Origin of the sequence: Ruminococcus sp. SR1/5, from assembly GCF_000209835.1 — a bacterium.
In the GTDB taxonomy this organism is placed as follows: Bacteria; Bacillota; Clostridia; order Lachnospirales; family Lachnospiraceae; genus Blautia_A; species Blautia_A fusiformis.
The window spans coordinates 1,088,573-1,146,243 of record NC_021014.1 but is presented as its reverse complement, the minus strand read 5'-3'; the positions used below and the strand labels follow the sequence as shown (position 1 = coordinate 1,146,243).

The window sequence follows — 57,671 nt, the reverse complement described above, 5'->3', positions numbered from 1 at the left end:
GTGGTCTGCAATCTACAAGCAGATGGATATGATCCGGCATAACCTCCATTGCCAGAATCTGAAATTTATATTCTTCTGCAAGGTCACAGAGCATTTCTTTGCATTCTGCATCAATACCATCTTTTAAAACTTTTTTCCGATATTTTGTACACCATACCAGATGGTACTGCAGTGAATACACATATCCTCTACCATATGAAAGTCCATTATTATTGATATTAAATATATTTTTCTCCATGTTTTTATTATACCATACGCAAGAAGAGTTTGCAAACATTTGTTCTGTTCATTTTCAAAAATAGTGCGTCTAACTCATCACTACTGAAGTAACGAGAATGCGACGCACAGTTATTCAATAATCTTCGTAGTTTCTCAGAATCCTCACCTATTATATGCGCCGACTCCTCGTATCTCATTACATAAAACGGAAGTAACATCAGTAAATTCTTCTCAAAAATGCTATCCTTTGTATAACGCTCCACCTTCACCGTCGGAACACGATATACACACACCTGCCCATCCGGAAGCAGCAGCTCCACTTCCTCAACATCCGGCGTATTCTTCGTAGATCTTAAATAAATTACACATGATCTCGGAAACTCCACATAAAACTTCCGTCCTACTCTCCGCCTACTCTCCAAAGCAATCGCAAAATCATACTCAAACATTCGGATCGCCATCGTAGTATCATCCGTACTCTGACACTCAATATGATACACCTTATCCCCGATCAAAAGCTGGGCATCCGTGATCAGTTCCCCGTCCTCCAGCTGATGCTCATTCCGAAGATGCACGATCTTCACATCCTTCGGATATGAGGTATGAAACACCTCGCTGATAAGCGGAACGAGCAGGTAAGTCATCTTCTCCACCATTGTCCGGAAAACATCGTCAAATATAGTATTGTTATTCATTAACACTCCTACTGATATATAAATTATACCATACAAAGAAAACATAAAAACCCCATAAAACGGATTTTCAGAACCTTCACAGTAACAAAAATGGAAAACGCTTCAGAACCCGAAGCTCCAAGAATGTCCATACAGACAAAAGATCTTATAAGATATACCAACCATACCATACACCAGAAAAAATCACGCAAAACCCATCCAAAAATTCCACCACAATTCGACACACTCCCAGTCGACAACGAAGCACCTCGACACACTCCCAGCCGACAGCGAAGCACCTCGACACACTCCCAGCCGACAGCGAAGCACCTCGACACACTCCCAGCCGACAGCGAAGCGCCTCGGCCCACCCCCTTCCCATCAAACCCCAAGGAAACTCAGCCTTTCCTCCACGCCGTCCAGCGCAGCGCTGACGGCTCATCCAACTCCAGCCCAGCCACCCTAGCCCTACCGCCTTGAACCTCACAGCCCGAGCCGGGGATGCTGTCTGGTCTGCCTCTGCAGGAGGGGAGCTGATTCTTGGCTGCCGGAAATCTGCGTTGTTTTTCAAAAGTCCGCTGTCTGAGCGGCTGCAAGACGCGAGTTCGGACTTTTGGAAAACGCTTTTAGCAGATTCCCGGCAGCCTAGAAGCCAGCCCCCGACGAAGCCGCAGACCAGACAGCATCCCCGGCTCGGGCGTACGTTCACCCCCACCACCCTCTTCCCACCAAAATAAAAATCTGCTATAATACAACCACACAACAAAAATCAAAAATAACAAAGCGAACAATCACCAATCAATCGCATTCAAAATCCAAAGAAAGACAAGGTAAAACATAAATGAAATTTCCACCCAACATCAAAATCCCCGACTCCCTCAAAGGAGTCTTCAAAAAAAGCTCCACCCCGGATCCCCTTAGAGAACCCCGGCGCAACCCCAAGGACAACATCCCCCTGAACTTCCGCGAACGCAGCAATGCCCGCGTAAGTCTTATGGCATCCGTCATCGTCCTTGCGATCCTGGTCCTCTTCTTCAATCAGCTGGACTACCGCCTCATCCGCAAACCAGCCATAGACGCCCAGAAAAAAGCCACGGCAGTCAAAGCCAAGGCTGATCAGGAAGCAGCCGACACCACTGCCGAAACTACCACTGCCTCCGTCATCGCAGTAGGCGACAACCTCTATCACCAGAGTCTCATCGACGCAGGCGCATCCTCTGACGGCAACTGGAACTACGACAAGATCTACACCCACATCCAGGACGCCATCAAGGACGCAGACATCAAAATGATCGATCAGGAAACCGTCTTCACAACCGACCATGACAGCGTAAGCTCCTACCCATCCTTTGCAACACCCACAGAAGTAGGAGACGCCATTATAAAAGCAGGATTCAACGTAGTAGAATCCGCCAACAACCACATCGATGACTTCGGAGAAGGCTTCCTCACAGACACACTGAACTTCTGGAAAACCAAATATCCGGATGTCACACTTCTGGGGATCCACGACTCCCAGGAAGATGCCGACACCGTCAAGATCCGTGAAGTAAACGGTATCAAGATCGCATTTCTGGATTACACCTACGGCACAAACGTAGGCGGCATTGAAGGAAAAGACTACATGATCGACATGATCCGCAAAGACAAGATCACAGCCATGATCCAGAAAGCAAAACAGCAGGCCGACTGCATCATCTTTGTAGCACACTGGGGTACCGAAGACGAAACCATGCCAAACGAATACGAAAAACAGTGGGCAGCCTACCTTATGGAGCAGGGCGTAAATGTCATCATCGGCGGACATCCACATGTACTCCAGCCATATGGCCGCCTTACTGATGACAAAGGCAATGAAACTGTAGTCTTCTACTCTCTGGGAAATTTCGTATCCACCCAGCAGAAGCTGGAAGAACTTCTCGGCGGAATGGCAAAATTCACCATTCAGAAAACCGTACAGGACGGCAAGACCTCAATTGAGATCCTGACCCCTACAGTGGAACCTCTGGTCATGCATTACAACAGCGATGCCGGTGAATTCGGACCATATATGCTTTCCGATTACACAGAAGAACTTGCATCTCAGAACGGTGTACAGTCATACATTGGCTCCGGTGTATTCACTCTTGACAACCTGAAAAAGAAGTTCAACGAGATCATGTCCATGAATGTCACTCCATCCACAGGAACCAACCTCCTGGATGTGACCATTGACACAGACCTGAATATGATCGATGCATCCGGAAATGTCGTAGAAGATACCGACTCCATCACAGCAGATAAATATTACGCAGATAAAGGCATTGACATCACTTCCGAAGACTTTAACTCTGCTGATAATAACTCAGGCAGCACAGACGACTCCTCGGATGACGGTTCCTACGACGACAGTTACTCTGACGACGGTTCCTACGACGACGGTTCCTATGATGATGGTTCCTACGACGACGGTTCCTACGACGACGGTTCCTACGATGATGGTTCCTACGATGATGGTTCCTACGATGATGGTTCCTACGATGATAGCGAAGAATAGCGATAACTTTTCGTAACCAGTTTATACCCAGATCCATAAAACACCGGAGATCCGGCACCTCTGAAGCCAACACTTCAAAGGTACACAGATCTCCGGTATTTTTATTTTATCTTTTATATTTTCTTTCAAAGATTTCGCTATACAGAATATCAGTATGTAAATATACCAACTCCATAAGCTTCCAAAGGATATGCAAAAGAAAATTCCCGGTTGTCACAATTTTTCTTTTCGGCTTTAAATACCTTGCCCTTCGGAAGAAGCCCCTGCTCATCCATGATCAGCTTGTACTGTTTTTTCTTCGGAACGCCTACACGGTAATCCGGACGTGCTACTGGTGTAAAGTTGCATACTATCAGGATATTATTACGTCTTGTAGGAGATTTTCTCACAAAGCTGAAGATACTTCTGTCGCCATCGTTGGCATTGATCCACTCAAATGCAGATGGATCATTATCTGCACCGTAAAGTGCCGGATATTTGCGGTAGATATGCAGAAGATCACTGACATACTGCTGCAGCTTCTGATGATTTTCCTCGCCAAGAAGATACCAGTCAAGCTCTCTGGCCTCACTCCACTCACGCAGCTGTCCGAAATCCTGTCCCATAAACAGAAGCTTCTTACCCGGATGCCCGAACATAAAAGTATATCCGGCCTTCAGGTTCTTGAATTTATCATCCAGCTCTCCTGGCATCTTCTCCAGCATAGAACACTTCAGATGTACTACCTCATCATGAGACAGAACCAGAACATATTTCTCACTGTATGCATAAGTCATAGAAAATGTCATCTTATTATGATTAAATTTACGGAAATATGGATCTAGCTTCATGTATTCCAGGAAGTCGTTCATCCAGCCCATATTCCACTTCAGAGAGAATCCAAGCCCGTCGTCTTCTGCCTTACCTGTTACCATCGGCCATGCGGTAGATTCCTCTGCGATCATGACAGTTCCATGATTTCTTCCGAGAACAACGGTATTCAGATGCTTAAAAAATTCAATAGCCTCCAGATTCTTGTTTCCGCCGTATTTATTGGCGATCCACTCACCGTCTTTCTTACCGTAATCCAGGTAGAGCATGGATGCAACCGCATCTACACGAAGACCATCAACGTGGCATTCCTCTACCCAGTAAAGAGCGTTTGCGATCAGGAAATTCTTCACCTCCGGACGTCCGTAATTGTAGATCTTGGTTCCCCAATCCGGATGCTCACCCTGTCTCGGATCTGCATGCTCATATACAGCAGTTCCGTCAAAGTTAACCAGTCCGTGTGCATCCTTCGGAAAATGTGCCGGTACCCAGTCAAGAATGATACCGATTTTCTGACGGTGAAGATAATCCACCAGATATTTGAAATCCTGCGGTGTTCCGTAGCGGGAAGTCGGTGCGTAATAGCCGGTTACCTGATAGCCCCAGGAACCGTCAAAAGGATGCTCTGCGATACCCATAAGTTCCACATGGGTGTATCCCATTTTTTTGACATACTGTGCAAGCTTCGGCGCCAGTTCTCTGTAGGAATAGAAACCATCCTCATCCTCTGCTGTCTGCGGATGCTTCATCCAGGAACCCGGATGCACCTCATAGATAGACATGGCACCTGTGTCCGGATCAAAGTTCTCGCGATTTTTCATCCAGGTATCATCTTTCCATTTATAGTTGGTGATATCTGTAATACGAGAAGCTGTTCCGGGACGCATTTCAGCGGCATTGGCATATGGATCTGCCTTGTAAAGCTCCTCACCATGTGCACCTGTAATGTAAAATTTATACAGCTGTCCGATCTTCGCTCCCGGTACAAATGTCTCATAAACACCAATGGGTCCAACTTTTTTCATGGGATTCTTCTCCGTATCCCATTCGTTGAATTCACCTATAACAGAAACCGCCTGTGCATTAGGTGCCCACACTGCAAAATAAACCCCTTTTTCCGGTTCTGCGTGTCCGGATGTGCTCCCAGCTTCCTGTAAATATCATAATTCGTGCCCTGACCGAACAGATACTGGTCAAGCTCCGTAAATTGTAATTTTTTCCCATTTTCAGGTACCTCCCTTTATAGTTCTGCCACCGTCCATTCCCCAATTTTAAGTGGAATTTTTTATTCTATAATTATACCAATCCCCATATTTTCAGTCAAGGAAAAACCCTCTCCGGCTAATATGTGTCTATTATCCGACAGTGTCAGATAAAGTCAAAAAAGAGACCTGAATGACGCACATTTTGTCATTCAGGTCTCTCCTGTCATTTTTTAATATTCTTCGCTTCCATCGTCATAAGATTCGTCGTAGGAACCATCATCATAGCTTCCATCATCGGAAGATCCATCCGAATAATCACTTTCGTCAGAACCATCGGAATAGTCCCCTTCATCGGAAGATCCGTCACTGACATCCGATCCGTCAGAAGAATCGCTTCCATCGGAGCCATCCTCAGAGGAATCCTCTGAATCGCTGGAATTTCCTGCATATCCTGCAACACGACCAGCCTGAAGAGAGCTGTCCCAGAAGTCAGAATAGGAAGCACTCTGTAACGTAACATCCTTCGCTTCTGCAAGCTCGCTGACTGTTACAAGCTTATATCCCTGGTCGATCAGTGCCGGGATCAGCTTCTCTGTGGCACACTTCACAGATGGTTCATGAATATCATGCATCAGGATGATAGAACCGTCTCCCAGTGAGGAATCATTCATGATCTGGTTATAATCTGCATCCGCATCCATCAGCTTCCAGTCCAGAGAATCCGTAGACCACATGAAGAAAGGCTTGCCAACTGCACTCATCTGCTCATCTGTGATCGCGCCATACGGTGCACGACATACCGTTGATGCCTGCCCACAGGCTTTTACCAGTGCATCATCCGTCTTCTGGAACTCCTGCATAACAGAATCCAGATCCATATTCGGCAGCGTCTGTTCCGGATGATCCCAAGTATGGTTACCGATCTCGCAGCCAAGCTTTACCATTCGCTGTATGGTAGATTCACGGCCCTCCACATTCTGTCCCAGCATAAAGAACGTAACATGGATATTGTATTTCTCAACAGTATCAAGAAGTGTCTCTGTATACTCTCCAGGACCATCATCAAAGGTCAGAGCGATCATCGGGCGCTTCTTGGAAGGATCATAAGAGCCATCCTCATTAAAATAATAGTCCTTCACACCTTTCTCCACCCATCCGGTCTGCATGTATCCCTTTTTATCAAAGCTGTATGTTGTTCCGTCAATATCCGCAAAACCATTTACATAATATGTACCATCCGGATTCTGATACCACTTTCCGGTAGAATCCTCATGCCATCCCGGAGTCATAACAGAAAGCCTTTCGCCTGCTGCACTGCCCTTTACCGGCATCACCGTTGCATCCGTACCGGAATCCGCGCTGTCTGTATCCGAAGCAGCCGTATCCGTCGATGCCGTACCGTCCTTCGTACTGCTGCCTGTGGAAGCTCCGGCGGTATTTGCCTGGACATTTACTGTCTCCGCATCCTTATTGCTTCCGCCGCCTGCATGGTTGACGATGGGAAGAATTACCCCTCGAACAACAAAAACCAGCAGAAGAATCGCCGCAACTACACAGGTTATCCGCTTCATCATCCGCCGCCGTCTTAACTGCTGCTGTTTTCTGCGCATCCTCTCACGCAAAACTCTTTTGTCCATTTTTTACATCCCCGTTTATATACTCATATCTTTCTTTGATATTTAATGTCTGTCTTTAATCATACCGCATTTAACGCTTAAATACAATGGAAATTCCCGAAAGAATCTCTTAATTTGTTACTGTTCACTCCGTTCTCAGTAACACACTTCGCGATGCACATGTAAAAAAATGGTACCCGGAACACATTCCGGGCACCACACTTTTTTAGCTGCTGATACTGTCAGATCACTCCTGCCCCGCTGCATCCGATGTGCTGCTGTCTGCATCCTGATCCGCCTCGCCGTCTTCCGGCACCATATCTGTAGCCTCTGCCGCTTCCAGCTCTTCATCCACGGTACCTTCCACACTGCTTCCGTCCGAGGAAGGATCATCTCCGTTTACTCCCTGGGTATCACCGGCAGAAACCTTCTCCTCAACCGTTGCATTGTCCAGGATAAAATCTTCCACTCTGAGAAGTCCGATGGATTCATCCACGGCTGCCTGTCCGTATTTATCTACCAGCGCAGCCAGATCCTTCACACTGTATGCTTTGATCAGTTCATCCTGGATACTGAGAGATTTTTTATCTTCAAGTGTCATATTCTCCGCATCCATGATCCCCTGTACGATCAGGTTCTGCTTTACTTTAAACTCCGCATACTGACCGCTCTGCTCCTCAAAATCATCCATGGAGATTCCCTGAGCTTTTACAAAATCCTCCAGCGTCATATCACCCTGTTTTGCATAATTCTCATACAGACTGCGAAACTCTGTCTTGGCTGTATCCAGATCCTCCTGTGGATATTCCTTCACTTCAGATGCTGAGAGCACTGTGTTCCATGCAGTTTCACGCAATGTGTTCTGTGCACTTGTCTTCGCTTCATCCTCCAGTGTGGTACGGATTTCCTTCTTGTAATCATCCACACTCTTGCAGTCTGTATTCTTGGCTACCCAGGTATCGGTAAGCTCAGGTGCACGCTTAAAGCTCTGCAGAGTGACCTTAAATACCACTTCCTGTCCGGCCAGCTCTTCCGAAGAGTATTCCTTCGGGAAAGTCAGATCGAGATCCTTGGTCTCACCTTTTTTCATTCCGATGATCCCGTCCTCAAATCCGTCGATAAACGTTCCGGAGCCTATGGTCAGCTCATAATTATTTGCAGTACCGCCGTCAAAAGCCACTCCGTCCTTGGTTCCCACATAATTAATGATAACCACATCTCCGTTCTGAACACTGCCTTCCGTTACTTCCTCAGCCTTGTTCTGAAGTTCTTCCTTGATCCTTCCGTCAACCATATCATCGGTTACGGCTTCTACTGTGTTATCAAGAGTCAGTCCCTTATATTCTCCGATGGTCACATATTTGCTCACATCATCCACGGAAACAAGCCTTGTATCTCCGGAGGCTGCCTCTTCGCTGTCTTTATTGGAATCCGTTTCTTCTGACTCTTTGGAATCTGCAGATCCGGAATCTTCTTTATCTGTTGTATCCTGCGCTTCTGCTGCAGGTTTTTTGTCATCTTTCTGGTCTGTTGATGTGCCACATGCAGTGATCGCCAGTGCCGCACACAGTGCAAGAACCATGAGATATGCTTTTTTCTTCATAACCTACTCCCTTCATCAAGTACTGTCGGTTCGATTATAATCTTTTTTTATACAGATTTGTAAAGTGTGTTTGCTGTCTTACATTTCCGGTACCGGTGTCGGTCTGGAAGAATCCCACACCTCCGATACATCAAACAGGTCACTGAGCATATCCGGATTGTAATACATTCTGTATCCATCCAGATTCCGTCTTCCCTGACGGAAATATTCACTTGTGATCTGCACAAAATACTGACTGGAATCTACATTGCAGAAATAGCGGTAGCCACGGCTTTTGTAATACTCATACTTCTCATTATCCGAGGTGTATCCTTCCCAGTCGCCGATATCCGCACCAAAGGCAAAAATGATCATATCGGTTTTTCCGAGGATGGGTGCCACATATTTTTCCCATTTTTTATTATCGGTCTTCAACTCCGCTGCTGTGGAGCTTGTAGCGTTTCTGTGACCCCAGGTATGGCTTGCAAATTCCCACCCGTCCTTTTTCATGGCCTTCGCCACTTTTTTGGCTGCTTTTACTTCTTTATCATAGTCAAAATCCGGATTGGCCTTGAGAAAAGCCTTCTGGTCATCCTGAAGATTCTTCTTGGTCTTATATGCCCCATCTGTACGGTAGCCCAGAACACCATTATAACCGGTCATTGCCAGAATACCCTTTCTTCCATGATAGGAAAAATCCGGATGTTCTTTGATAAAGGAATCCAGGATCGGCACCACATCGTAATCTCCGGTCACAACTGTACCGTCTGCCTTCTTATACTCGCATTTGATATCTCCGTTGTCGTCGATCACCAGCTTTGTGGCAAATCCGTCTCCGTCCATATAATGATAGTAGCTGACGTCATCCTCTGAAAGAACAAAAGGAATCTTGCCTTCCGGCAGCATGATCTTTCCCCTGCTCATGGTTCCGTCATCATTGATCACAGCCATATCATGAGGACTCACCAGTACGTAACCCTTATCATACATGATCTGGAGCATTTTTTTGAACTCACTGACTGTGGTCATCATCTGATTATATCCGGCCTCATCGGAATCTCCGTCAAAGGCCAGGGAGGTATTCACGATCAGGGAATGAAAAAATACATGGGTGATATTCTCAAGTGGATATTCCACACAGGCATCTCTTTTTTTCATGTAGGCTGCTGCTGCTTCCTGCATCTTGTCACTGGTGGCAAATTTCCAGTTGTTTTTCAACACGGAGATCGCGCCGGTGTAATCATACTGCTGTGCCAGTTTTTTGGCTTTTTTGAGAAGTGTTTTTTCGTCTGAGGAAGTACTGTCGGAGCTGTTCTCGGCAGCTTCCCTTTTCTGTGTTTCTTTTTCTGCCTTTTTTCTTCCTTCGGTGTCTCGGTAGCTGCCGGCTGGTCCTCCGGGTCCGCTGCTACTTTGGCTTCTTCGGACTGTTCTTCTTCGGCTTCTGCAGCTTCCGCTTCATCAGACTGTGTATCCTCGTCATCCTGTGTCCCGGAGATCATATTTTCCACCTGAACAGTGACCGGATGGTTTCCGCCCACAAGAAGTGACGCCGCAAGCACTGTTGTCAGTACACCTGCAATTTTTTTCTTCATAATAATATATATGCCCCTTTCTAAAAGTCCCCTCGTATCTCCGGATATGACCGTTACATCGGCGGTACCGGTGTCGGTCTTGCCGGATCAAAAACATCTTTTACGTCAAAAAGATCGGATAACAGTTCCGGGTTATAATACATACGGTATCCATCCAGATTCCGTCTTCCCTGACGGAAGTACCGATCCCGGATCTGTACATAATACTGGCTGGAATCCACGTTGCAGTAATAATTATATCCCTGCCCCTTCAGATATTCGAATTTATCCCCGGAATACTCCTGGTCATTGGTAATGTCGGTTCCAAAAGCAAAAATGATAACATCCGTTCCCCCGATCAGCGGATCTACATTTTTCTTGAAACGTTCGGTGTCTGCCTGAAGCTTCTCCAGTGTGACCTGTCCCACATTCTGATGTCCCCAGGTATGGCTCGCAAATTCCCAGCCTTCTGCCTTCATGGCATCGGCAACCTTTTTTGCGGCTGCCCGTTCTTTTTCCAGGCTGAAATCCGGATGTGCATCCAGCCACTGTACTTTATTTTCATCCAGATCTGCCGGACGGGTCTCATAGCTTTCGTCGGTCCGATATCCCAGGATCCCGTTGTATCCGGTAAGTGCCAGGATTCCTTTTGCACCGCGGTATGAGAAATCCGGATGCTTTTCCACAAAACGGTCGATCAGCGGAACCATGTCATAATCTCCCACGGAGACACTTCCGTCATCTTCCACATATTCATTGCGGATCTTTCCTTTATCATCCACGATCAGCTTCGTGGCATAGCCGTCACCGTCCATGTAATGATAATAGCATACATCATCCTGTGAGAGGACAAACGGCGTTTTCCCAGGCGGAAGAAGGATCTCTCCCTCTGTGATATTCCCGTTGTCGTCTGCCTTTGCCATGTCCTTGATGCTTACCATCACATAGCCCTTGTCATACATGGTCTGCGTGATCTTGTTAAACTCATCAATGGTTGTCATGACCTGATTATAATCTGCTTCTTTGTAGTCTCCGTCAAACGCTTTGGATGGATCCTTGATCAGAATATGATAAAAGACATGTGTCACCTTTTCAAGGGGCCATGCCGTACAGGTTGCTTTTATGTCTTCGTATTTTTTTGCAGTTGCTTGCATCTTCTTATCAGAATCATAGGACGGAGCCTTTTTCAGAAGATCGATAGCTTTGTCATAGTTATACTGACTGGCCAGAAGCTCTGCCTCTGCGAGAGTATCTTTGGAAGCGGTCTCTGTATTTTTAGTACCTGCTTCTAAAGCTTTTTCTCCGGAAACAGTCTGTTCTTTCTGTTTGTCAGAAGAAACCATCTTCTCTTTTGAAGCCTTCTCACTTCTGCCCTTCAGCGCACCGACCCCTACTGATGCCCCGACTGCGACGATCATTGCCGCTGTTATGATGGCCAGACGTTTTCTGCGTTCCTTCAGCTGGCGCTTTCTGCGGCGTTTCAATACCTCTTTCCGCCATTCTTCGTACTCAGGAGTTCCCATTTCCGGTCGGGTTCCCCCGGGCTTTTTCTCTTTCATATAATATTTCCTCCATCTCTGGTTTATCCATTACATATGTTAGCTCAAAGATAGTTATGTCCTGTATTCTCTGCAGCATACACAGATGAACTGCATCGTAATCATTATAACTGGTAACTGCTGAAATTTCCACCGTTCCACCTGTCTTTTTCACTTTTTTAATTGCCTTTTTGACAAAACAATGCTAAAATGTTGTTTGCGTAATGTAACCGATTGCGAAACAAATATATATACAGGGGGATTCTCAAATGAGTACAGTTACCATCGTTCTTCTGGTCATCCTCGTTATTCTGATCGCAGCAGTGATCGCACTCTATTTCTTCGGAAAAAAAGCTCAGAAAAAACAGGACGAACAGCAGGCTCAGATCCAGGCTAACAAGCAGACAGTTTCCATGCTGGTCATCGATAAAAAACGGATGCCGCTGAAAGATTCCGGACTTCCACAGATGGTCATCGACCAGACACCTAAGCTTATGCGTCGGTCCAAGCTTCCGATCGTAAAAGCCAAAGTCGGTCCGAAGATCAACATCCTTATTGCAGATGAAAAAGTTTTTGATCTGATCCCGGTCAAAAAAGAGATCAAAGCTGAAGTCAGCGGCCTTTACATCGTTGGCGTAAAAGGAATCCGTGGTTCTCTCGAAGTACCACAGAAGAAGAAAAAAGGCTTCCTCGCAAGATTCCGTAAATGATCAGAATCCAAAACAGCCGCCATGCTTTCAGGAATTCCCCTGATGCATGGCGGCTGTTCTTATGTAGTGTAATTATATATCTTTTATTTTCTGCAGGATCTATAAAACAAAATCCTTGCAGTCTCTTGGCTGTACCTGGATCGCCAGATAGCAGTCTGCCACATGTTCTTCATTCATATCCAGCGCATAATCTGCTTTGATCTGAAGGTTCTCTTCGCTTTCCGTCAGCTCCAGATTCGTAGCTGAGATTCCCATCTGAAGTGTTCCGTAAGGGGTAGTATAATAGGTCATGTTTTTTTGCCCTGTTCAAATACCATGTGTACATTGACCAGTCCCTTCTTGCTGACCTCCAGACCTTTTCCGGATACTTTTATGTAATTGATGGTGGGTTCTGCTGTTTCATCCAGCAGTTCCTCATATCTGAGATAATGAGAACCATTGCGGAAATAATACTGTCCCGGAACAATGATCTCTATAGGTTCCTGATCCCCCTGTGCATCCATCATCTGAAGCCCTCTTACATGGATCAAAACTTCTTTCTGCATTCTTTTCTCCTATCATTTATGTACAGATCTGTTTAATATTTTTCGATATCGATCTTCTGTGTTTTTTCTACGTTATACGGCAGGATGGAATTGGCAAAATCCTTAAACTTCTCTGCAAGATCACTTACATAAAAGCGATACGGGAATTCCTCCTGTGCTACCTCATTGCTGGAAAGATCCAGTCTGGAGAGTAACTTTTTAAGCTCTAGCGCCGTCTCATATGCAGGATTCACAAGGCAGACCTCCTCACCCATGATCTTGCGGATGGTAGATCTTAAAAGAGGATAGTGCGTACATCCGAGGATCAGTGTATCGATCTCCTGCTCCTGCAGCTCCTTCAGATATCTTCTCGCAACCTCCTCGGTGACCGGATCATGATACCAGCCCTCTTCTACCAGCGGAACAAACAGCGGGCACGCTTTTCCGATCACGGTGATCTCCGGATCCAGTTCCTTCAGATAAGAGGCATGGATACCGCTTCCTACCGTGCCCACCGTTCCGATAATGCCCACCCGTTTATTTCTGGTTTCCTGGGCAGCAACTTTGGCACCGGCCTCGATCACTCCAAGGATCGGGATATCCAGTTCATCCTTCACCGCATCCAGAGCAAATGCACTGGCTGTATTACAGGCCACCACAATGGCCTTCACCTTCTGTTCCTGCAGAAAATGAATGATCTGGCGGGAATAACGGATCACCGTTTCTCTGGATTTGCTTCCATAGGGAACTCTGGCTGTGTCTCCGAAATATACGATTTTTTCCGATGGGAGATTGCGCATGATCTCCCGGGCTACTGTCAGTCCTCCGATACCGGAATCAAACACACCCACCGGTGCGTTTCTGTCTATATTCATTGATCTTATCTCCTGAAATAATTAATCGAACGTGATTGGTCCGTTGAAATATTGTATCACCAATCCAGGGCTTGCGCAAGCCAGAAGGATATCTTCACCGGCTTATTTTCCCCGTTATCCTCTGCTTTTTCAAAACAGAATTCCGGGTAGATCGTTCCCCACCAGGCATAAAACTGTGGCTGCCGATCACCGGCAGTTCTTCTCTCCCAGGTACTCCCTGCAAGGATCACTGCCGTGAGCAAAAGGAACCCTCCTGCTTTTTTTAATACATGCTTCTTCGTTTTTATATGCTCCATGAGCAAGCCCTCCTGTCAAAAATCTTCTGATGATCTTATCCAGAGATATACTGTACGATTTATCGTACTGATCATCATCTGTATTATTAACAGTCCGGCTCCCATCTATTCATTACTGCCGTAATCCACTTCCAGAAGCTCACCTTCCACCCATATCTCCGGAAGCCAGGGCAGCGTTCCATCCTGACAGAACTGATGATATACCTCCCGCAGAGTCACACCTTTCTTCTGCTGCCCGGATGTGCGGTTCTCCTGAATTCCCTGAAGGTATTCCCCTATGGAGCTTTCCCGGGCTCCCTTCCAGTGAAAAACATCTCCCAGCATATCCGTCCGGAACACGTAGACATCCTCTCCGATATGCTCTTCCTGCTTCAGATATCCAATCAGTGCTTCCCGGGATCCCTCTTCCAGGATCTGTTCATCCAGGATCAGCACTTCAAGATGACCCAGATCCAGAAATTTTTCCTGAGACCGGTTGTAAACTGCCTCGATCTCCTGAAAGTCCCGGCCGGAAAGAGTCAGCACAGAAATCGGATCTTCGTCCGGTTTTTCCTGTCCGGTAGCTGTACTCATATCCGGCATTGCATATTTCAGCACAAAACCATTCTCTGAAACACCGGCTCCCAGTGCCAGCGGATAAGCTCTTTTTTCCGGTTCTACTGCCGCACAGCCTGATCCCGTCAAAGTGATGACCAGGACAAGTCCTGCCACAGTTACTTTTTTCTTCCGTCTTCCCCGGTTTTCCGTACTGAGAAAAAGCTGTATCACAATCAGAAACGGCACAAAGATGTACCCCAGATACCAGCCATAATACTCCCGGATCCCCATCCCGTTTCTCTCATACAGGGAAAGCAGCCAGCCTGCTGCCGGGATCCAGTACCGACCGGTCCCGAATCCAGTTTTTTCCGCGATCTGATTTCCGTAATGAAACAAACTTCCCAGAGAAAACAAAAGTCCGAATACCAGAAACCCCATCCATATCACATCAAATCTCGCCAGTACGTTTCCCGGAAGATCTGCACCCTCCAGAAGAGGCAGTACCGGACAGATCTCGTTTTTAAGGCGTGCACCTCCAAAGACTGCCGGAAGAAGGAGCTGCATTCCAAAAATGATCCCGCAAACTGTAAGAAAAGCCAGGATCACAGGTTTTCTGGCACTTCCCTGTTTTTTTGCATACTCCAGCCCGAAGGGAAGAAGTCCTGCTCCTGAAAAAGCACACAAAAGTGTATACAGATCACGGAGCCATCGCTCTCCTGTAAATCCTGTTTCCGGATCTTTCATCACTTCCATAAAGTACTCTGTTTTTCCCTGCCCTGCACATAAAAGCATCAGAAGAAGGATCCCTGCCAGAAAAATCCTTCCGGACACCTCAGCGATCCGCCCTCTTCTCTGCATTCCGCGATGCGTTCCCAGACTACAGGCTGCAACTGCAAGAAGAGACAGCCATTTTCCGGAAATCCCGCTGATCAGACTTTCCGGGATCACCTCCCCCAGAAGGCCCGAAAGAAATGCCGAACTTGCGATCACATATACCAAAAAGAACAGGCCAATAAATCGTACAGTAAAACTTCCTGTCCTTTTGGAAAGCTCTCCATATGCAGGTGTCAGACGTATCAGCCAGATCACATAAAAAGAGAGCATTACGGCCGCAGCAACTGTCCCTGCCATGGCACTGATGCCCAACATCGCTCCATTCTTAAACAGGCACAGCAGAAACGGCGCCGGAAACACCAGTATGATCTGCCGAAAAAGCTGTCTGTGGGAAATCCTGTTATTCTCCGCAAATCTCATAACCTTTATCCTTTCCGGCTCCATGGCCTTGTCCAAAGCCTGCGTTTCTGGGCATTTCTGGCATACAGCGGCCGGAATTTCCGCTTCCGGAAGGGCTGTCGCAAAATCCTTCCACCGGTTTCCGCCTCACTGTTCTTCTCTACAAAAGGTACCAGATATGGGACACCGAAGCTTAAAAGTCCTGCCAGATGCGCCATGGTGAGATACAGTCCCAACACGATTCCGAATATACCTAGAAATCCTCCCAGAAACAGAAAAGCGTACTTCAGAAGCCGGAATGCAGAAGCAAATTCCTCATTAGGTATAGCCAGTGATCCCAGTGCTGTCAGTGCCACGATGATCACTACCACCGGGCTGACAAGATTGGCCTCCACCGCAGCCTGTCCGATGATCAGTCCTCCTACGATCCCAATGGCATTTCCAAGAGCTCCCGGGATCCGCACACCAGCCTCCCGTATCAACTCAAAAGACAGTTCCAGGAACACCAGCTCCACTACACTGGAAAATGGAACGCCCTCTCTTGCCTGTGCAAAGGAAAGGATCAGATTCGCCGGAAGGATCTGTGTATGAAACCGGATCACAGCCAGATAAAGTCCGGGGAGCAGCGTTGCCACAGCCATGGCCAGATACCGGAGCACCCGCAGGAAGGATGCCATCTCAAAACGGTTGTACCAGTCTTCACTGCTTTCCATAAAACTGTTGAATGCTCCGGGAACCACCAGTGCCACCGGCGAATTGTCGCAGAGCAGAACTGCTTTTCCATTCAGCAGCTCCTGGGCAGCCCGGTCCGGCCGCTCCGTTGTCTGAAACTGAGGAAAGGGAGAATACCATGCTTCTTCTGTCAGCTGTTCCAGCATCCCGCTGTCCAGGATCCCGTCCACTGCAAAAGATTCCAGGCGCTCTTTCACAGCAGTCAGAAGCTCCTCATGGACCAGATCCTCCACATAAAGAAGCTGTACCACCGTATTAGAGCGTACACCGATGCTGCTCTGCTCCACCTTCAGCCTGGTATCCCGGATCCGCTTTCTCACAAGGGCCGCATTGGTTTTTACACTGTCACAGAACCCCTCCTTGGAGCCTCTGAGGACCTTTTCCGTTTTCACCTCTGATACAGCCAGCCCCGGATATCCTTTACTGGAAATTTTCATTGCTTTGTCGTATCCATCCAGAAAGAAAACTGCATTTCCCGAAAGAATGGCACCAAATACCTCCTCCATGGAAGACAGCTCCTTCACATCTGCAATTCCAAGACTGTTTCGGCGGATAAATTCCCGGATCTTTTCCTCCGGGATCTCCCAGAAATGATTGATCATTTTTCCGATAGCAGAATCATCCAGCATCATGTTTGAAACCGCAACCTCAATATAGACCATCAGACAGTCCGCCTTATGTCCCTCACCAAGGCGCATGGGCCTGATCAGGATATCATCGCAGTTTTCACACCGTTTCCGGATATACGATTCATTTTCATGAAGAGATATCGATATCTTCCTTGTTTCCATAAAGTCACCATCCTTTACAGCAAGTTCCCCCACTGCTTATTGCTTTTCGCAATTGAAACAGGGGACTTACTTGATTCGCTTAAAAAAAGAGATGCCCCAATGACATCTCTCTTAATATTCCCGCATATCCGGTTCTTATTCTTTTTTCTCGGCCTCTTTGGCCTCATTCTCCGCGCGGATAGTACGGATGATCGCTTTTCGTTGATTCTCCAGATGATGGAAAGAAATATCCTGCGCCTTTTGCACATCTCCTTCACGGATGGCTTTTACCAGTTCTTCATGCTCACTGACCAGAAGATTTCTTGTCTGCTCCTCCTTCAGATACTCTACACGATAGCGATACATCTGCTCACGGAGATTATTCAGGACCTGATTCAGACGCTTATTATCAGAAGCCTGATATATGATCTCGTGGAAAGCCACATCGGTTTCCGCCAGACGGACCAGATTTCCCTCTGCTTTTGTTTTTCAAATTCCTTGGCTGCCACCCAGAGCCTTCCCAGCTCATCCTCTGTGATCAGCTTGCACGCTTTTTCTATGGCAACATTTTCGAGGGCGATACGCACCTCCAGAACATCGTTCAGATCCTTTTCTGTGATGCTGGCTACCTGTGCACCTCTGCGTGGGATCATCACTACAAGACCTTCCTGCTCCAGCTTGCGCATAGCCTCACGCACCGGTGTTCTGCTCACGCCAAGACGCTCTGCAAGGGCGATCTCCAGAAGTCTTTCGCCCGGCTTCAGCTCTCCCTTCAGGATTGCCTGCCGCAAGGTGTTAAAAACAACATCCCGAAGCGGCAGATATTCATTCATATCCACAGAAAAATCACTTGTCATTTGTAACTCCTCCATCTCTATTGTAAATATCCGTGGCAAATACAGTCTTTGCAAGCCCGCTCTTTCTGAGGCTTCTGGCTGCCGCGGCCATCTTATCCCTATTATCAAAGATTCCAAACACAGTAGGACCGCTTCCGCTCATCACGGCTTTCAGCGCACCTTTTTCTTCCATAAGGTTCTTGATATTGCCGATCACAGGATACTGTCGGATGATCCCCGGTTCAAATACATTCTCCATTCTGGATGCCATGGCATACAGATCATTATTTCTGATAGCTCCGATGAGTCCATCGATGTCCGGATGTTTTCCGATCCCTTCCAGATTCAGATTCTCATAGGCTGTTTTTGTGGAAACATTGATTCCCGGTTTTCCTATCAGAACATAACATTTCGGAACTTCCGGAAGTCTGGTCAGCTTCTCTCCGATTCCCTCCGCAAGAGCTGTTCCCCGCATGATACAATACGGAACATCTGCTCCGACCTTTACTGCACGTTCCATCAGCTGTTCTTCGGTAAGCCCTAAATGGAACATCCGGTTCACACCCACAAATGCGGCCGCTGCATCGGAGCTGCCTCCTGCCATGCCTGCTGCCACCGGGATAAATTTACGAAGCTTGATGGAAAGTCCCTCTTCAACATCGAACTCCTCCATCAGCATCTGTGCTGCCTTATATACAAGATTTCTCTGGTCTGTAGGAATAAACGGAAGATTGGTCGTCAGTACGATCCCCGGCCGTCTGGTCTTTCTGATATCCAGGATATCATACATACGGATGGTCTGCATGATCATGCGTACCTCATGATAACCGTCCTCTCTCTTTCCCAGAACATCAAGTCCGAGATTGATCTTTGCCATTGCTTTTAAACGCATAAGCCCCTCCATTTGTACTTTGTATACAGTATTTATACATGTATTTTATATGATTTTTACATTCTTTTCAACAGCAAAATATTCCACTTTTTATTTGATCTGACCTTCCACTTTTTTCACAACAAGAAGCGGAGTTCCCGGAGAGGGTTCCTGATTTTCCTTGAGAGCATTGATCGTCCGGATCTCTTGGATAGATGTGTGATATTTCCTTGCGATATCCCACAATTCATCTCCCGGTTTTACCATATAAACCAGGATTCCCGGCATAGCCTGGAGTTTTTTCATATCCAGTGGTTTTTCCTCTACTTTCTCAATGATAAATACCGGTTCTCTGGCAACTGCCAGAAGCTCCAGTCCTACAGTTGCCCGGATCTCGATCTCATTTCCATCTGCCATGGCTGCGGAAAGCTGCTCCAGCTTTGCTTTTAACTGATAACAGCTGTCCTGTCGGATCCCTCTTGCTTCCACCATATGGGAAAACGGTATCATTGCCTCCATGGAATAAAACGGCATATCATCATTTCCAATAATGTACAGGATCTTCAGCATGACCACGCCATCTGCCTGCACACCGTTCTCTACGATCCTGGTCTTATCGATCTTCACTTTTCCCTGACTGTGACACAGCTGGAGGACTTTTCCCTGAGTCTCCTTTACCTGGATCCTGTCACTGATCCTGCATCTGGAAAAATTACGTACCAGAAGCCGTTCCAGTACCTCATTCTTTCCTTCCGGAACACATTCACGGATCGGTGTATACACATCGGTAATGAGATCATATTCCTCTTCCCTGAAAAATTTCATATCCAGCTCCAGCACAACATCCGAAACAAGGATCCGTTCTTCCCCATCGACATCCGGTTTGGCCTCCAGACTCTGATGCATCACCGAAGCTTCGATCAGCGGGATCAGTTCCTCCGTGCAGTCCGGACATTCCACTTCTCCGGAAAAAGGCAGCGAATATTCCAGCCACTGCACCGGGGCTTCTGTATCTTCAGCTCCGTACAGCACAAAAACGGACAGCTCTCCTCTTGCCTTTACCACATTTTCCTCCGGCTTCAGATCCAGCCCCCGTACATCCATAGTATACCAGATCAGGCTGGCGATATCCGGACGATTGGAGGCAATGGTATACTCATCCTTGATCCGGAGTGTATCTTTTTTATGTACGGTAAGTCCCAGAAAACGGACTGTTTTTTTCTGACGGATACCTCTTCTGCATCCAGCACCACCGGCAGGCGGATCTGTTCTGTTTCATCCACAGTCGCACAAAAAGTTACCAAAGCTTTGATATTAAGCTTTCTGGAATGGATCAGGCGGATCGTAAGATCTTCAATTTCCCACTTCAGACACATTTTATCCCCGTTTATGATATCCTTCAGGTTCAAGGTTTCCTCAAATGGAAGTTTTGCAGTAAGACTGCTGACGATCCCTCTTTCTTCCCCCACATAAAGGATATCTACCTGCAGATTTCCCGTAAGAATACCTTTCCCGTCAGTAAGACGGACATCATCCATAATGATCCTGCCCTTATTCTGGATCAGTCTTCCTGCATCCGGTTTTGCATCCGGTACATTAAAATCCTCATCAAAAGTGATCTGACTTTTTGCCCTGCTTTTTTCCTTTAATATCTGCATGCTTTCTTTTTTAATTCCACAGTCTATTCCCCTTTCTCCGACTCTTTTTTCACCGGACTGCTGCTTTCCCGGAACGTTACCGGCTTTTCCTGTTTCCGGGTTTTTATCACAATGCAGGGATAGGACGGAACTCCTGCCTCCTTAAGATCCTCCGGTCCAAGAAGTTTTGTAACAAAAATATCCCATTCGAGGATTCTCCAAGCTCCTCTACCTGGATGCTGTATCCGCCACTCATCTGCCGCCCGTACCCTTTGGCCAGGTAAAGATCCTCTCCGGTTTCATAACTCAGCTGAAATTCCTTTTCCTTTTTTCTTCCATAAGCCTGGAAAGCTCCTCCGGGATATCCCGGCATTCCACAACGATGTAATCTACAGGTTTTCGTTCTTCTTCCTCCACCCGGACAAATCGACACCCGGAAAGCAGCAGTGCCAGCACGGCAGCTGTCAGCACGATCCGCAGAAATACTGCTTTTTTCATAATATAAGCCACCTGCATGATTCGTTACTGTTCACTCCGTTCTCAGTAACACGCTTTGCGGAAGATCACCAGTAAACAGTAACCATTATTCAGTATTTATTCTATGTGAGCAGGGAAAGATTTATTGCAACTATCGGATTTTCTTCGTATAATATAAAAATACCATCTTACTGCGGAACTCTCCGCAAGTATCTATAACAGAAAGGACAAAAGACATGATTCGATTCATACTTGTCTGTATCGTGGTGATCGCCTATCTGGTGCTGACCATTCCGGTTCTCCTTGTAGAATGGATCATCGGGAAATTTTCTCCCATGACTAAGGATATCAGCTCTCTGCGCATGGTACAGGCCATATTCAAATTCATCCTGTGGATCACAGGCGCCAAAGTCACCGTCATCGGCGAAGAAAACGTTCCAAAGGATCAGGCTGTTCTCTATGTAGCAAACCACCGGAGCTATTTCGACATCCTGCTCACCTACAGCCGCTGTCCGATCCGCACCGGCTATGTTGCCAAGAAGGAAATGGAGCATTATCCGCTGCTCTCCAACTGGATGCGCAATCTCTACTGTCTCTTTCTCGACAGAGAGGATATCAAGCAGGGTCTGAAAACGATCCTTCAGGCCGCAGACTATGTGAAATCCGGCATTTCCGTATGTATCTTCCCGGAAGGAACCAGAAATAAGAATGCTGATGAAACAGAAATGCTACCTTTCCATGATGGCAGCTTCAAGATCGCAGCCAGAGCCAAAAGCCCGATCATTCCTATTGCGATCAGCAACTCTGCCAATATCTGGGAGGCCAATTTCCCGAAGATGACACCTACACACGTAGTGATCGAATATGGCAAGCCTATCATTCCTTCAGAGCTTGACCGGGATACTCAGCGCCGCTTAGGTTCCTATACACAGGATATCATCAAAGAAATGCTGATCAAAAACAAAGAACTGGTGTGAACATCAAAAAACCATATCTATGTCTGTTTTTCGACATAAGATATGGTTTTTTATTACTGTGTACCTGCTCCCAGGATTTTTTCCGCATTTTCGATACGTTCTTTCGTTGGCGGATTGATTCCCTTCAGCGGATAATCAATATGCAGATTTTCCCATTTAAAGGTTCCGAGTGTGTGATATGGAAGAACCTCCACTCTCTCAACTGTCTTCAGTGTTGCAATAAAGTCAGCCAGCCGGTGGAGATAGTCATCCCGGTCATTGCGTTCTGGAACCAGTACGTGACGGATCCACATGGATACGCCCATATCGGAAAGCTTCCGGGCCATGGCAAGGATATTTTTATTGGTACATCCTGTGAGGATCTTATGCTGTTCCTCATCAATGTGCTTGATATCCAGCATGACAAGATCTGTGTACTTCATCAGCTCTTCCCATTTTTCATACCACGGACCCTCTTCTGTGTAAGGGTTGCCGCTGGTATCAAGTGTTGTGTGGATTCCAAGTTTTTTTGCTTTTCTGAACAGCTCAGTGAGGAAATCGATCTGTAACAGTGGCTCGCCTCCACTCACAGTAATACCGCCCTTACTTCCCCAGTAAGAGCGGTATCGACAGGCTTTTTCAAGCAGCTCATCTGCTGTGTACTCCGTCCCTGTTTTCATTTGCCAGGTGTCCGGATTGTGGCAGAACTGACAGCGCATGGCGCAGCCGCTCAAAAAGATCACATACCGGACTCCTGGTCCGTCAACAGAGCCGAAGCTCTCCAGTGAGTGGACGTAGCCAGTGATTTTTTTCTGGTCGTCCATATTTTTTATTACATCCTTTCGTGGCAGGTTCTTGCGATAACGTCAAGCTGCTGCTCTCTTGTAAGGTCGATGAACTTAACAGCGTATCCGGAAACACGGATCGTGAAGTTTGCATACTCCTCTTTTTCCGGATGCTCCATAGCATCGATAAGTTTCTCTTTACCGAATACGTTTACATTGAGGTGATGTGCACCACGGTCAAAGTATCCGTCAAGTACATTTACAAGATTCTCTGTACGCTCTTCCTCAGAATGGCCAAGTGCATCCGGGTTGATCGTCTGAGTATTGGAGATTCCGTCAAGGGCATCCTCATAGTCAAGCTTTGCAACAGAGTTCAGGGAAGCAAGAAGTCCGTTCTGCTCTGCGCCGTAAGACGGGTTTGCTCCCGGTGCCAGAGGCTCGCCGGCTTTTCTTCCGTCCGGAAGAGATCCTGTAGCTTTACCATAAACAACGTTGGATGTGATGGTAAGGATGGATGTGGTTGGCTTGGAATCACGATAGGTATGGATGTGTTTCAGCTTCTCAAGGAATGTGGAAAGCAGAGTTGTTGCGATCTCGTCTGCTCTGTCATCATCGTTACCATAACGTGGGAAGTCACCCTCAACCTGGAAGTCTGTTGTGATTCCGTCCTCGTCACGGATTGCTTTTACTTTTGCATATTTGATAGCGGAAAGGGAATCTACTACGTGTGAGAATCCGGCGATACCTGTTGCGAAGGAACGGTCAACCTTTGTATCGATAAGTGCCATCTCAGCTGCCTCATAGTAGTATTTATCATGCATGTAGTGGATCATGTTCAGTGTTCCAACATACAGATGTGCAAGCCAGTCCATCATCTGATCATATTTTGCGATTACTTCGTCATAATCAAGGTACTCGGAAGTGATCGGCTGATACTGCGGTCCTACCTGCTGTTTTGTCTTCTCATCAACACCACCGTTGATCGCGTAAAGAAGGCATTTTGCAAGGTTTGCACGAGCACCGAAGAACTGCATCTCTTTACCTGTCTCTGTAGCAGATACACAGCAGCAGATGCTATAGTCATCGCCCCATACCGGACGCATAACATCATCGTTCTCATACTGGATGGAACTTGTTGTAACAGAGATGTCTGCTGCATATTTCTTGAAGTTCTCAGGCAGTCTTGAAGAGTAGAGAACTGTAAGGTTCGGCTCCGGAGCCGGTCCCATATCCTCAAGTGTATGAAGGAAACGATAGTCGTTCTTTGTTACCATGGAACGTCCGTCCTGTCCCATACCTGCTACTTCCAGAGTTGCCCATACCGGGTCACCGGAGAAGAGCTGGTTGTAAGACGGGATACGAGCGAATTTAACCATACGGAATTTCATTACGATATGGTCAACAAGCTCCTGTGCCTCTTTCTCTGTAAGAGTTCCGTTCTCAAGGTCTCTCTCAATATAGATATCAAGGAATGTGGAGATACGTCCAACACTCATTGCAGCTCCGTTCTGAGTTTTGATCGCTGCAAGATATCCAAAGTACAGCCACTGGAATGCTTCCTTTGCATTCTTAGCCGGCTGGGAAATATCAAAGCCATAGATCTGAGCCATTTCTTTCATCTTCTTCAGAGCACGGATCTGATCTGCGATCTCCTCACGAAGCTGGAAGTCATAACGTCTCATACCCTGACGGTCGCATGCTGCGAAGTCTTTCTCTTTACCTGCGATCAGATAATCAATTCCGTAAAGAGCAACTCGTCTGTAATCACCTACGATACGTCCACGTCCGTAAGTATCCGGAAGTCCTGTAAGGATCTTGTTGTGACGTGCTCTCTTCATCTCCGGTGTGTAGATATCGAATACACCCTGGTTGTGTGTTTTGAACTCATAGTTGTTGAAAACATCTTTGATCTTGTCGCTTACATGGTATCCGTAAGTCTCACATGCCTGCTCTGCCATTTTAATTCCGCCGTATGGCATGAAAGCACGTTTCAGAGGTTTGTCTGTCTGAAGACCTACAACCTGCTCCAGGTCTTTGAGTTCCTCATCGATATATCCAGGACCGTATGCTGTAATTCCTGTTACTACCTCTGTCTCCATATCAAGAACGCCGCCTTTAGCACGCTCTTCTTTCTGAAGCTCCTGAAGCTTGCCCCAGAGTTTATCTGTTGCCTCTGTTGGTGCTTCCAGGAAGGAAGCATCTCCATCATATGGTGTATAGTTCATACTGATGAAATTACGAACATCGATCTTCTCTTTCCAACGATCACCCTTAAAACCATTCCACTGTTCAAAATCAACTTTTGCCAATTTGTTACACATCCTTTCCTGTTGTCTCAATATTTCGTTCACTGCCCGCGCAGTTAGTAATATATAACATTTCTCATGACGACCATAAGATAACAGATTCCGAATTTAAAGTCAACAGCTTGGAAGTATGTTCTTTATAATATACATGTAATTGTATTATTGATAAAAATAATGAGAAAATTGTACCAGATATTGTACAATGTCGGGCGTCTGACGGACGCTCCTGGCGGAGGGCTTTTCCTTTCCAGGGGGGACACTTTGGCAGTGGGGCTCTTTCCCTTTCTGGGGGACACTTTGGCGTGGGCAGGTTTGCGAGGGGGAAAGGCGCTCGGAGTTACGAAGCCCGCTTTTCCCCCTCGCGCTCCCCCTTTCCGGGCACGTCGCTGTTCTGCGCTGTGGTATGGGGTAGTGTATTGGCAAATGCCTGTATGCTGCTGTATTGGTGGCGTCAGGCTGAGCCGATTTTTTTCCGCCGGACGGAAGGCGGTCTGCGCAGCAGACCTGTTCCTGGTGGTTGTTGTATTGCTGGCGCTGATCTGCTCCTGCCTGTTGTATTGCTGGTGCTGACCTGCTCCTGCCTGTCGCTGTATTGACGGCGCTCACTTGCTCCCGTCTGTCGCATCACTGGCATAGACCTACTTCTGCCTGTTGCTGTATTGCCGGCGCTCACTTGCTCCCGTCTGTTGTCGCATCACTGGCATAGACCTACTTCCGCCTGTTGCTGTATTGCCGGCGCTCACTTGCTCCCGTCTGTTGTCACATCACTAGCATAAACCCGCTCCCATTAACAACAGGGAACAGGCCCGCTGCGCGGGCCGCTTTCCCGTCCGACGAAATAAAAATCGGCTCAGCCTGACACTGCCAACACAGCAGCATACAGGACTAAGCCGATAAATTAACACACTCCAAGGCGTAGCACAGCGGCGTGCCCGGAGGGGTGGGGTGTGGGGAGGGGAAACGGGCTTCGCAACTCCGAGTGCCTCCCCTCCCCACGAATTTCCCCGCTTTTTCAAAGCAAAACTTTTCCACGAAAAACCCTACAATACTTTGGAAAGAAACTCCTTCGTCCTTTCCTCTCGAGGATTCCCAAACAGTTCTTTCGGATTTCTATCCTCAAGAATCACCCCATCATCCATAAAGAGCACTCTGTCGCTGACCTCCCTTGCAAATCCCATCTCATGGGTAACCACCAGCATGGTCATGCCTTCTTTTGCAAGCTCCTTCATAACCTCAAGAACCTCTCCGACCATCTCCGGATCAAGAGCTGATGTCGGCTCGTCGAACAGAAGCACCTGGGGATTCATTGCAAGGGCTCTGGCAATGGCAACCCTCTGCTTCTGTCCGCCTGAAAGCTTTCCTGGATAGACATCGGCTTTTTCTTCAAGGCCGACTCTTCTCAAAAGAGCCCTCGCCTTCTGATCAGCTTCCGCTACATTCCATTTGCCAAGGCGCACCGGCGCAAGGGTGATATTTTTCAATACTGTCATATTTGGAAACAGATTAAAATGCTGAAAAACCATTCCCACATTTTCCCTGAATTTATCTACATCCAGCTTCGGATCCAGAAGCTGCTGTCCGTTTACGGTGATCTCGCCTTCCTCCGGTTTTTCCAGAAGGTTCAGACATCGCAGAAATGTAGATTTTCCGGAGCCGGACGGACCGATGATGCAGATACACTCACCCTTGTTTACGTGAGTTGTGATTCCCTTTAATACGTGTACATCCCCGAAGGACTTTTTCAGATTTTTAACATCAATCACTTTCTCTCAGTCTCCTTTCAAATCTCTTCAGCAGAAGGCTCAGGCACTTCACGATCAGATAGTACATGATACCTGCAACGATCAGCGGTATGAACATCTGATAAGTACGGGAAGAAACATAGCTTGCCGCTTTTGTCAGATCCATGATACCTACATAACCTAAAATAGATGTTTCTTTGATCAGCTGGATAAACTCATTACCCATTGCCGGAAGGATGGTTTTTACAGCCTGCGGAATGATAATGAAACGCATGGTATCTTTATACCCAAGGCCCAGAGAACGACCAGCCTCGCTCTGGCCCTTGTCTACAGATAAAATACCTCCGCGGATAACCTCGGAAACATATGCACCGCTGTTGATACCGAAGCTGACCACTGCTGCCACATATCCCAGCCTGCTGTGGAACACTGCAAAATAGATGATCATCAGCTGAAGGACTGACGGTGTTCCACGGATCACATCAACATAAATATCCGCGATCGTGGAAAGAATGGTTCTTCTGCCTTTTTTCGCAGCTCCAAGACGTACCAGAGCCACTACAAGACCGATCAGGATACCTACGATCACTGACAAAAGGGAAACGATCAGCGTAATCCCAAGACCGTTAATATAAAACTTCCAACGATTATCCTGAAGGAAAATAAAGCTTAAAAGTCCCAGAAAACCATCGGTTGCTGCTACATCTGTCACATCCTCGCTGTTTTCAAGTGTATCCACAAAATACTTCTGATAAAGATCATCATATTCCCCGGATTTTTTACTTTTGCAAGCCCGTCATTGATGATCTGGACAAGCTCTGTGTTTCCTTTTTCAATACAGAAAACCGTATCCTCTGCTGTACTTGGCACGGACTCATACTGCAGGTCTGAGTTCTGTTTGCAGTAAATCTCAGCCATGATATTGTCGATCAGAACTGCATCTGCTCCACCGTTTTTCAGCTCCATGACTGCACTGGAAGCGTTTTTAAATCTTTTTACTTTGGCATCCTTAACTTCACCGTAATCAGTAGTCTCGCCGGATGCGATCATATCACTCTGTGCACCCTCCAGAACTGCAACGGTTTTTCCGGACATCTCCTCAAAATCCTTGATCGGATTATCCTTACGGCTGATGATGCACTGTGTACCGGTGTAATAAACATCGGAAAAATCAACGCTTTTTTTACGGTCCTCCGTAGGTCCGATCCCGGCTGCGATCACCTGTACATCACCAGCCTCCATGGAACCCATCAGGGAATCAAAGGGCATATCCTTCCATACCAGCTTTACGTTTTCTTCCTTGGCGATCGCCTCCAGAAGATCGTAATCAAAACCTGTAATATTTCCATTATCATCCAGGTATTCAAATGGTGAATACTCTGCGTTCGTTCCTATGATGATGGTCTGCTGTTCTGCCGCTTTTACTGCCACTGCACTGCTGAAATATATCGGCAGAGCCATGATCATACACAGTACAAAACAGATAAGAGCTCTGCTTTTTCCATTGCGTCCCATTATTTTCCCCTCCTGCTATTCATATTTTTTCCGTAGCCAAAAGCACCTTCCATGCCACAAATGCCCGCTGCAAAAGCAGCTGCCTCTTCAAGACTTTCACAGATCGCGGTTTCCTCCGCCATGCCGTTTTTCATTCTTCCGATATACCCGGTAAGGAAAGATGCGATCAGTGAATCCCCGGCGCCAAGAGTATCTTTTACTTCCGTAAGCGGCGCTGCCGGCTGTCGGTAAAAATTCCTTCCGTCATAAAGAATGCAGCCCCTGGCTCCTCTGGAGGCCATGGCAAGCTTCGGCCCCATGGAGATGATCTTTTTCAGATGCTCTTCTGCCTCCTGGTCGGTTCCGTCAAAGGAGCAAAATGCGTAAGTAACCTCCGGTGCTGTTTTTTCATAATATTCCTCTGTGGAATCATCAGAAAAGTCAAAAGAAACCGGAATTCCCGCCTCTTTGATCTTATGCAGCTCTTCCTCCGTAAAAGAGTAATTTCCGCTATGTACCACATCAAAGCCTTTCATATATTCCAGATCAAAACGATCAAGGATATACGGTGTTTTTCCACGGATACCACCATCATTAAAATCCAGGAACTCACGGTCTCCGTCTTTTAATGTGATCCTGGAATAACCGTTCTCGCCGTGCAGCTGTCTGCACTTTACGGTTTCCACGCCGATTTTTTCCAGTGTATCCATGATCAGTTCTGCTCTGTCGTCATCTCCGAAATATCCCATATACGCTGTTTTTTCACATCCGGCCATCTTTCCGTAAACACTGACGTTTACGCAGTTTCCGCCTGGATACATGGTTTTCAGATGATCATAGATATCCACTACATTGTCTCCGAAGCCAAGAAGCTTTGTACTGTATTTACTCATATTTTCCCTTTCTCTGTGCACAGGCACAGCAGCACCTTTAGTACTCTACAACGCCCATATATCTTCTCATATCCAGCGGATGACGGCGTTTATCCTGGAGAGCGGTACGGTAAACGGTCGTCATGGTGTAGAACAGCATCGGGGTAAAATATTCCACACAGCTGTCATCAATTGCTTCCATACCAAGCTTATCTGCATCGATCACTTCGTATTTCTTTCCGTATTTTTCAAGGAAAGTCAGCACACGCTCATCCATCATACGGTTTCTGCCCCGGCTCATCATAAGGATATAAAGATGATCCTCATCCGTTACCTCAAACGGTCCGTGGAAATATTCCGCACTGTTCAGATAACCGCAGTCCATCCACTGCATTTCCTGAAGTGAGCAGATCGCAAAGCCATATGCCTGAGAATAGGAGGCTCCCGATGCCATGATATAGAGGTTCGGTTCCTCTGAATATTTTTCTGCAAAAAGCCATGCTGCATTCTGCTGATCCTTCACTGCAGCTGCAATAACATCATCGATCTTTTCAAAGCCTTCCACGATCTTATCGTAAAGCTTATATCCCGGCTCCTGTACCTTCATCAGCTCATTAAGAATACGAAGTACGATTCCCTGAGGCTTCTCTGCTTCCTTTACCCCCGGTGCCCAGTCGTATACAACGGAGATCCATTTATCGGTATCACATGGGGAACCTGGCGCATGTGTCATTGTAACAACAGCTGCACCTGCATCCATTCCTGTTTTTGCTGCCTCCAGACACTCCTTTGTCTTGCCACTGTGGGAGCAGATGATCAGAAGACTGTCTTTTCCCAGCTTCTTCGGCGGTGTCAGTGCAAACTCTCTTGCAGGGATCCACTGTGCATCCATCACTGCGGATTCCGCACGGACAAAATAATATCCCGGATACAGATCCACAAGAGATCCTCCGCATGCAAGAAAATACACATTTTTGATTGTTCCATGCTCTTTGTTGATCTTATTTACGATTTTTACTGCGTCCATTTTCATCCTCCGGTTTTCGTGGAAATTCGTCTGGTAATCCTCTGAATCCATTGAAAATACAGGTTTTTTTCGGATTTTCAGATGAATTTCTCCTTCTTGTACTTTTGCATTTTACCTTTTTGAAGAATATAACATATTATAACGTTATAGTAAAGAGTATATTCATGATTTATGATTAATTATTCATCCAATGTTCCTTCTGACGCACTGCAGAGGTTTGTCCCTTACTGGACAAATACATCCGCACTATAGTAAAATATCTTTTATGAACAACCTCAGAAAGGATATTTTCATGTTAAATAAAAATTCGATCCAGCCGCTTTACAAGCAGCTTATGGATATCATCACCCAGCAGATTAAAAACGGTACTTATAAGCCCGGAGAAAAAATCCCTCCTGAGCCGGAGCTTGCCGATCTTTACCATGTCAGCCGGATCACTGTCCGACGTACCGTGGAGGAGCTTTGCACGCAGGGCTATCTTATCAAGCATCAGGGAAAAGGAACCTTTGTAAAATCCCCCATGATCTTCCGGAAATTTGAATCCCAGAAAAATATGAGCTTTTCCGAATCCTGCCGTCAGAATGACCGTATTCCGGAATCTCACGTACTGTCCTTCTGCAAAAAACCTGCGAACAGCGTAGCCTCTGATTTTCTGCAGCTTACTTCGGATGAGGAAGTTTTTTTCCTGGAACGTCTTCTTCTGGCTGACAGTATTCCGGTTATTGATGTTCACACCTGGCTCCCCACACGGCTTTTCCCGGATTTTGATCCGAACGCTGTAGAAAACAGTTCTTTTTTGAATATATCAAAAACACCTACCGCTGTACGATCGCAGAATCCAGCCGCAGCACCATTTCTGTTACTGCAGCCTCCCCGGATATGGCAAAAACTTTGCGTCTGTCTTCCGGTGATCCCGTGCTGATCCTGGATTCCTATATGGAAGCTCCTGATGGAAATCCGCTTTACATCAGCCGTGAATACATTGCAGGTTCCCGCTATACGATTTCATTTTGAAGAATCAAAAAACGGCACAGAAGTGTTATGCTGCCAATACAGCAGCATCCACCTCTGTGCCAGTATTTATTTATCCAAAAATATTACTGTTCACTCCGTTCTCCGTAACACGCTTCGCGATACACAAAATTTACCCTTTATCTTTTCAAGACTCCGATCCATCACTGCCTGTCATCTGTGCCTCAATGGCCTTTCCAAGGCGGTTATAGATCGTCACCGCATCCTCCACATGGAGTGGGCTTCCGGTATTTCCCGATGCGCCTGCCGTTACCAGTATGTATTCCCTGTCGTAGACCTCTGCAAAGCTTGCAAGACACAGACCCGCCTCACTGGTATATCCTGTCTTGCCGCCCAGGATCTTGCCGCCGGTAACGGAAGGGTCAGAAAGATTTTTGAACATGGTACTGTAATATGTGATCCCGCTGGGATGGATATTCGTCACTCCTGTAGAATGCCGCGGACTCTCAATGATCTCTCTGAACGTATCGTTCCGAAGCGCATACCTGAGCAGCACCGCAATATCTCTCACTGTACTGTAATGATCCGGATCATGAAGCCCTGTCGTATCACAGAAATGTGTACCATTCATTCCAATCCTCTGTGCCTTCTTATTCATCAGCTCCACAAATCCATCCCTGGAACCGCCTACGGTATCCGCCAGTGCGATACAACACTCCGCACCGGATGGCAGCATGGCACCATAAAGAAGATCGATGGCCCGCACGGTCTCACCGGGCTGAAAGCCTGCCTGGGTGGCATCCTGCTCATAAAGCCCCTGGAACATTTCCTGGGTCAGAGTGATCTCCTGATCCAGATCATCCAGGTTCTCAATAGCCACGATCACCGTCATGATCTTCGTCATGGAAGCCGGATAGATCTTCTCATCGCCCTTCATATTTCCGATGATCTTTCCGCCTTTTACCTGCATCAGCACTGCGTAGGGACTGTTGATACCGCTCATCTCAAGCTTACGGACAACCGGTCTCTGCAGAGACTCCATCCAGTCACCTACCCCTTTATTCCAGCCGATGATCACTATAAGTGTCAGGATCACGATAGCCTCTACCACCAGGCAGAGTATCATTTTTATTTTGTTTACCTGGTTTTTTATTTTCTTCGCTTTACGCTTTTTTGATCTCAATTTATACTCCCTGTTCCGACAAATTCATCTGTAAGTTTTACTTACAGAAACGTTTTCCCCATCTTTTTTATATTAACATGATTATTATTTTCTTCTGTAAAATCTATATGAAAAAGCTCTGATGAGCTTTCGGTCTGTTACAACTCTGTTTATGCCTTATTGTAGGATTTTTGCCCCCAAAAATCAAGGTGTATAAATGTATAAAAAATACCCCATACAAAGTTTCCTCTGTACAGGGTATTTAAAATTTATTACTGAGCTAATTTAATCGGGTTAAGCTTAACACCAGGTCCCATTGTCGGAGCGATTGTAACGCTCTTCAGATACTGACCTTTCAGTGTGCTAGGTCTAGCCTTTGTGATAGCTCCCATAAGCGTCTGGAAGTTGTCGCTTAACTGCTCCTCGGTAAAGGAAGCCTTTCCGATCGGAACATGGATGATGTTGGATTTGTCAAGACGATACTCGATCTTACCTGCTTTAATGTCGTTAACAGCTTTTGTTACGTCCATTGTTACAGTACCAGCTTTCGGGTTTGGCATTAAACCTTTCGGTCCAAGTACACGACCAAGACGACCTACAACGCCCATCATATCCGGTGTTGCAACTACAACGTCAAAGTCAAGCCATCCCTCGTTCTGGATCTTCGGAATGAGGTCCTCAGCTCCTACGAAGTCTGCTCCTGCTGCCTTTGCCTCTTCTGCCTTAGCATCTTTAGCAAATACAAGTACACGAACTTTTTTACCTGTTCCGTGTGGCAGAACAACTGCTCCACGGATCTGCTGATCTGCGTGACGTCCATCGCAGCCTGTACGGATGTGAACTTCGATGGTCTCGTCGAACTTAGCTACAGCTGCTTTTTTAACAAGGCTGATAGCCTCTGGTGCATCATATAATGTTGCGCGGTCTACTGCTTTCGCAGCTTCCACATATTTCTTTCCTCGTTTCATTTCTATAACCTCCTGTGGTATTTGCGGGGAAAAGCCCTCCCACTTGAAAATTTCACTTTTTCTACGGGAACCCCGAACTTAAGCTTCGGTATTTATTAGTCTACGACTTCGATTCCCATACTTCTTGCTGTACCGGCGATCATGCTCATAGCAGCCTCGATGGATGCTGCATTGAGGTCTTTCATCTTCAGCTCAGCGATCTCCTGAACCTGTGCCTTAGTAACTTTAGCTACTTTGGTCTTGTTCGGTGTACCGGAACCAGATTTGATGTTTGCAGCTTTCTTAAGAAGAACTGCTGCCGGCGGAGTCTTGGTTATGAAGCTGAAACTTCTGTCAGCGTAAACAGTGATGACAACCGGGATGATAAGATCTCCCTGATCAGCTGTTCTTGCGTTGAACTCCTTAGTAAACTGTACGATGTTTACACCATGCTGTCCAAGAGCCGGACCTACAGGTGGTGCTGGAGTTGCTTTACCAGCCGGAATCTGTAATTTAATATATCCTGTTACTTTCTTTGCCATTTTCGGCACCTCCTATGTGGTATTGGCGGGGGTGTGTCCCTCCCACTTGCTGTTACCTTGTTTTTGAATTACTCAGCTTTTTTGATTTCTGTGAAACTTATTTCTACCGGTGTTTCACGACCGAAAAGCTCAACATTGATCGTTACCGTCTGTTTCTGCATGTTGATACCTGTGATCACACCTGCGGTATCTTTCCATGCACCACCGGTAACGACTACCATGTCGCCCTCTGCGAAGTCCACTTCGATATCCGGTTTCTGGATACCAAGCGGCATCATTTCCTCTTCTGTAAGAGGCACAGGCTTTGATCCCGGTCCTACGAATCCTGTAACACCGCGGGTATTACGGACAACGTACCAGGTATCGTCATTCATCACCATATTGAGAAGCACATAGCCTGGAAACATCTTTTTCTGAACCTGTCTTGAGGTTCCGTTCTTCATCTCCACTACATCCTGCAGCGGAACACGTACCTCCAGGATCTGGTCTTCCAGGTGTCTGTTCTCGATCGTCTTTTCAATGTTGGCTTTTACCTTGTTCTCATACCCGGAATAGGTATGGACAACGTACCATTTTGCTGCTTCTGACATATAATCACCTTGTCCTTACTTCATTAAGAAATTAATGAATTCCAGAATTCCGGAATCCATTACACTGATAACCACTGCCAGGATGATCGTGATGATCACGACCACAACAGTCTGCTTTGCCAGTGTGGGACGGTCTGTCCAGACAATCTTCTCAAATTCTGACTGAAGTCCCTGAAACCAACTTTTCTTCTGCGGCTTATCCTCAGATTTCTGTTTTTCCATAGCATAACCTCACAAATCTCTGTGATTACTTTGTTTCCTTGTGCAGAGTGTGTGTATGACAGAACTTACAATATTTCTTGGTCTCCATTCTCTCAGGATGGTTCTTTTTCTCCTTCGTCATATTGTAGTTACGCTGCTTGCACTCGGTGCATGCTAATGTAATCTTAACGCGCACAACTTCCACCTCCAGTGTTTTCATTTGCATGGTCTTCTATGCCGCCCGGAACGTATATCCGTCGTCATTTTCGGGCATAAAAAAAAGACCTAACTTCCATGTCGCTCGTCAATTTTATCACAGAGCAGGTGTGCAAGTCAAGCCTTTTTCGCTTAAATATAAAGAATTTCACAGATTCCGTACGGACGTCTCAAGTGCGCAAACCCGATTCTGCTTCGCTGCATTTCGTTTTCGGGACGTCGCCCCTGTACAGAAAGTAATAAGAAGCCCCTTATGTGCAGGCACAACATGTCTTCTTCTGTCTTCCTGCACACTTTCAACTTCTATTAAAAGTAGTCATAACCACCGTGGATATCCACCACACTGCCGTTCATATATCCGTTAGACAGCACTGCATAAGCCATATCCGCCACTTCCTCCACAGTTCCAAACCTGTGGAGTGCGATCTTCCGGTTGATACGGTCGTAGCTCTCCTGGGTGCGGGCGCTGTGCCACGGAGTTTCGATGAAGCCAGGTGCAATAGCGTTGACTGTGATGCCCTTTGGCTCAAATTCCTTTACCAGGGATCTTGTCAGGAAATGGATGGCTGCCTTGGTGACTCCATATACAAGGGAGGAAGAATACGCCTGCTGTCCTGCATAGGAACCGGTAAAGAGCACACTGCCGCCCTCTACCATCATGGATCTCAGCTCTTTGACCATAAATACAGGTACGGAAAGATTGGTGTTTACGATCCGTGTCCACTCCTCAAAGCTGTAGTCTTCATATTTTGCGTAGGTACTGATGCCGGCATTGCTTACAAGCCAGTCAATATGGTCTGTCTGCTTTTTCAGCTCCTCCACAAAAACCATCATCTCTTCATAGGAAGACATATCTGCCTTTATCAAAGTCACCTGAGATCTTTTTTCCTCAGGAAGGCTCTCCTGAAACGACAGTGCCTTCTTCTCATCATGTCCATATGTTACGAAGATCCTGTCAGTTTTTGCCGACTCTGCCAGGATCTTTTCGGCGATCCCTCTTCCGATTCCGGAGGTACCGCCTGTGATCACAGTTATTTTTCCCATTTTACAGCTCCATCAGTTCATCAAATATCGGTTTCGGTATATAAGGCTGCTGATTGTGGATCGGCTCGCCCAGACAGGTCTTCGGGTATGCGTAGGTTCCATGCTCCAGCATGATCTCCAGAAGCTCCGGCCCGTTCTGCTCCAGGAATCCACCGGCATATTTTTCCACGTCTTCTCCCTGGATGCGCTTTGCAGGAATTCCGTAGGCCTGCGCCACATCTGTAAAATCGCAGGATGAAAATCCGCTGCCATCGGAGGTATCCGCATATACACAGTCAAAATAATCTCTCTGAAGATGACGGATCATTCCCAGCGCCTCATTATTCATTACGATCATCTTCACCGGGATATTCTCGCGCTTCACCCACTGCAGCTCCTGGATATTCATCTGGAAGGCTCCGTCTCCACAGATACATGCCACCGGCTTGCCGGTAGCATAATAAGCTCCGATAGCCGCCGGAAGTGCATATCCCATAGCACCATGTCCGCCGGAAAAAAGTGTCTTCTGCCCCTGCTGATTGTGGAAGGACTGATAGCTCCAGACCATATGCTGTCCCACATCCACAGCAACCGCTCCGGTATCGGAAAGCTGATCACTCAAGTATGCGATCATGCGGTTCGGATAACGCTGCGGTGTCTCATCGTCCACTTTCCAGAGTTCCTTACGGATCTTCTGGCAGACAGCAAGCCATTCCTCATAGGAACCGATCTGTGCCTGCTGCTCTGTCAGCTTACGCACCACAGTCTCTGCGCTGACGCAAAAGCATTTCTCACCTTCTCTTCCCTCATGGATCTCTCTTTGAAGATTATAAGGATCAATATCCACACGGATGATTTCGGCATTCTTCGCAAACTCATGAACCTTAGTACCAATCTGACGGGTACACAGGGAAATTCCAAAGCAGAGCAGAAGATCGCTTTTTGCATTGGCGATCATATTTGCATACCGGTGTCCGTAGGCACCTCCGATGCACCCGAAGTTCAAAGGATCATCAAAGCTCAGCGCGGACCGGGCAAGTACGCTTGTGATCACCGGAATGTGATGGGCACGCGCCAGATCTGTGAGCATTTTTTCTGCTTCTCCGGAAGCTCCGTGACCGATCATAAATACCGGCCGTTTTGCAGTCCTGATCTTATTCAGAATATATTCTGCCGCCTCTGCTCCATCAGAAGAATCCGCCTTTGCAACTGCATCCCTGTAAAAGGCTGCCCCGTTTTCCGGATCATTTTTTCCATATACAGCTGTCTCGATCTCTTCCTCGGAAAATTCCATATCATAAACCGGATCTTCCACCTCGCCTCTCTGCACGTTCATAGGAAGATCGATAAGAACCGGCCCTTTCCGTCCTGTATTGGCGATCTGCCATGCAAGATTCAGTTCACGAACGATATTTTTCGGATCACGGACCTGCACCGCGTACTTGGTTACCGGCTTTGCCATGGAAACCATATCGATTTCCTGAAAGCCCTGCTGACGAAGGCCTGTAATACCGGAATATTCATAGGTATTCAGCTGTCCGGTGATAAAAATCACCGGAAGAGAATCGAAATACGCATCTGCCACACCGGAAAGCAGATTGGCAGCTCCCGGACCACTGGTGGCATAGGCACAGCCGCAGGCATTCTTTGCCTGAGCATAACCACAGGCGGCAAAAGCAGCTCCCTGCTCATGATAGCTGGAATGACTTCTTGCATGGGGATTCTTTTCAATGGAATCTACCAGATGTGCGATCATGGTTCCCTGGTATCCAAAAAAATCATGGATCCCTTTTTTCTGCAAAAATTCCACAACATAATCTGTAAGCTTGACCTTAGACATATTTTTTTACCTTCTCCATATACGAGATCCTTCCTGTTTTTTCCAGATACTTAAGATACAGGTCAAAAACCTCCGGATCTGTTTCAAATGCTTCTTCATATTTCAGACAGCGATCATTCATCCTGGTATATCCTGCAAATGCTTTTTCCAGTTCCACATAATCTTCATTTTTGAAGAGATTCCGGATATAGCTGAGCTTTTTGCGATAAGCCAGTGCACAGGTATATTTTTCCCCGCAGAATTTTGCATAATCCCAGCACTGTGCAAGATATTCCCGGTAATTCATTCCAAACTGCCTGCGCTTTTCCCTTTTCTTCCTGACAAAAGCAAATTTCTTCAGTTCCTTTGACTGCTGCAGAAATTCCTCGCATGGAATCAGTGTGCTGCACACCACCAGCGAGCCGGGAACATAGTTTTCCATTGACTTATTTCGATAATTTTTGCCGTAGGCCCGGGTGAGATAGCTGTCTGTGTTTCCCGGGACCATAAAGGATTCTCCTCCAAGCATTGCCTCCCCGGGATTTTCAAAAATATGCGCAGGAAAATAAAGATTCTGGTCAAAATATCGGAGTACATAGGTTTTTGCGCCATCCTGCGGCTGCCGGAGCAGATCCCGGAATATGCTCTTTGCCAGCCAGCCTCGTCCGCAAAGGGAAAGGACTCGCACCATCCAGATACATCCCAGCTCACGCCGGTTCCGCCACTTGCCTTTTTTCCGTAGATCCTCTTCCATCCCTCTTCGCGCATACGGTTCCAGAGATATTTTCCCTTTGGACCATATTCACACTGCAGCGGAAGGATATTGATCCCCAGTCCCGGATGTTTGTATTTTCCGTACTCGTCCAGCTTATAAAACAACGTATCTTTATCTGTATAACGCAGAAAAAATCCGGGGAAACGGCTGTTATTCTCCATAGATTCCAGAGTTCTGCGCAGCTCTGGTTCTTCATCAAAGATATTTTTAAACCGGGCCATATCACCGGTCTTCATATAAATATCATTGCTTGCCGGATTCATGGGAAAAGGGCGCTCCGTTACCGCACAGAGGGTAAGATACGGAGAAAGATAATATGTGATCTTATTTTTTCTGCATATGGTATCTATTTCTTTTAGAAGTTCCAGTACTTTCTGCTGTTCTCTGTTCAATACACTCTGCCTCGTTTCTGTTGATCTGTCATTACAGGATCCGCTTCAGAAGCTCCTGAAGCTCCTCCTGACTTTTATACTTATCCAGCCAGCTGTTCAGAAATTCTGTCACGTCTGCCTTCTTTGCGAAAAATCCGGTACGCCGGCTTCCATCGTAAAGATCCTCCAGGAAGATCCTGGAAAGCTCATTTTTTATATAGGGATGCGGCTCATGATCCAATGCCAGGAAATAATTTTCGAAGGCTTCCCGGGTACGCCCCTGTTTCTTCCGGATATCTCCCAGAAGCTTGTATACCTCTCCCTGCCATTCCTTATGGACCAGAAAGCTGCGGATCTCCTCTGCCAGATATTCCATCTCGCCCTCTTCCTCACTGCACAGGATCCTGGTACGGCCCTCTGCCAGTGCTTTGGGATAGCCGAATCTCTGCCATGCACAGGTAAGTGCCTCTTTGTACACCGGCTCCTCAAGAGTTCCCTCCCTTGGAGAATTACCGATGATCCCCAGTTCTTTGCAAAGCTCTCTCACCAGCTCTTCCAGCTCCCCTTTTGTACGGACGGAAGATACCTTCGCAAGATAAAGAGCGCCTCTGATCTCCTCATCCTCCGGCATCAGTCTGCTCCAGAACTCCATCAGAGAGAGTGCTTCTGATCTTCTCTGGCTTCCAAGCAGATCCCGACAGTCCCGGATCGCCTGGGACTTCTGTTTTTTCAGGAATTTATCCAGTTCCAGCTGCACAATGCCGTTATTGGTGCATTCTCTGGCTTTCAGATACTCTGCCATTGCTTCGTTCCGGAGGCCCTTTTTCCAGAGAAGATCCCCCTTATATTTCATAAAATATCCATCCTGGGGAAATACTCTCAGGCAGTAAGACAGAAATTTCTCCGCTTCTGAAGCATTCTGCGGTCCTTCCAGGCGCTCCATCACAAACCGGCATTTAAATTTCAGGAATCCCGGAGCATCCGGATATTTTCTGAGAAGATCATCCACAATCGCCTCTGCTTCCTGCATTTCTTTAAATTCATAGTGGCTGGCTGCTTTTCGGAAACGTCGGATATCCTCCACTGTCTGCTCCATTTCCGGAGTAAGATGATCCATTTTCTTGCGTACCTCGTACATACGGTATGCCTTGGAAACACGCTCCTGATAGATCAGTGTCAGCATGGCCGCCTGAAAAGCCTCATCCTCCAGCGGGATCAGGACCGGATGATAGAACGGACGGATCCCCTTAAAATCCTCACGTCCGATAAACTCCATGCTGAGCTGTACACGGTAATACTCCTCAAAGATCTCACCAAGCACATCATATCTTCTCTCTTTCAGCAGGGTCTCCGCTGTTTTTTCGGATCTCATCAGTCGGGCAGACACATCCCGGGCTACAACACCGGCTTTGATCCTTCTTCGTCTGTCATCCTGTTTATGGTCTCCCTTTGCCATAAGAAGGCAGTAGAATTTGCGGAAAAGCATCTGTCTGCGGATACGTTTTTTGTCGATCCTTGGCATATATTCATCCCGCACCTCCTGATAGCTGGCGCCCGGAACATCAACAGACTCATGAGATTCTCTTTCCCCATGAGGCGGTATATAGGACCATTCGTCCCCGTAATGCCAGATCAGATAATCGCTGGTCCTGTGAGGAATCATAACCTTTTCGCCCTCGAAGTCCATATATTTTACAGGGAACATCATATCCTTGTCAAAAAGAAACGGGCAGCCTCCCCATCGCATGGCATAGCGGCTGCACTCCTCTTCTTTATAAGAAAACATGATCTTCTCCAATTTCTTTAAGGTTCTGTCCTTTCCGCAGAAGGTATAGCGGAAAAGCCAGTACAGATACCGCCAGGGAGAAATTTCCCATCTGACTCCCACGACCATGCTGATATTCAGAAGTTCCGTATAGATCATCATATGGTCCCGGTATTTCTCATACTCACGGTCATCATCCGGAATGGGATCCAGAGTCAGTACGTCAATGATCTCACCAGCCTTGTCGTCTCCTATGATCTGATGCTTGTGGATCGCACAGGTATCCGTACTTCCGTAGCGCGGAAAACCGTTGGTATAATTACGGTCCACTTCTGCACAATAAACCGCCCGGTTCGGCGGCATCTCGTTCTGACATATTTCTACAAATTTATCCCAGTCACTTTTGGGCATGTAAATGTCCACATCATCGTCCCATGGGATAAAGCCTTCATTTCGAAGAACACCGATCAGAGTACCTCCGGCCATTACATATCTAAGATCATGCTTTTTGCAGATCGCGTCAACCTCTCGGAAGAGCTGCAAAAGAAGCTTCTGTTTTTCTGTCATCTGTCAACCTCTTTGATTAATTATTTTCAAAAGCTCAGCCAGAGTTTCTGATTCTTCATAAAAAAATCTCGTACATTCTGTCCGTCTGTCACGGATCATGATGACCAGCTCCTGAAGCAGATAGCGAAGACCATTTCCCTCAAAATTAAAGCTGTAGCGTTTCAGGAATTCCTGACCTTCTATTTTGGCTTCAAAATATCCGGTATTCCACCAGTCACCGGGTACGGTGATACGCCCCCTGGTTCCGATGATCGCAAGCTCGTTTTCCACATCCACCGTTGTTCCGATCTCAATGGTCGCCAGTGCCCGGAGATACTTCATCGTGATCATATCATAAATAAAGCAGCCGTCACTGCTTTTCACTGCATTGCTCTTCACCTCCAGGTAATCCTTACCGAGAAGCTTGATGCATGCACACAGCGCCTGGCTGACTGTTTCGCTGAAATTTTTTCCGCCCTCAAAATCATCCTGAGAAATCGCGCATTTTACAGCTACCACATCTCCCACAAGCGCTCCATGTGTCAGCCAGACAAGCTGCGTAAACGCGCGCAGATAGACCATGGTAAGCTTCTCTACCAGAACAACCTGATGTGCCTTTGCCAGTGCAAACAGCTCTCTTATCTCTTCCGGCTCCAGAGCCATAGGCGTGTCACTGATCACATATTTATCACATTCCAGTGCCTTTCGGATATAATCTGCCCTGTTTTTCAGACCGGATCGGATATAAATGATATCCAGTCCTTCCAGAAACTGCCCGTAATCTGTACCATAAGAGTCAAGTTCGTATCTGTCACAGAATTCTCTCGCAACAAAAACGTCCTCGGAATACACACTTTCTACATGCAGTCCGCTGACATACTTGGACTCCATCACCATTTCGTTGTCCTCTGTATCATCCGTAACAATGCCCATGCTGTAGATCATACCCTCACTTCTGAGCTTGGTACTGGAAATATTTTTGGTACGTTCCAGATAAACGACCTCACAGTAATTCTTCAGATAATCAAATTTGCCACGCCAGTCCGAACCGACTACCAGAAGGTCGATATTGTATTTTGTAATGTCATTTAGCTTCTGCCCCTGATATTCCTCTACAATGATCTCATCCGCAAAACCAGTCTTGCGGACATTTTCGATACGCTTCAGAAGGCTGTCCTGTACATTCAGCTTGCCGCGTTCGATATCATAGCTTTCACTGGTGACACCCACAACAAGATAATCCCCCAGCTCCCTGGCTCTTTTCAGAATATTGTAATGTCCCTGGTGGAACAGATCAAAGGTACCGTAAGTAATGACTTTTTTCATTATTAATTTAATCCTGCGCTTTCTCTTCTTTATTTTTCAAAAGCACTTCCATTTCCCCCTGCGGTTCTGTGATCTTTAATATATCATCCAGGTCCTGGAGCTGCTCAAATTCCTGTGGAGCTCCGGCATCATCCATGCCTTCCTCCATCTCAAGATCCTCATCTACAAAGAAATCCTCGCCACGGATTTCTTCCGTCTCTTCTGTCTCATGTTCCAGTACAGCCGCCACATCGTCCTTCACCTTACGTGCATCCTCCTCGTCCAGAGTTGCCGCAAGCTCCTCAATGGCTTTCTTTCTTTTCAGTATGATCTCATAACGGTCATCTTCATCATATTCATCCTCAAGTCCTTCATCCTGCACCTGCCTCTCACGTTTGAACAGAATAAATGTAAGCAGGTTCAGTACCCCTCCGTAGAGGAAAGATACCGGCTTGCTTCCAAGGATCAGCACAAGCACCCAGGATACTCCGAAAAGCACCCAGACATTCAGCATCTGCGGGATGCTGAGAAGAAGCAGGCCGTTGAGTACGATCATGATCGGATAATGGAAAAAATAAATCCCCATGGTATTTCTTCCAACAAAGGTAACCGGCAGCTTCACATCCGGGATCAATGCCAGAAACGTCAGCACCAGCACAAAAGATACCAGATACATCAGAAGGCGGATCAGCATTCCTGTGATATCATCCATTCCCGATAACTGATACGTATGATTCCCACGGAAAATATCTACCGGGATCTCATTGGCGATCATAAAATTCGGAACTGCATACAAAAGCAGGGCTGAAACCAGGAGCAGGATCCATTTACCCTTGAATTTACGGACCACGTCTGTGTAATCACTCTTCCACAGATAGCCTGCCACAAAAAACGGAAAAAATACAACAATCCTGGAGCTTGAAAGATAGGTTGTAAATTCCGGTCTTGTTCCTGCCCACAATGCAAAAATAATGCTCAGAGGCACGATAAAACGTATCTTGCCAAGTGCTTCGATAGTCAGCCTGTAGATAAACAATGCCAGCACATACCACATAACTGTTCCGGACGGACGGAGCAGCTCATAATCCATGCTTCTGCCGGTCCAGATATAAGCATACCAGGTCAGACTGTATCCAAGAATATAAGGGATCAGCAGATTCTTCACATTCTTCAGTACATCCTGTGGCTTCTTGGAAAGATATCCAGATATAAAAATAAAAGCAGGCATGTGAAAAATGGTGATCCCATACCATACATAACGCACCACCATGTCCACCTTGACCAGCTGAAATGCGATCAGATGATTAAATACGACAAGAAAGATCAGTACTACTTTAATGTTATCGACCAGGTAAGAATACGGAACTCCCTGGCTATCCGTTCTCTGTTTCATTTGTTTCCACCTTGTAATATTTGATAAAAGTATGAATAAATAATAACATATATTTATGAATTTGGAAATAAAGAATTAATATATGTCAGAATTATTCACCTCTTCCAGAATTTTTCAACGGTATTTCCATATCCCGTGGAGCGCATAGGAAGCAAAGAAAAACAGACTCTTCAGCGGACCATATCCCACATACCGATACACCTGATAAGTCATTGCCGCAGACTTCAGCTTATTTCTGGATTTTCCCCCTTCACTGAGCCGGTATTTCAGGTAAGGTCTGTTGATCCCTGCTGCAAATCCTCCCTTTCTCAGGATCCGGAGCCAGGTAATGTAATCTTCATGGCTGTCATCATGCTCCATTGGAAACGCAAGTGCATCTTCTCTGCGCAGCAATACGGAAGAACAGTTGATGCTGTTATGCTTCAGAAGCTCCCTGTATGTGATCCGTTCCTTTACCGGAATATATTTGCCGGTAGTGCGCCCATCCGGCGTCATCAGCTCTCTTCCGGTGGAGCAGATCGCACAGCCGGTCTGTTCCATAACCTCTGTCTGGGCTTTCAGCTTGCCCTTTTCCCACCAGTCATCCGCATCCAGAAATGCGATATATTTTCCCCGGGCTTCCTTTACGCCCCGGTTTCTGGAACGGGCAGCCCCCATATTCTGTTCATTTTGGATATAACGGATCTTTCCGCTGTCCATATATTTCATTACAGCAAGTTCTGTGCCGTCTGCAGAACAGTCATCAATGACCAGCACTTCTACCGGAACCTCCTGTCCCAGTGCTGATTCGATCGCTTTTCCAATATATCTTTCCCCGTTATATACGGGCATCACTACGGAAACCAACGGCTTTTCCATAAAAACAACCTCCGTCCTCTCTATCCACAAAATGCGCGTCAGGATGATCTGCCGCAGCCTGACACGCATTTCGTTTCGTTACTTATTTTTTGTCTTCGGAATCCTTAAGAGCGTTCTTCTGATTATCATCCACGCCCTCGGAAACTTCTTTCTGGAAAAAGATCTTTACAGTCATAAACAGAAGCTTGATATCCAGAAGGAATGAATAATTTTCAATATAAAACAGATCCAGCTTCAGCTTATCATACGGTGTGGTGTTATATTTGCCATATACCTGAGCATAACCGGTCAGTCCGGCTTTTACCTTAAGACGATAGTGGAATTCCGGGATTTCCTGCTCATATTCCTGCATGATCACATCTCGTTCCGGACGTGGACCTACCAGAGACATATCACCCATAAACACGTTAAACAGCTGGGGAAGCTCATCCAGATGCAGGTTACGCAGAACATGTCCTACCGGTGTGATACGGGAATCGTGCTTGGATGCAAGACGCGCCCCGTTCTTCTCGGAATCCACACACATGCTTCGGAATTTCCGGATGCGGAATTCCTTTCCCTGATAGGTAAGACGATCCTGGAGATAAAATACCGGACCGCCGTCATAAGCCTTCACCGCAATGGCAATGATCAGCATGATGGGTGAGGATACGATGATCCCAAGTCCGGAAACAATGATATCCAGAACTCTCTTGGCTGCACGCTGCTCCATGGAAAGTCCCTGATTCCTGCACATCAGAAGCGGCGTATCAAACAGATGGATCCTGTCTGTTCCAAGCAGGATGATATCGGAAATCTTCGGGCTCATATAGCAACGGATGGAATGAGAAAAACAGTATTTCAGATACCTGTTTCGGATCTGGGACGGAAGATCCCAGATGATCACGCCTTCATAATCTTCCATCATGGCATGGATCTTCTCTTCGCCCTCACGGATATGAACCTTACCGCTGATATCGTATTTATCCTTTCGGGTGTTCATCTTGTGGATCACATCACCGGGATCACGGTCTCCGTAGATCACCAGCAGCCTTCTGGCTCCGTACAGTCTGGAGTAAATATACCTGGAGCCCCAGATCCACAGTACCGTCACAACAAGCTGGACTCCGGTCATTTCGATCACCGGTCTGGCCGACATAAACCATCTGTTGATCAGTGTGATCTGAAAATACGTCACAACATTGGTACAGATCGTTGCCAGCGTCAATGAATAAAATACATCGATACGCTTCAGATAGCCTACCTTCAGACCTCCGTAAAGCTTGGCAAACATCAGATAGATCAGCGCATAGATCAGGATCATTACCCAGTTACCTTTTCTCCAGAATGGCTTCAGGATCAGGTCACTGTAAAAATCATACCATACATAAGCAAAGATCGCTGCCTGTGCGATTACGATCAGACTTGCCAGACAAAATACCACAAATCTCTTATAATCTTCTCTTTTACTTCTATTCACAGATTTTTCTTCCTTCCTGAGGAGTAGATATTAACTTCATCATTATAGCCAATATATACTCTTACGTCCAGAGATTCCTCTGATTTTTCTCCTGATATTTTCCTGTCAGGATGTTTTTTTCCGTGACTATAGCAAAAATCCCCAGGAGCTTACCCGGGGATTTTTGGCTGTATATATTTATTTTTCTTTTTCAGTTTCCACGCCTTTTCGAATTATTCATTCACCAGGTTATACTCTTCGATGGATTTGTTGATGGAATCTGCCATGTTTTTCACAGCTGTATCCACATCCTCTTTTCCGTTGAGCATGCTCTCAATCTCGGATTCCACGGTAGCTCTTGCCTCCGGGAATACACTTAACAGAGCGCCTACATAGTCGGCGGAAGAATCATGGAGCTGGTCGATCGCTGTCTGGAACTGCGGATATTTTGCAACATTATCCTTAAATACCTGCTCTTCCTGAGCCTTTACAGTTACAGGGAAATATCCGGTCTGTGCGTTCCAGTAAGCCTGAGACTCCGGAGAGATCAGGAATTTTACGAACTCCCATGTTGCACGAAGCTTTTTCGGATCATTGTTGTTCAGTGCCCAAAGAGATGCACCTCCGATGGAAACACCGCCCTCGTCACTGGATTTGATCTTCGGGAAGTATGCAGTACCAACCTCAAATTTTCCGTTTACATCCTGAAGGATCTGTTTCAGGGAAGCTGTGGAGCCAAGAGTGATCGCAGATTTTCCTGCAGAAAAATCTGCCAGACCTGCATCGCCACCCTTTCCTACGACCGGTGCGAAGCCCTTGTCGTTAAGATCCTTCCATGCTGTAAGGATATTTTTTGCAGCACTGTTCTCATCAAAAGCAACAGCTGTAGCAGCCTCTTTACGTCCGTTTCCGTTGTTTGCATACTCAAGGCCCTGCTTTCCGATAAACTGCTCGAAGAACCATCCGTAGATTCCAAGAGACATTACCTCGCCTGCGCCGCCTTTGTCCAGAAGATCCTGTCCGATCTCACCGATGCCTTCCAGGCTGTCCGGAATTTCTGTGATGCCTGCTTTATCAAACATATCCTTGTTGTAATACATGATCGGTGTGGAGGAGTTGAATGGCATGGAGTACAGCTCATTGTCGATGGTGTAGTATGCAGCCAGGTTCGGCTCGATCTCAGATACATCGTAGCTGTCTGCGTCGATCATCTGCTGCATAGGCACGATCCATCCGGAATCGATCATGAATCTTGTTCCGATCTCATATACCTGTACAAGATCCGCACCCATGTTTCCGATCTGTGCACTTTTCAGCTTGTTCAGGGAATCATCATATTCACCCTGATACTGAGCATCTACCGTAATTCCGTATTCATTCTCATCGTTGAATTTTTTTACCAGTGTATCGATCGCCTCACCATTGACACCACCCATGGAATGCCAGAAGGTAATGGTAGTTCCATCTACATCGGAAGCATCTGCCATTTCCACTTTTTCATCTGTGCCGGCATCTGCGGCGAATACAGTTACTCCGGAAAGAGAACCGATAGTCATTGCTGTGGTAAGGAAAGCTGCGATGATTTTTTTCTTCATAACTTTTTTCTCCTCTTGAAAAATTTTCTCTTTTTTCATTTTTTTATATAAGATGAACTGCCCGTCTTACGACTTTGCAGTATCTTTTTGCATTATTTTTCCCCTTACAGCAGGATGCTGCAGGGTTGCTGCCTGCTCCGATATCAGCCCTTGACTGCACCCGAGAACATTCCTCTGATCAGCTGTTTCTGTCCAACGATAAAAATGGAAATGGACGGAATGATGATCATAACAACGCCTGCGATCATCAGGGTGATGGACTGTGAATCCACACTATCCAGCATACTGATACCGATCTGAACGGTTCGCATATTGTTGGAGCCTGTTACAAGCAGCGGCCACATGTACATATTCCATGCGTTGATAAAGGTATACACTGCCATAGCGCCAATAGCGGATTTTGTCAGCGGAAGCAGGATCCTTACGATAAATTTCAGATTGCTGCAGCCGTCAAGCTTTGCCGATTCATACAGTGAGATCGGGAAAGTCATGTAAAACTGACGGAACAGGAAAATTCCCATTGCGGATGTAAGGTAAGGCACGATCAGTACCTGATAAGTATCCAGCATTCCCCAGCTTGATACCGTCAGGTAGTTGGAAATGATCGTTGCCTCTCCCGGAACCATCATGGTTGCCATCACAACCATGAAGAGAATACCTTTTCCTTTGAATTCCAGGAAAGAAAACGCAAAAGCAGCAAGAGAACAGGTAATGATCTGTCCGATGGTAATGCATCCCGCCATGATAAAGGAATTCAATATGAATCGGAGAAGTGGAACGGTGCGGAATGCATTGATAAAGTTGGAAAAGGTCGGATTCTTGGGAAAGAGATTCAACTCTGTAGTAAACAGTTCACTGGAAGGCATCAGTGCAATACTGATGGCATAAAGCAATGGAAGCAGGATCAGAACCGCAAACACAACATTTGCCGTAACACGGAGTGCTGTTCTTGTCCTTCTCTTTGCAAGAGCCTTTGCATTCATAGCTTTTTTCAGCTCCAGAAGCTCCTCTTTTGACATGTTTCCCACTGCCGGGACTGCCATATTTTTCATCTGGCTCATCAGTAATTCACTCCCTTCTTCTCAATACGGAACATGATCAGTGTGATGATCATGATGATCACAAACAGGATAACAGACTGGGCTGCCGCACTTCCGAAGCGGTAGTTAAAAAACGCATCCCTGTAAATGGAATAAACAATAACATTGGTAGACTCATTAGGACCACCCTCTGTCAGGATCTTGATCTGTCCAAAGGACTGAAAGGCCTGTATGATATTTACCACCAGTGTGTAAAACATGATCGGGGAAAGTCCCGGAAGCGTCAGGCTGAAAAACTGCTGCACACTGCTGGCTCCATCCACAGAAGCTCTCTCATAAATGGTCTCATCAATATTCCCGAGTCCTGCGGAAAAATACAGAAAATTGATCCCGCTGTTCAGCCACGCAGTAAGAATGGCTACGCAGATCAGAGCCGTGTTCGGATCGTTCAGCCAGTTGATATCCAGGCCGGTAAGCTTGTTCACAATACCTACTGCCGGGTGGAGCATGATCTGGAAGATCATTGCTGCAGAGCTGGATGCGATAGCCATTGGCAGAGCATAGGATGTACTGAACACCCGGATTCCCGGAAACGCCTTGTTACAAAGCACTGCTGCGATCAGACCAAGAAGCATGCCGCCGACCACAACGATCAGCACAAAGATCAGCGTTACCTTCAGACTGTTGATAAAGGATGCTGACTGAAGCAGTTCTTTATAGTTTCCCAGACCAACGTACAGCTTTGCCTGTCCCATCTTGTTAGTCTTGTAAAGACTTAAATAAATTGTTTTCACAAACGGATAAAACAGAAAAATTCCAAAAATAAGCATACAAGGCACCAGATATAAGTACGGTGTGATCTTGCTTTTGCTGTTATTTTCCATAACTATTTCTCCTCCTTGCATAATCAGATTCTATCTACAGGCTGATCTGCCTGTACTCAAGCTCTTCCGTGACATAAATTCATGACACAAAAATATTTTCTTCTGTCTCCGGATCAAACACATGGGCCTTCTCCATATCAAAATACAGAGAAACCTTCTCCCCTACCTGTGTCTGATTTTCCGGACTTAAGCGGACTGCCAGGGTTTTGCCCTGCTCATCAAAATAGAGGATCACTTCCGCTCCCAGCATCTCGCGGTTTACTACAGGCTCATCTACATCTACGCTGTCATTTTCAATACCAAGCTTTTTTGCCTCATCAAACTCGTAGATATCCTCCGGACGGATTCCAAGGATCACGTGTCTGCCGTTATATCTGTCTGCGATCTGTTTTCCTCTGGTTCCGTCCAGATAAACCTTTTTCACAGTTTTGGCATCATCCAGAAGAAGGGCCGTGCGATTATTTTCTTCTGCTTTTACCGTACACCGGAAAAAGTTCATGGACGGAGAACCAAGGAAACCTGCCACGAAAAGATTTACCGGATTGTCATAAATACTCTGAGGCGCTCCCACCTGCTGGATCAGACCATCCTTCATGACCACGATCTTAGTCCCAAGAGTCATGGCCTCTGTCTGGTCGTGCGTTACATAAATAATGGTGGTGTCCAGCTGTTTATGTAATTTCACAAGCTCCACACGCATCTGAGCACGGAGCTTTGCATCCAGGTTGGAAAGAGGCTCATCCATGAGAAAGGCTTTCGGCTTCCGGATAATTGCACTTCCAATGGCAACTCGCTGTTTCTGACCGCCGGAAAGAGCCGCCGGTCTCCGGTCAAGAAGCTGGTCGATCTCCAGGATCTTTGCCACCTCATGGACCTTTCTGTCGATCTCATCCTTCGGAAGCTTACGGATCTTCAGGGCATATGCCATATTTCCATAAACTGTCATGTTCGGATATAAGGCATAGTTCTGGAACACCATGGACATTCCCCTTTCCTTCGGTTCCAGATAATTGGAAAGCTCACCGTCGATCCACAGCTCACCGTCTGTGATCTCCTCCAAGCCTGCGATGATACGCAAAGTGGTGGATTTTCCACATCCGGACGGACCTACAAAGATCACAAACTCTTTATCATGTATATCAAGATTAAAATCCTTCACACCGTAATGCTCCGAATCAAATTGCTTACATACATTTCTAAGTGCAATTTCTGACATTACTTATCTCCTTTCTCTTCTCTCGCTCACATAGTTTGTAGTATAGGATTTTTTCGGCTGTTCAGATATCGTGATTGAGATAAAGATTTGTGAATTGCATGTTAAATTGTTTCAGAAATTATATGCAATTCCGTTAAATTCTTTCTCCAGAGTAAAATACCCATCGCGTTATGTTGCCACCTTCTTTCGCCGTCATCTCTGTCCTGCATCATATCTTCCAATTTTTATTACATTGATCACAACAGCTCTCTCCAATATGTCGGCAATATGGATATTTCCCGTCTCCTCGCATATCTGAATCAAATAAAAATAGAATATTCATATTTAATACTTGCCTCTCTTCCAGATAAATGCCAACTTTCAGGCTTTTATGATCACTTGATTTGTGCAATTTTTTATGTTGTTTTAATTTTTTCTGTAAAATTTCAAATATATGCTTTGTTTTTGTCTAATTTTACCCTTGAAGTTTTGTACATAAGTTAAACAATACAAAATATTGTTCTTAAATTTTCTAACTTTTTGTTAGCCACCTCGTCCGAGAAGTGCTATAATAATCCCAGTCAGAAAAGAAATGCAGAATTCGTGTTACTGCGAACAGCGCGAACAGCAACATTACCGGAATCCATGCATCAGGAGGAGGAATTTGACATGATCACATTGAAAGCAGAGAAAAGAAACCCGAATGTAAAAGCTAAAAAATTAAGACGTGAGGGTTACGTCACAGGAATTCTTAGTGGAAAAGAAATGAAAGAGCCTGTAGCACTTCAGTTTGACGGTGCCGAGGCAGCCAAATTCATTAAAGCAAATAAAGAAGGTACACAGATTTATCTGGACATCGAAGGCGAGAAAGTTGATGCCCTGGTAAAGAACATTGATTATAATCCAATTGAAAAACAGCTGATGGCTCTGGACTTCCAGGCACTGGTAGCCGGTGAGAAGGTTTCCACAACAGTTGCTGTCAAACTGGAACATACAGATATGGTTCAGGGTATCGTTGAGCAGGAGATGGAAGAGATCCACTACAAAGCAGATCCGGCCAACCTTCTGGATACTATCGTTATCGACTTCAACGGCTATCCGGCAGATGTCCGTGACATCCACGTAAAAGACCTCCCGATCCCGGAAGGCAAACAGGTTCACTTTATCACACCTGAGGATGCAGTTGTTGTTCACATCGGTGAGTACGCAGCAGCTCCGGAAGAGGATGAAGATGCTGACGCTGACGCAGAAGCATAATATATATATTATATATATTAATGATTCAGGGGATTGCCAATTGGCAATCCCCTGGTTTTGTTTGTGTGACAGTAAAAATAAAGAAAAAGTCAGAAAACCTTGATTTTTCAAGATTTTCCGACTTTTAAATAGCAGGGGATGAGAGAATCGAACTCCCACCAAAGGTTTTGGAGACCCCTATCATACCATTTGACCAATCCCCTATATACAAGAAAAAGTGGCTGTTGGCCACAAATTTTTTTACATTGTACTCTCGGGAAAGAGGAAAGCAGGAGAAAAATCAGTACATGGATTTTCTCCTGTTTTATTATATATAATCATACATCTCCCACCATTTACATCTCTTTTTCCATATGCTACAATAGGTAAGACCAAAGGAGCCTGACCAGGCTGTGAGGAGGTGCAGGCTTTGACCTTTGAACTTGATTTGGGCAATTTAATCGTAAGGAGGAAAGAAAAGAGTATGTTTAATTTTCTTGTGACTGCCGAAGGCGGTCTCACAACGGCAGGATATGCCGTATCTGTTATTGCAGTCCTGATTTTGATAATTCTGGTAGCAGTATTACTTCAGAAAAACACATCTGCATTAAAATTTACCACACACCAGCTGGTTACCTGTGCAGTAGCATTGGCACTTGCATATGTAACTTCTTACATTAAGATATTTAAACTGCCATTTGGCGGATCTGTGACCTTGTTCAGTATGCTGTTTATTGTTCTGATCGGTTACTGGTATGGCATTAAGGTAGGAATTCTTACCGGCCTTGTATATGGGATTTTTCAGTTTCTCCAGGAGCCATATGTCCTTTCATTTTTTCAGGTATGCTGTGATTACATTCTGGCATTTGGAGCCATGGGGCTTTCCGGATTATTTACAAAATCCAGAAAACATGGTCTTCTTAAAGCATACATAATAGCAATTTTGGCAAGAGGGGCATTCCATGCACTTGGCGGATATCTTTACTGGATGGATTACATGCCGGATAATTTTCCGAAGTCTCTGACAGCTTTGTATCCGATCATTTACAATTACAGTTATATTCTTCTGGAAGGTGTACTGACGATCGTAGTAATTTCTATTCCGGCAGTATCCAGTGCACTTGGGCGAATGCGAATAATGGCAACTGGTGGAAACCGACAATCTGCAGCCACCGAAAAATAATTAATACAGACACATAAATAAAAAGAGATCGTTCAAGCTACTACGATCTTTTTTATTGAAAATCACAAAAAGTTATATAAAACAAACCAAAAACACAAAGAATACTTTTCACCCAAAGAAAGTTGTGCTATGATAATCAGGCGGAATAATTTCCCATTCAAACGGATGAATGCAAGTCCCCACCCACAGTTTATTGTTTCTTGCAACCACATAGGAGACTTCTTTGATTCGGTTAAAATATTACAGACAGATATAACATATCTGAACATATAAAATACAAAAGAAAAAGCAGCCATACAGTTGCGAAAAGGAGAAGAAGATGTCTAAAAAAATTGAACGAAATGATCCCTGCTGGTGTGGAAGCGGAAAAAAATATAAAAAATGTCATGAAGCATTTGATGAAAAAATGGAACTCATGAAAAAGAAGGGGTATGCAGTTCTTGACCATGATCTAATCAAGACACCTGCACAGATCGAGAAGATCAAAGAGAGCTGCAAGATCAATGTTGCAGTTCTTGATTATGTTGCAGAGCATATCGGACCAGGCGTGACGACACAGCAGATTGATGACTGGGTACATGAAGAAACAGTACGTCATGGCGGAATTCCGGCACCACTTAATTATGAAGGTTTTCCAAAAAGCGTATGTACATCTATCAACGAGGTAGTATGCCACGGAATCCCGGATGAAGAAATTGTCTTAAAAGAAGGTGATATTGTCAATGTAGATGTATCCACCATTTATCAGGGATATTTTTCTGATTCCTCCCGTATGTTCTGTATTGGACAGGTAAGTCCGGAGAAGGAGAAGCTTGTCCGTGTGACAAAAGAATGCATAGAGCTTGGCCTTGAACAGGTAAAACCATGGACACCGATCGGAAATATGGGAAGTGCTGTACACAAACATGCAGTGGAAAACGGCTATACAGTTGTGAGAGAAATTGGCGGACATGGTGTAGGTCTTGAGTTTCATGAAGATCCATGGGTAAGCTACACATCTAAGGAAGATACAGGTGTACTCATGGTACCCGGAATGATCTTTACTATTGAACCAATGGTCAATATGGGATCTGATGAAATCTATACAGATGAGATCGATGACTGGACAGTGAGGACAGAGGATGGTCTGCCATCGGCACAGTGGGAGATCATGGTCCTTGTTACAGAAACAGGACATGAGGTCCTTTGCTGGTAAAAGCCATCGAAAATCCGGAAAAAAGTCCTTGCAATGAGAAGTTATCTAGTGTATAATCACATATGTTGTGAAAAAAGATGGTCCTCTGTTACCATATGTGTATTAAGAACATCCAGTATAATTAAGGAGAGAAAGAAATGAACGAAATTATTAAGAACATTGAGTCCGCTCAGCTGAAAGCTGAAGTACCGCAGTTCCGCGTAGGAGACACAGTAAGAGTACACGCACTGATCAAAGAGGGAACACGTGAGCGTGTTCAGATCTTCGAGGGTACAGTACTTAAGAGACAGGGTGGAAGCACAAGAGAGACTTTCACAGTAAGAAAGAGCTCCAACGGTGTTGGTGTTGAGAAAACATGGCCGCTTCATTCCCCACATGTAGTTAAGGTTGAGGTTATCCGTCATGGTAAAGTACGCCGTGCGAAACTGAACTACCTGAGAGATCGTGTAGGTAAAGCAGCTAAGGTTAAAGAGCTTGTAAAATAATTTCATAAGTAAAGAGGCAGGGACAATAACATTTGCTATTGTCCCTCTTTTTACATCAGTGCGTATGCGTGTAAAGACACATACAGGGGATAGAATATGGGATTAAATAAGAAGATTAATATCGAAAATCTGAAGGAAAACAGAGCTGTTTCCGAAGCAAGGGAGAAGCTTCGTGATGACAGGACAAGAGGAATCGTGAAATGGGTGTTTGAAATTATTGTGACCCTGGTTTTTGCTGTGCTGGTTGCAATCTCTGCATTTCAGACTGTGACATTGCAGGAAAGTGCCATGGAACCCACGTATTCTGTAAGTGAAAAGTTTTTTGTAAACAGGGCTTTATATAAGGTCAGTTCACCAAAACGTGGAGATGTGATCGTTTTTAAAACAAGCGCCAGTGACTCGGCAGCCCTGCATATCCGACGTGTGATCGGCCTTCCCGGGGAGACTGTTCAGGTTAAAGACGGGAAGATCTATATCAACGGCAAGGTTTATGAAGAAAACGGAGCTTATCAGGATATGACAGATGGAGGACTTGCAAATAGTGCTATAACTCTGGAAAGCGGGGAATATTTTGTCCTTGGTGATAATCGCAATAACAGTGAGGACAGCCGCTTCAGCGATATCGGAAATATCAGTAAGAAGTACATTGTCGGGAAAGTTTGGTTTACAGTTTCTCCGAAAAATAAAATAGGTTTTATAAAATAGATCAAAGTAAACAGATTAAAGTATAGATAAATGAGGTGAATTATGAACGTACAGTGGTATCCAGGCCATATGACGAAGGCGAAGCGTCAGATGCAGGAAGATATCAAGCTGATCGATCTGATCATTGAGCTTGTAGATGCAAGAGTTCCTCTTTCCAGCCGAAATCCGGATATTGATGAGCTGGGAAAAAACAAGGCGCGTATGATCCTTCTCAACAAAGCAGATCTTGCCGATGAGAGACAGAACCGTGCCTGGATGGAATATTTCAAAGAAAAAGGAATCTATGCGGTAAGTATTGATTCCCGCAATAAGGGATCTATGAAGGCCGTTTCTGCGGCAATCACAGAGGCATGTAAGGAAAAGACAGAGAGAGACCGGAGACGAGGAATCAAAAACCGTCCGGTACGTGCGATGGTTGCAGGAATCCCTAATGTTGGAAAATCAACATTTATCAATACCTTTGCAGGAAAAGCCTGTGCCAAGACCGGTAATAAACCAGGAGTTACAAAAGGAAAACAGTGGATACGTCTGAATAAAAGTGTGGAGCTTCTGGATACCCCTGGAATTCTCTGGCCGAAATTTGAAGATCAGGAAGTTGGAATGCGTCTTGCCTATATCGGTTCGATCAAGGACGATATTCTGAACATCGAAGAACTTGCCCTGGGTCTGATCGGATATCTGCAGGAGTTTTATCCGGCAGCGATCAGAGAGAGATACAATGTAGAAGAAGAGCTGAAACCGCTGGATATCCTTACTGCAGTTGCGAAAGCAAGAGGATGTCTGAAAAAGGGCGAAGAGCTTGATTATGAGAAAGCATCCCGCCTTTTGCTGGAAGAATTTCGTTCCGGAAAACTGGGAAAAGTGACTCTGGAGTTTCCAAAAGGACCGGAGGAAGCGTAATGGAAACAATGAAAGATATCAAGGCGCGTTTTGCGTCAGCGAAGGAGGGCGAATATAACGCCCTTTTTCGTCATTATGAAAATGATGAGAGAAGCGGTGTACAGAAACTGATCCAGCAGTATCACAAAAAGCTTCAGGCTCTGGAGGATGAGCGTGTACGTACAGAGAGCATGAAGAAATATGAACATGAATATGAGCATCTTGGATATCTTTGCGGGATCGATGAGGTGGGAAGAGGCCCTCTTGCCGGACCGGTAGTCGCCTGTGCGGTGATCCTTCCGAAAGACTGCGATATTTTATGGCTGAATGATTCTAAAAAGCTTACAGCTAAGAAGAGAGAAGAATTGTACGATGTGATCCTGGAGGGAGCAGTTTCTGTTGGAATTGGAATGGCAAGTCCGGAGAGGATTGATGAGATCAATATCCTGCAGGCAACCTATGAGGCAATGCGTCAGGCAGTGAGCAGGCTTTCTGTACAGCCGCAGCTGCTTTTGAACGATGCGGTTACCATACCGGAAATCCAGATTCCGCAGGTACCCATCATCAAAGGTGATGCAAAAAGTGTATCCATTGCGGCAGCAAGTATTGTTGCCAAAGTGACCAGAGACCGGATGATGGAAGAATATGATAAGGTTCTTCCGGAATACGGATTTGCCTCCAATAAAGGATATGGTTCTGCAGCGCATATTGAAGCACTGAAGAAATATGGACCAAGTCCGATACATAGAAAAACGTTTATCACACATTTTGTATAAAAATACTTAAGATACCGACATCAAAAACAGAAAGGTTTTGTTTATCTGAAGGAAAATAGAAGACAGAAGGGCAGCTATTATGAAGGAATTGCTGCAGCGTTCCTGCAAGAAAAGGGGCTGCAGATCAAGGAAAGAAATTTTCGC

General features: G+C 45.9%; 56 protein-coding genes, 1 tRNA gene and 3 pseudogenes (2 of these 60 running past the window's edge). 12 read left to right on the top strand and 48 right to left on the bottom strand.

The annotated features are described in order from the left end of the window. Together tnpA and CK1_RS05835 are read right to left on the bottom strand one after the other, a co-directional pair. On the bottom strand, positions 1-238 hold the 5' portion of the coding sequence (gene tnpA, locus CK1_RS05840) for an IS200/IS605 family transposase (protein ID WP_021651194.1). The gene continues 194 nt to the left of window position 1, outside the view; only the first 238 of its 432 coding nucleotides appear in the window; the start codon lies at positions 236-238; the stop codon falls past the left edge of the window. Between the two features lie 7 nt (positions 239-245). Further along, positions 246-914 (bottom strand): hypothetical protein, encoded by a 669-nt coding sequence (locus CK1_RS05835; RefSeq protein WP_015525361.1) that lies wholly within the window; start codon positions 912-914, stop codon positions 246-248. A gap of 973 nt (positions 915-1,887) precedes the next feature. On the opposite strand from CK1_RS05835, the gene CK1_RS05830 reads away from it, so the two are divergent. Beyond that, positions 1,888-3,429: a CapA family protein gene (locus CK1_RS05830; RefSeq protein WP_306288789.1), complete on the top strand. Its 1,542-nt coding sequence runs from the start codon at positions 1,888-1,890 to the stop codon at positions 3,427-3,429. 149 nt (positions 3,430-3,578) lie between these two features. Here the strand turns inward: CK1_RS05830 and glgB are convergent. The 7 genes and pseudogenes from glgB to CK1_RS05795 all read right to left on the bottom strand — a co-directional run bounded on the left by glgB (position 3,579) and on the right by CK1_RS05795 (position 11,926). Beyond that, a pseudogene (gene glgB / locus CK1_RS05825) lies at positions 3,579-5,425 on the bottom strand (1,4-alpha-glucan branching protein GlgB). Positions 5,426-5,674: 249 nt separating this feature from the next. Next, entirely contained in the window at positions 5,675-7,081 is a 1,407-nt protein-coding gene (locus tag CK1_RS05820; protein WP_015525358.1) for a polysaccharide deacetylase family protein, read from the bottom strand. A gap of 226 nt (positions 7,082-7,307) precedes the next feature. Continuing rightward, complete coding sequence (gene tig, locus CK1_RS05815; protein ID WP_015525357.1) at positions 7,308-8,663, bottom strand: trigger factor; 1,356 nt, start codon at positions 8,661-8,663, stop codon at positions 7,308-7,310. A gap of 78 nt (positions 8,664-8,741) precedes the next feature. Next, on the bottom strand, positions 8,742-9,863 hold the full coding sequence (locus CK1_RS05810) for a polysaccharide deacetylase family protein (protein WP_306288788.1): 1,122 nt from the start codon (positions 9,861-9,863) through the stop codon (positions 8,742-8,744). After that, positions 9,857-10,234, bottom strand: coding sequence for a hypothetical protein (locus CK1_RS05805; RefSeq protein ID WP_015525356.1), 378 nt, complete (start codon positions 10,232-10,234; stop codon positions 9,857-9,859). Before CK1_RS05805 ends, CK1_RS05810 begins: the two co-directional genes overlap by 7 nt. A gap of 53 nt (positions 10,235-10,287) precedes the next feature. Continuing rightward, a complete protein-coding gene (locus tag CK1_RS05800) occupies positions 10,288-11,772 on the bottom strand; it encodes a polysaccharide deacetylase family protein (protein WP_306288787.1) in 1,485 nt (494 codons plus the stop codon). Then, positions 11,723-11,926 carry a hypothetical protein gene (locus tag CK1_RS05795; RefSeq protein ID WP_173741147.1) on the bottom strand — a complete coding sequence of 68 codons (204 nt, stop codon included), beginning with the start codon at positions 11,924-11,926 and terminating at the stop codon, positions 11,723-11,725. Before CK1_RS05795 ends, CK1_RS05800 begins: the two co-directional genes overlap by 50 nt. 94 nt (positions 11,927-12,020) lie before the next feature. Here CK1_RS05795 and CK1_RS05790 point away from each other — a divergent pair, with 94 nt between their 5' ends. Continuing rightward, positions 12,021-12,461, top strand: coding sequence for a type IV pilin (locus CK1_RS05790; RefSeq protein WP_015525354.1), 441 nt, complete (start codon positions 12,021-12,023; stop codon positions 12,459-12,461). Between the two features lie 99 nt (positions 12,462-12,560). Here the strand turns inward: CK1_RS05790 and CK1_RS05785 are convergent. The 12 genes and pseudogenes from CK1_RS05785 to CK1_RS05735 all read right to left on the bottom strand — a co-directional run bounded on the left by CK1_RS05785 (position 12,561) and on the right by CK1_RS05735 (position 21,270). Further along, a pseudogene (locus tag CK1_RS05785) lies at positions 12,561-12,964 on the bottom strand (YwiB family protein). Positions 12,965-13,038: 74 nt separating this feature from the next. Further along, a complete protein-coding gene (gene murI, locus CK1_RS05780; protein ID WP_015525351.1) occupies positions 13,039-13,860 on the bottom strand; it encodes a glutamate racemase in 822 nt (273 codons plus the stop codon). 56 nt (positions 13,861-13,916) lie between these two features. Continuing rightward, positions 13,917-14,156, bottom strand: a complete 240-nt coding sequence (locus CK1_RS05775) for a hypothetical protein (RefSeq protein ID WP_015525350.1) — start codon at positions 14,154-14,156, stop codon at positions 13,917-13,919. 105 nt (positions 14,157-14,261) lie between these two features. Beyond that, entirely contained in the window at positions 14,262-15,947 is a 1,686-nt protein-coding gene (locus tag CK1_RS05770) for a GerAB/ArcD/ProY family transporter (RefSeq protein ID WP_306288786.1), read from the bottom strand. 5 nt (positions 15,948-15,952) lie between these two features. Continuing rightward, complete coding sequence (locus CK1_RS05765) at positions 15,953-17,449, bottom strand: spore germination protein (RefSeq protein WP_015525348.1); 1,497 nt, start codon at positions 17,447-17,449, stop codon at positions 15,953-15,955. Between the two features lie 135 nt (positions 17,450-17,584). Continuing rightward, on the bottom strand, positions 17,585-17,872 hold the full coding sequence (locus CK1_RS18060) for an FCD domain-containing protein (RefSeq protein ID WP_353611129.1): 288 nt from the start codon (positions 17,870-17,872) through the stop codon (positions 17,585-17,587). Next, positions 17,824-18,285 (bottom strand): GntR family transcriptional regulator, encoded by a 462-nt coding sequence (locus CK1_RS05760; protein WP_015525346.1) that lies wholly within the window; start codon positions 18,283-18,285, stop codon positions 17,824-17,826. Before CK1_RS05760 ends, CK1_RS18060 begins: the two co-directional genes overlap by 49 nt. Next, positions 18,275-19,156 (bottom strand): 4-(cytidine 5'-diphospho)-2-C-methyl-D-erythritol kinase, encoded by an 882-nt coding sequence (gene ispE, locus CK1_RS05755; protein ID WP_015525345.1) that lies wholly within the window; start codon positions 19,154-19,156, stop codon positions 18,275-18,277. Before ispE ends, CK1_RS05760 begins: the two co-directional genes overlap by 11 nt. 90 nt (positions 19,157-19,246) lie before the next feature. Next, positions 19,247-20,239 carry a DUF3794 and LysM peptidoglycan-binding domain-containing protein gene (locus CK1_RS05750; RefSeq protein ID WP_015525344.1) on the bottom strand — a complete coding sequence of 331 codons (993 nt, stop codon included), beginning with the start codon at positions 20,237-20,239 and terminating at the stop codon, positions 19,247-19,249. An 11-nt stretch (positions 20,240-20,250) separates the two neighbouring features. Then, positions 20,251-20,793 (bottom strand): DUF3794 domain-containing protein, encoded by a 543-nt coding sequence (locus CK1_RS05745; protein ID WP_015525343.1) that lies wholly within the window; start codon positions 20,791-20,793, stop codon positions 20,251-20,253. A gap of 106 nt (positions 20,794-20,899) precedes the next feature. Next, positions 20,900-21,028, bottom strand: a complete 129-nt coding sequence (locus CK1_RS05740; protein ID WP_306288785.1) for a hypothetical protein — start codon at positions 21,026-21,028, stop codon at positions 20,900-20,902. Between the two features lie 50 nt (positions 21,029-21,078). Next, complete coding sequence (locus tag CK1_RS05735) at positions 21,079-21,270, bottom strand: hypothetical protein (protein ID WP_015525342.1); 192 nt, start codon at positions 21,268-21,270, stop codon at positions 21,079-21,081. A 215-nt stretch (positions 21,271-21,485) separates the two neighbouring features. Here CK1_RS05735 and CK1_RS05730 point away from each other — a divergent pair, with 215 nt between their 5' ends. Then, positions 21,486-22,226 carry a lysophospholipid acyltransferase family protein gene (locus CK1_RS05730; RefSeq protein WP_015525341.1) on the top strand — a complete coding sequence of 247 codons (741 nt, stop codon included), beginning with the start codon at positions 21,486-21,488 and terminating at the stop codon, positions 22,224-22,226. A 53-nt stretch (positions 22,227-22,279) separates the two neighbouring features. Here the strand turns inward: CK1_RS05730 and pflA are convergent, their stop codons facing one another. From pflA to CK1_RS05695, 7 genes are all read right to left on the bottom strand, one after another. Beyond that, positions 22,280-23,029 (bottom strand): pyruvate formate-lyase-activating protein, encoded by a 750-nt coding sequence (gene pflA, locus CK1_RS05725; protein ID WP_015525340.1) that lies wholly within the window; start codon positions 23,027-23,029, stop codon positions 22,280-22,282. A gap of 8 nt (positions 23,030-23,037) precedes the next feature. Next, positions 23,038-25,299, bottom strand: coding sequence for a formate C-acetyltransferase (gene pflB, locus CK1_RS05720; protein WP_227589026.1), 2,262 nt, complete (start codon positions 25,297-25,299; stop codon positions 23,038-23,040). A gap of 1,037 nt (positions 25,300-26,336) precedes the next feature. Then, positions 26,337-27,059 carry an amino acid ABC transporter ATP-binding protein gene (locus tag CK1_RS05715; RefSeq protein ID WP_178015933.1) on the bottom strand — a complete coding sequence of 241 codons (723 nt, stop codon included), beginning with the start codon at positions 27,057-27,059 and terminating at the stop codon, positions 26,337-26,339. After that, entirely contained in the window at positions 27,052-27,777 is a 726-nt protein-coding gene (locus CK1_RS05710) for an amino acid ABC transporter permease (RefSeq protein WP_353611128.1), read from the bottom strand. Before CK1_RS05710 ends, CK1_RS05715 begins: the two co-directional genes overlap by 8 nt. Further along, entirely contained in the window at positions 27,747-28,553 is an 807-nt protein-coding gene (locus tag CK1_RS05705) for a basic amino acid ABC transporter substrate-binding protein (protein WP_015525338.1), read from the bottom strand. Before CK1_RS05705 ends, CK1_RS05710 begins: the two co-directional genes overlap by 31 nt. Continuing rightward, positions 28,553-29,425: a PfkB family carbohydrate kinase gene (locus tag CK1_RS05700; RefSeq protein WP_015525337.1), complete on the bottom strand. Its 873-nt coding sequence runs from the start codon at positions 29,423-29,425 to the stop codon at positions 28,553-28,555. Before CK1_RS05700 ends, CK1_RS05705 begins: the two co-directional genes overlap by 1 nt. Before the next feature lie 37 nt (positions 29,426-29,462). Then, positions 29,463-30,431: a phosphoheptose isomerase family protein gene (locus CK1_RS05695; RefSeq protein WP_015525336.1), complete on the bottom strand. Its 969-nt coding sequence runs from the start codon at positions 30,429-30,431 to the stop codon at positions 29,463-29,465. 190 nt (positions 30,432-30,621) lie between these two features. Between CK1_RS05695 and CK1_RS05690 the strand changes: the two are divergent. Beyond that, positions 30,622-31,445 (top strand): annotated as a pseudogene (locus CK1_RS05690) (GntR family transcriptional regulator). Between the two features lie 145 nt (positions 31,446-31,590). Here CK1_RS05690 and CK1_RS05685 read toward each other — a convergent pair. From CK1_RS05685 to CK1_RS05595, 19 genes are all read right to left on the bottom strand, one after another. Next, positions 31,591-32,586 (bottom strand): D-alanyl-D-alanine carboxypeptidase family protein, encoded by a 996-nt coding sequence (locus tag CK1_RS05685; protein ID WP_330604606.1) that lies wholly within the window; start codon positions 32,584-32,586, stop codon positions 31,591-31,593. 251 nt (positions 32,587-32,837) lie between these two features. Next, on the bottom strand, positions 32,838-33,533 hold the full coding sequence (rplA, locus tag CK1_RS05680) for a 50S ribosomal protein L1 (RefSeq protein WP_015525334.1): 696 nt from the start codon (positions 33,531-33,533) through the stop codon (positions 32,838-32,840). Positions 33,534-33,628: 95 nt separating this feature from the next. After that, on the bottom strand, positions 33,629-34,054 hold the full coding sequence (gene rplK, locus CK1_RS05675) for a 50S ribosomal protein L11 (RefSeq protein ID WP_015525333.1): 426 nt from the start codon (positions 34,052-34,054) through the stop codon (positions 33,629-33,631). Positions 34,055-34,122: 68 nt separating this feature from the next. Next, positions 34,123-34,644: a transcription termination/antitermination protein NusG gene (gene nusG, locus CK1_RS05670; RefSeq protein WP_015525332.1), complete on the bottom strand. Its 522-nt coding sequence runs from the start codon at positions 34,642-34,644 to the stop codon at positions 34,123-34,125. A gap of 15 nt (positions 34,645-34,659) precedes the next feature. After that, positions 34,660-34,866, bottom strand: coding sequence for a preprotein translocase subunit SecE (gene secE / locus CK1_RS05665; protein ID WP_015525331.1), 207 nt, complete (start codon positions 34,864-34,866; stop codon positions 34,660-34,662). A 25-nt stretch (positions 34,867-34,891) separates the two neighbouring features. Continuing rightward, positions 34,892-35,041 carry a 50S ribosomal protein L33 gene (gene rpmG / locus CK1_RS05660; RefSeq protein WP_044961412.1) on the bottom strand — a complete coding sequence of 50 codons (150 nt, stop codon included), beginning with the start codon at positions 35,039-35,041 and terminating at the stop codon, positions 34,892-34,894. A gap of 326 nt (positions 35,042-35,367) precedes the next feature. Continuing rightward, the gene (locus tag CK1_RS05655) at positions 35,368-36,105 is read right to left on the bottom strand and encodes an SDR family NAD(P)-dependent oxidoreductase (RefSeq protein WP_015525329.1); all 738 of its coding nucleotides are present in this window, start codon (positions 36,103-36,105) and stop codon (positions 35,368-35,370) included. Position 36,106: 1 nt separating this feature from the next. Then, positions 36,107-37,924: a thiamine pyrophosphate-binding protein gene (locus CK1_RS05650; protein ID WP_015525328.1), complete on the bottom strand. Its 1,818-nt coding sequence runs from the start codon at positions 37,922-37,924 to the stop codon at positions 36,107-36,109. After that, the gene (locus CK1_RS05645) at positions 37,917-38,345 is read right to left on the bottom strand and encodes a hypothetical protein (RefSeq protein WP_306288784.1); all 429 of its coding nucleotides are present in this window, start codon (positions 38,343-38,345) and stop codon (positions 37,917-37,919) included. Before CK1_RS05645 ends, CK1_RS05650 begins: the two co-directional genes overlap by 8 nt. Next, complete coding sequence (locus CK1_RS05640) at positions 38,300-39,070, bottom strand: LicD family protein (protein ID WP_306288783.1); 771 nt, start codon at positions 39,068-39,070, stop codon at positions 38,300-38,302. Before CK1_RS05640 ends, CK1_RS05645 begins: the two co-directional genes overlap by 46 nt. Before the next feature lie 31 nt (positions 39,071-39,101). Continuing rightward, a complete protein-coding gene (locus tag CK1_RS05635) occupies positions 39,102-41,381 on the bottom strand; it encodes a LicD family protein (RefSeq protein ID WP_015525327.1) in 2,280 nt (759 codons plus the stop codon). Between the two features lie 3 nt (positions 41,382-41,384). Then, positions 41,385-42,686, bottom strand: a complete 1,302-nt coding sequence (locus CK1_RS05630; RefSeq protein WP_015525326.1) for an adenylyltransferase/cytidyltransferase family protein — start codon at positions 42,684-42,686, stop codon at positions 41,385-41,387. Between the two features lie 7 nt (positions 42,687-42,693). Then, positions 42,694-44,058 carry an acyltransferase family protein gene (locus CK1_RS05625; protein WP_015525325.1) on the bottom strand — a complete coding sequence of 455 codons (1,365 nt, stop codon included), beginning with the start codon at positions 44,056-44,058 and terminating at the stop codon, positions 42,694-42,696. Positions 44,059-44,172: 114 nt separating this feature from the next. After that, positions 44,173-44,916 (bottom strand): glycosyltransferase family 2 protein, encoded by a 744-nt coding sequence (locus CK1_RS05620; RefSeq protein WP_015525324.1) that lies wholly within the window; start codon positions 44,914-44,916, stop codon positions 44,173-44,175. A gap of 82 nt (positions 44,917-44,998) precedes the next feature. After that, the gene (locus CK1_RS05615) at positions 44,999-46,375 is read right to left on the bottom strand and encodes a sugar transferase (RefSeq protein ID WP_022427091.1); all 1,377 of its coding nucleotides are present in this window, start codon (positions 46,373-46,375) and stop codon (positions 44,999-45,001) included. Positions 46,376-46,587: 212 nt separating this feature from the next. Next, on the bottom strand, positions 46,588-47,949 hold the full coding sequence (locus CK1_RS05610; protein ID WP_015525323.1) for an ABC transporter substrate-binding protein: 1,362 nt from the start codon (positions 47,947-47,949) through the stop codon (positions 46,588-46,590). Positions 47,950-48,092: 143 nt separating this feature from the next. Further along, positions 48,093-48,932, bottom strand: a complete 840-nt coding sequence (locus CK1_RS05605) for a carbohydrate ABC transporter permease (protein ID WP_502685123.1) — start codon at positions 48,930-48,932, stop codon at positions 48,093-48,095. A gap of 77 nt (positions 48,933-49,009) precedes the next feature. Beyond that, positions 49,010-49,873, bottom strand: a complete 864-nt coding sequence (locus tag CK1_RS05600; RefSeq protein ID WP_015525321.1) for a carbohydrate ABC transporter permease — start codon at positions 49,871-49,873, stop codon at positions 49,010-49,012. A 79-nt stretch (positions 49,874-49,952) separates the two neighbouring features. After that, positions 49,953-51,089, bottom strand: a complete 1,137-nt coding sequence (locus tag CK1_RS05595) for an ABC transporter ATP-binding protein (RefSeq protein ID WP_015525320.1) — start codon at positions 51,087-51,089, stop codon at positions 49,953-49,955. Positions 51,090-51,737: 648 nt separating this feature from the next. Here CK1_RS05595 and CK1_RS05590 point away from each other — a divergent pair. Then, positions 51,738-52,325, top strand: coding sequence for a 50S ribosomal protein L25 (locus tag CK1_RS05590; RefSeq protein WP_015525319.1), 588 nt, complete (start codon positions 51,738-51,740; stop codon positions 52,323-52,325). 132 nt (positions 52,326-52,457) lie between these two features. On the opposite strand, the gene CK1_RS05585 is transcribed toward CK1_RS05590, so the two are convergent. Beyond that, positions 52,458-52,528 (bottom strand) — tRNA-Trp (locus tag CK1_RS05585). Positions 52,529-52,788: 260 nt separating this feature from the next. Here CK1_RS05585 and CK1_RS05580 point away from each other — a divergent pair. The 7 genes from CK1_RS05580 to CK1_RS05550 all read left to right on the top strand — a co-directional run. Then, positions 52,789-53,487 (top strand): energy-coupled thiamine transporter ThiT, encoded by a 699-nt coding sequence (locus CK1_RS05580; RefSeq protein ID WP_015525318.1) that lies wholly within the window; start codon positions 52,789-52,791, stop codon positions 53,485-53,487. A gap of 319 nt (positions 53,488-53,806) precedes the next feature. Next, positions 53,807-54,682, top strand: a complete 876-nt coding sequence (locus CK1_RS05575; RefSeq protein ID WP_015525317.1) for a methionyl aminopeptidase — start codon at positions 53,807-53,809, stop codon at positions 54,680-54,682. Positions 54,683-54,819: 137 nt separating this feature from the next. Next, positions 54,820-55,167 carry a 50S ribosomal protein L19 gene (gene rplS / locus CK1_RS05570; RefSeq protein ID WP_015525316.1) on the top strand — a complete coding sequence of 116 codons (348 nt, stop codon included), beginning with the start codon at positions 54,820-54,822 and terminating at the stop codon, positions 55,165-55,167. 96 nt (positions 55,168-55,263) lie between these two features. After that, a complete protein-coding gene (gene lepB / locus CK1_RS05565; protein WP_015525315.1) occupies positions 55,264-55,872 on the top strand; it encodes a signal peptidase I in 609 nt (202 codons plus the stop codon). A gap of 42 nt (positions 55,873-55,914) precedes the next feature. After that, complete coding sequence (gene ylqF, locus CK1_RS05560) at positions 55,915-56,772, top strand: ribosome biogenesis GTPase YlqF (RefSeq protein WP_015525314.1); 858 nt, start codon at positions 55,915-55,917, stop codon at positions 56,770-56,772. Continuing rightward, positions 56,772-57,527 (top strand): ribonuclease HII, encoded by a 756-nt coding sequence (gene rnhB / locus CK1_RS05555; RefSeq protein ID WP_015525313.1) that lies wholly within the window; start codon positions 56,772-56,774, stop codon positions 57,525-57,527. The genes ylqF and rnhB overlap by 1 nt, the downstream gene beginning before the upstream one ends. A 45-nt stretch (positions 57,528-57,572) precedes the next feature. Then, positions 57,573-57,671, top strand: the 5' end (the start) of a protein-coding gene (locus CK1_RS05550) for a YraN family protein (protein ID WP_044960433.1). 261 nt of this gene lie beyond the right edge of the window; 99 of the gene's 360 nt are visible here — the first part of the coding sequence; the start codon lies at positions 57,573-57,575; its stop codon lies beyond the right edge, outside the window.

Bases quoted from the DNA above. Each gene is read 5' to 3' on its own strand.
- CK1_RS05835 (WP_015525361.1), bottom strand. From the start codon at position 914: ATGAATAACAATACTATATTTGACGATGTTTTCCGGACAATGGTGGAG.
- CK1_RS05830 (WP_306288789.1), top strand. From the start codon at position 1,888: ATGGCATCCGTCATCGTCCTTGCGATCCTGGTCCTCTTCTTCAATCAG.
- CK1_RS05820 (WP_015525358.1), bottom strand. From the start codon at position 7,081: ATGGACAAAAGAGTTTTGCGTGAGAGGATGCGCAGAAAACAGCAGCAG.
- tig (WP_015525357.1), bottom strand. From the start codon at position 8,663: ATGAAGAAAAAAGCATATCTCATGGTTCTTGCACTGTGTGCGGCACTG.
- CK1_RS05805 (WP_015525356.1), bottom strand. From the start codon at position 10,234: ATGAAGAAAAAAATTGCAGGTGTACTGACAACAGTGCTTGCGGCGTCA.
- CK1_RS05800 (WP_306288787.1), bottom strand. From the start codon at position 11,772: ATGAAAGAGAAAAAGCCCGGGGGAACCCGACCGGAAATGGGAACTCCT.
- CK1_RS05790 (WP_015525354.1), top strand. From the start codon at position 12,021: ATGAGTACAGTTACCATCGTTCTTCTGGTCATCCTCGTTATTCTGATC.
- murI (WP_015525351.1), bottom strand. From the start codon at position 13,860: ATGAATATAGACAGAAACGCACCGGTGGGTGTGTTTGATTCCGGTATC.
- CK1_RS05775 (WP_015525350.1), bottom strand. From the start codon at position 14,156: ATGGAGCATATAAAAACGAAGAAGCATGTATTAAAAAAAGCAGGAGGG.
- CK1_RS05770 (WP_306288786.1), bottom strand. From the start codon at position 15,947: ATGAGATTTGCGGAGAATAACAGGATTTCCCACAGACAGCTTTTTCGG.
- CK1_RS05765 (WP_015525348.1), bottom strand. From the start codon at position 17,449: ATGGAAACAAGGAAGATATCGATATCTCTTCATGAAAATGAATCGTAT.
- CK1_RS05760 (WP_015525346.1), bottom strand. From the start codon at position 18,285: ATGACAAGTGATTTTTCTGTGGATATGAATGAATATCTGCCGCTTCGG.
- ispE (WP_015525345.1), bottom strand. From the start codon at position 19,156: ATGCGTTTAAAAGCAATGGCAAAGATCAATCTCGGACTTGATGTTCTG.
- CK1_RS05750 (WP_015525344.1), bottom strand. From the start codon at position 20,239: ATGGATGTACGGGGGCTGGATCTGAAGCCGGAGGAAAATGTGGTAAAG.
- CK1_RS05745 (WP_015525343.1), bottom strand. From the start codon at position 20,793: ATGCAGATATTAAAGGAAAAAAGCAGGGCAAAAAGTCAGATCACTTTT.
- CK1_RS05740 (WP_306288785.1), bottom strand. From the start codon at position 21,028: ATGAGTGGCGGATACAGCATCCAGGTAGAGGAGCTTGGAGAATCCTCG.
- CK1_RS05735 (WP_015525342.1), bottom strand. From the start codon at position 21,270: ATGAAAAAAGCAGTATTTCTGCGGATCGTGCTGACAGCTGCCGTGCTG.
- CK1_RS05730 (WP_015525341.1), top strand. From the start codon at position 21,486: ATGATTCGATTCATACTTGTCTGTATCGTGGTGATCGCCTATCTGGTG.
- pflA (WP_015525340.1), bottom strand. From the start codon at position 23,029: ATGGACGACCAGAAAAAAATCACTGGCTACGTCCACTCACTGGAGAGC.
- CK1_RS05705 (WP_015525338.1), bottom strand. From the start codon at position 28,553: ATGGGACGCAATGGAAAAAGCAGAGCTCTTATCTGTTTTGTACTGTGT.
- CK1_RS05700 (WP_015525337.1), bottom strand. From the start codon at position 29,425: ATGAGTAAATACAGTACAAAGCTTCTTGGCTTCGGAGACAATGTAGTG.
- CK1_RS05695 (WP_015525336.1), bottom strand. From the start codon at position 30,431: ATGGACGCAGTAAAAATCGTAAATAAGATCAACAAAGAGCATGGAACA.
- rplA (WP_015525334.1), bottom strand. From the start codon at position 33,533: ATGAAACGAGGAAAGAAATATGTGGAAGCTGCGAAAGCAGTAGACCGC.
- rplK (WP_015525333.1), bottom strand. From the start codon at position 34,054: ATGGCAAAGAAAGTAACAGGATATATTAAATTACAGATTCCGGCTGGT.
- nusG (WP_015525332.1), bottom strand. From the start codon at position 34,644: ATGTCAGAAGCAGCAAAATGGTACGTTGTCCATACCTATTCCGGGTAT.
- secE (WP_015525331.1), bottom strand. From the start codon at position 34,866: ATGGAAAAACAGAAATCTGAGGATAAGCCGCAGAAGAAAAGTTGGTTT.
- CK1_RS05655 (WP_015525329.1), bottom strand. From the start codon at position 36,105: ATGGGAAAAATAACTGTGATCACAGGCGGTACCTCCGGAATCGGAAGA.
- CK1_RS05650 (WP_015525328.1), bottom strand. From the start codon at position 37,924: ATGTCTAAGGTCAAGCTTACAGATTATGTTGTGGAATTTTTGCAGAAA.
- CK1_RS05645 (WP_306288784.1), bottom strand. From the start codon at position 38,345: ATGGAAAACTATGTTCCCGGCTCGCTGGTGGTGTGCAGCACACTGATT.
- CK1_RS05635 (WP_015525327.1), bottom strand. From the start codon at position 41,381: ATGACAGAAAAACAGAAGCTTCTTTTGCAGCTCTTCCGAGAGGTTGAC.
- CK1_RS05630 (WP_015525326.1), bottom strand. From the start codon at position 42,686: ATGAAAAAAGTCATTACTTACGGTACCTTTGATCTGTTCCACCAGGGA.
- CK1_RS05625 (WP_015525325.1), bottom strand. From the start codon at position 44,058: ATGAAACAGAGAACGGATAGCCAGGGAGTTCCGTATTCTTACCTGGTC.
- CK1_RS05620 (WP_015525324.1), bottom strand. From the start codon at position 44,916: ATGGAAAAGCCGTTGGTTTCCGTAGTGATGCCCGTATATAACGGGGAA.
- CK1_RS05610 (WP_015525323.1), bottom strand. From the start codon at position 47,949: ATGAAGAAAAAAATCATCGCAGCTTTCCTTACCACAGCAATGACTATC.
- CK1_RS05605 (WP_502685123.1), bottom strand. From the start codon at position 48,932: ATGAATGCAAAGGCTCTTGCAAAGAGAAGGACAAGAACAGCACTCCGT.
- CK1_RS05600 (WP_015525321.1), bottom strand. From the start codon at position 49,873: ATGGAAAATAACAGCAAAAGCAAGATCACACCGTACTTATATCTGGTG.
- CK1_RS05595 (WP_015525320.1), bottom strand. From the start codon at position 51,089: ATGTCAGAAATTGCACTTAGAAATGTATGTAAGCAATTTGATTCGGAG.
- CK1_RS05590 (WP_015525319.1), top strand. From the start codon at position 51,738: ATGATCACATTGAAAGCAGAGAAAAGAAACCCGAATGTAAAAGCTAAA.
- CK1_RS05580 (WP_015525318.1), top strand. From the start codon at position 52,789: ATGTTTAATTTTCTTGTGACTGCCGAAGGCGGTCTCACAACGGCAGGA.
- CK1_RS05575 (WP_015525317.1), top strand. From the start codon at position 53,807: ATGTCTAAAAAAATTGAACGAAATGATCCCTGCTGGTGTGGAAGCGGA.
- rplS (WP_015525316.1), top strand. From the start codon at position 54,820: ATGAACGAAATTATTAAGAACATTGAGTCCGCTCAGCTGAAAGCTGAA.
- lepB (WP_015525315.1), top strand. From the start codon at position 55,264: ATGGGATTAAATAAGAAGATTAATATCGAAAATCTGAAGGAAAACAGA.
- ylqF (WP_015525314.1), top strand. From the start codon at position 55,915: ATGAACGTACAGTGGTATCCAGGCCATATGACGAAGGCGAAGCGTCAG.
- rnhB (WP_015525313.1), top strand. From the start codon at position 56,772: ATGGAAACAATGAAAGATATCAAGGCGCGTTTTGCGTCAGCGAAGGAG.